Genomic DNA, 57,416 nt, shown 5'->3' with positions numbered 1-57,416 from the left:
CGAAAGGGGTGGCCAAGCCATCGATGCGCTGGTCGGCCTCCGTCGGGCACTGTTCCCGAACGATGCGCCACCGGAGGTCGCTGAGATGCCTGAGCCGGTGACCTTTGATCTTAAACTTGCCGCTGAGTAACACCATGCCTGCAGAGTTCGATATTTACGGCGTCTATGTGCCACGCCTCCTCATCCTCATGCTCCTCACCTTTCTCGTAAGCATCGTCATCCGACGCGGGCTTGCCTGGATCGGCGCCTATAGGCTGGTCTGGCATCGCGGTCTCTTCGATCTCGCCCTCTACGTTCTGCTCCTCGGCGCTGCTTCATCCTTTACACGTTGGTACTTCACATGAAATCGCTCAAAACCGCCGCTCGTGTCTTTGTAACGCTTGTCTTCGTCGTTGCCGCCATCGTCGTTGGTCGCGACCTCTGGGGCCATTACATGTTTGAGCCCTGGACGCGCGACGCGCGCCTTCGGGCCGATGTGGTCGGCATCGCGCCCGACGTTTCCGGCCTGGTCAGCGAGGTCGTCGTCAAGGACAATCAGGATGTGAAGAAGGGTGACGTGCTCTTCTATGTCGACCGCGAGCGCTTCAAGATCGCGCTGGCGCAAGCCAATGCGGCACTCGATAGCAGCAAGGCGGCGCTTGATCAGGCCCGCCGTGAGAACGACCGCCAGCAGCGGCTGGGTGAGGCCGCGTCCGTGCAGCAAAAGGAGCAGGCGCGCACTGCCCAGGATCAGGCCGAAGCCGCCTATGAGGAGGCCATTGCCAATCGCGATCTCGCCCAGCTCAATCTCGACCGGTCAGAAGTGAGGGCGACGGTCAACGGCAGCGTCACGAACCTCACCCTGCGTCCCGGCGACTATGTGACGGCGGGCGTGGCAAAGGTCGCCCTCCTCGATACGGATTCATTGAGAGTGGAAGGCTATTTCGAGGAAACGAAGCTGCCGCGCATCCATGTGGGCGACCGGGTTTCCATCCGCCTGATGGGGCAGTCCGAAAAGATCGAAGGCCGTGTCGAAAGTGTCGCGACCGGTATCGAGGATCGCGAACGCACGTCCGGTACCGGACTTCTTGCCAATATCAATCCGACCTTCAGCTGGGTGCGTCTGGCCCAGCGCGTGCCCGTGCGCATCAGCCTCGAAAACGTGCCAGAGGGAACCAGGCTGATCGCCGGCTTGACGGCGACGGTGGAGGTCATGTCGGACGGTTGATTTTGCTCTGCCGCACGGACCGGCGAGATCTAGAGCGGGATGCCGAGAAGCGTGTGCGGTCTTCGGGCATCATCCCGCTCTAACTTTTTGATTAGAGACGGAATCAGATTTCAGGCTGACCCGACCTGAAATCATCCGGCTTCAGGCGATCGCAACGGCAGTTCGTTGACCAAGCGGGCGGCAGGATTCACGCACCATCAGGCGGCCTTGTAGCACGAGCTTCCTCGGGCCATTGGCCTTTTGCGCGACCCGGTCGAGAATCAGCTTTGCCGCCTGTTCGCCGATTGCCTGGACGGGCTGGGCAATCGTGGTGAGGTGAGGCTGGAAGACGTCGGCCCAGGGGAAGTCGTCGAAGCTTGCAACCGAGATATCGTCGGGGCATTTCAGCCCGAGATCGCGGATCGCCTTCATGACGCCGATTACCATCAGGTTGTTGGCGGAAAAGATCGCCGTCGGCCTGTCGGCACCGGCCAGGAGTTGGATCGCAGCCTTGTAGGCGTCTTTTTCCCTGAAGTTCCCGATTTGTATGAGCATTTCCTCATGCGGTAGATCCGCTTCGTTCAACGCTGTTCTGTAGCCTTCCAGACGGTCACGCCCGGTCGAGGTGTCCAGCGCGCCTGAGATATAACCGATGCGCCGGTGACCGAGATTGATCATATAGGCTGTGGCCTCGCGCACGGCCTGCCGGTTATCGAGGACGACGGCGTCCGTATCCACGCCTTCGCAAAGCCGGTCGATCAGCACCACCGGCACCGCGGTCTCCGTCAGGATGCGCTTGAGGTTCTTGTCGTCGCCCGTCGGGGCGATGATCAGGCCGTCCACCATCCGGTCGAGGAGCAGGCCGATGTGTTCGTCCTGCATGTCGACGTCTTCGTCCGTGGAGCAGAGCATCACGGCGAAGCCGGCGCGGTGCAGGACGTCCTGGATGACGGCGACAACATCCGTGAAGAATGGATTGGTGATGTCGGCGACCACCAGCCCGATGGTTCGCGTCATACCGGTCTTGAGGCTGCGGGCGATCGTATTGCGCTTGTATCCGATGGTCCTGATCGCCTCTTCCACGCGCGCCTTGAGAGGAGGGCTTACACCGAGCGAACCGTTGACGACGCCGGAGACGGTCGCCACAGACACGCCGGCAGCCTTGGCGACGTCCATCATCGTGGGAGAAAGCGATTTCTTGCGCATCTTCGTTCTAGCTCCCGAAACGTTTCATCGAGATCGGCCGCCATACGATATTTCAACCCATCCAATATCGCAATATTGCCGCATTGCGGCATGTTTTCCGCGTTGACTTTATCTAAACGTTTAGAATACCTTTCGTTAGATCGTCGAGATATTGGGGGAAGGGAGGCCGCCCGTGTCATGGCTGATTCTGTTTTCCCGCCGGATGCCGGCCGCGACGACGCGTCGAATAAATTTCCCGACGCGACGGTGCTCAGTGCAGAGCACATATCGAAGACGTTCGGCGGCATCACGGCTCTCAGTGACGTGCGTTTCGATCTCAGAGAGGGCGAGATCCATGCCCTTATGGGAGAGAATGGGGCCGGCAAATCGACCCTTATGAAGATCCTCTCAGGGATCTACGCCGACTATGACGGACAGGTGTTCCTGCAGGGCGAGCCGGTCCGGTTCTCGTCAGTCAGGGAGGCCGAGGGGCAAGGCATTGCCATCATTCACCAGGAGCTGAATCTCGTTCCGGAACTGAGCGTTGCGGACAATATTTTTCTCGGTCGCGAGCGTCTGCTCGGAGGAATATTCGTCGACCGGAAATCGTCGCTGACAGCAGCGCGGGCGCTGCTCAAGCGGCTGGGAATAGCGCTTGATCCCGAAGCCAAGGTGTCGTCGCTAAGGGTTGGCGAGCAGCAGCTCGTGGAGATCGCTAAGGCGCTTTCGATCGAGGCGCGCATCCTCTTCATGGATGAACCGACTTCCGCGCTTTCGCCGGGCGAATGCGTCCGGCTGTTTACGATCATGCGGCAGCTCGCCGCCGAGGGCGTCGCCATCGTCTATATCTCACACCGCATCGACGAGGTCATGCATCTCAGCGATCGGGTCACCGTCTTCCGGGACGGGAAATATGTGTGGACACGGGCGATGTCGGATCTCGACGAGGCCACCATTATCGCGGCGATGGTTGGACGCGAGCTGATGCAGGAAATGCCGAACGATCGTCCTCCGCCGGGTAGATCCATCCTTTCCGTGCGGGATCTCACGCTCTCGGTCGCGCTGCGCCACGGCTGGCGGCAGGTCCTGCAGGGGGTAAGCTTTGACGTGAGCGCCGGCGAGATCCTCGGCATAGGCGGGCTGCTGGGCTCCGGACGCACGGAGGTGCTGGAGACCATATTCGGATCCGCCAAGGGCAGGCGTGGCGGCGAGATCCTGATCAACGGACAGCGGGTGGACATTCGCTCGCCCCGGGACGCCCGTCATCTTGGGCTGGCGCTAGTGACGGAGGACCGGAAGGCGACCGGGCTGCACCTGCATGAATCGATTGTGAACAACGTGGCGCTGCCGCTCGTCGGCCGGCTCGGACGACTTGGCCTGAGGTCTTTTCGCGGAGAGAGGGCGGTGGCGAACCGGGCCGTGCAGTCGCTCCGGGTGCGCTGCAGCGACATCGAGCAGGTAGCCGGAACGCTTTCGGGCGGCAATCAGCAGAAGGTCGTCATCGGCAAATGGCTGGCGACTGCTCCGTCGGTTCTGCTTCTCGACGAGCCCACGAGAGGCATCGACGTCGGCGCCAAGCGCGAAATCTACGAACTGATCTTCCGGCTGGCGGGCGAGGGATTGGCGATCATGTTCGTCAGCTCGGAACTGCCGGAACTGCTGCATCTCTGCGATCGGATATTGGTCATGTCGGAGGGACGGCAGACCGGCATTCTGCAAAGGAAAGACGCAACCGAAGAGCGGATCATGCAATTGGCCGCTCCGCGCGGGACACATGCTGGAAAGGCGATTGCGTGACCATTCTCAAACTGCTGACGCGAACGAAACTCTATTGGGGCCTGATCGCGATATTCCTGATCGGCATCATCTGGTCGCCGCTGACCTCGTCCGGCAAGAACATCTTCCTGTCCTATGGGAACCTGCTCGATGTGCTCCGGCAGGTGTCGACGACCGGACTGATCGCGACCGGCATGACGGCGGTCATCGTTACCGGCGGGATCGATCTTTCGGTCGGCTCGGTGCTGGCGATCTGCAGCGTCGTTTGCGCCATGCTTCTTACCGTGCCGGGCGACACGTCCGCTGCTATACTAGGCATTCCGACAGCGGGCCTTGCCGCGGTTCTGATCGGCGCCACTATTGTCCGCTTTATTTTTATCAACATTGAGAAATCGAAGAGCGGGAGCCTGCTTGCGCGCGATGTCAGGCTCGACCGCATGCGTGGCGTGGTTCTGCCGGGTATTGCAGGCGTCGTTCTGTGTACGCTGCTATTGATATTCCTGCTGCCGCAGGTGCAGTCGAAGTTCGGCGTGATCGGTGTTCTGCTCGTCGCGCCTGCGGTCGGATTGCTGTTCGGCGCGTTCAATGGTGTGATCATCGTCGTCGGGCGGTTGCAGCCATTCATCGTCACGCTGGCGATGATGGTCACGGCGCTCGGGATTGCGCGCCTGACCGCCGGACAGAACAACGCCGTGCTGCCGGTCTATACCGGTTCCAATGCGACGGCGGATTTTGATATTCTTCGCAGCCTGGTCTTCGGCGTCGTGCCCATGCCGGGGCTGTTCTTCATCGCCGCGATCGTCATCTACGGCGTCGTCCTGCGCTTCACGCCGTTCGGACGGTATGTCTATGCGATCGGCGGCAATGAGGAGGCCGCCCGACTTTCCGGCATCGATTCCGGACGCGTGAAAATCGTGACCTATGCGGTCTCAGGCATGCTGGCCGGCATAGCCGCCGTGCTTTACGTCGCCCAGTACAGGCAGGGTAAACCGGATGCGGGCGCCGGCCTCGAGCTCGATGCCATCGCGGCGGTGGTGATCGGGGGAACGAGCCTCATGGGCGGGCGGGGCAGCCTTGCCGGCACCTTCTGCGGTGTCCTGATCTTCGGGCTTCTGTCCAATATCCTGCAGCTGCACAACATCAATTCCAACCTTCAGCTCGTGCTGAAAGGAATGATCATCATCGGCACCGTGCTCGTCCAGGAGCGCAACGCCGGCGACATTCTTTCCCATTTCAAACTCTTCAGCCCCAGGCAGAAAAGAAAAACGTCCGCGGAGGAGCGGCCGTCAACGGAGACCGTGTCTCTAACACTTGGAGGAAACAGAAATGAAACGTCGTGAGATATTGGGCCTGGCCGTCGTGACGGCCGCTCTGGCAGCAACAACTGCCCTTCTGCCAGTAAGTGGCGCCGTCGCGCAGGACAAGAAATGGCGCATCGGCTTCTCGCAGGCGACAACGATCGAGCCGTGGCGCGCCCAGTTCAACAAGGACATCATCGCCGAGGCCGCCAAGCATCCGGAAGTCGAGCTGATCATCACGGATGGCGAGGACAGGACGGAAAAGCAGGTTGCGGATGTCGAGAACCTGATCCGCCAGGAAGTCGATGCGCTGCTGATCTCGCCGAAGGAATCCGCCGGTCTTACGGGTGTGGTCCTGCAGGCCATCGATGCCAAGATACCGGTCTTCGTTCTGGACCGGAATGTCGAGACCGACAAGTACACCCAGTTCGTCGGAGGCGATAACAAACTGATTGGCCGGGCGGCCGGCGAATATGCAGTGGAATTGCTCGGCGGCAAGGGGAAGGCCCAGGGCAATGTCGTGGAGATCTGGGGCGGGATGGGAACCGAACCGGCGCATGACCGTCATAACGGCTTCCATGAAATGACCGACAAGGAGCCGGGGATCAAATACCTGCTCGATCAGCAGTCCGGCGACTGGAAGCAGGACCAAGCCTATAACATCATGGCGACTGCGCTCCGCAACAACGAAAAGATCGACCTTGTCTATGGTCACAACGATCCGATGGCCTACGGTGCCTATCTCGCGGCCAAGGATGTGGGGCGCGAGAAGGATATCAAGTTCATCGGCATCGACGCTCTGCCGAACGAGGGCGTGACCCTGGTCAACAACGGGGAACTCAGCGCCACCTTCCTTTACGCAACACCGGGAGCGGAAGGGCTGAGACAGGCGATCAAATATCTCAATGGCGAAAAGGTGGAGAAGACGATCACCCTGGATACCTTGAAAGTCACGAAGGAGAACGCGCCGCAGATCCTCAAGGAGAACGGTCTCTGATTGATAGCTTCGGCCACGGACGGCAGCGCTGTCCGTGGCCTCTTCCGCCGGGTTGGCATTATCACGCCGGTCGTGCAGCGGTTCCTTTCACCAAGACTGCTGCGATATACTGACGAGTAATGATCAACGAGTCCCCAGATCGAAATGAGCAGCCCTCCTGGCTTGTCGAATGGCAGAGGGTTCCGCTGCCGGAGACGGAAGCGCTTGCGATCTTCGAAAGCCTGCCGCCGGTCAGCTCGGTCGGGCTGCGCGGACTGTGGCGGGGTAGGGGTTTGAAGACCGGCCATCCGCTGGATGGCGTCCTTGAAAATCTCGGCTGGTACGGAAAGCTCTTCCGCGATGACGGCCGCGTCGATCCGCTTCTGTTTTCAGGTCGAGGCAACAGGCTCGCCGCAATCGATCCCGCGCGGATCCCCTTAAAGCTGGCGCTGAAATTCGGATCTCTCGGCCGATCCTCGGTCATGCGGGGATGTTTTGCCTATCTGCAGCGAGCCTTGCGCGCGATAGGTCCGGCGGCGCGGCTGCGCGATCTCGACTATCTTGGCGTCCGAAGCGCTGCAATGATTTATGACCGGCAGCCGATCATTGATTATTTCAGGCAAGTCGACGCGGACACGATCGTCGGACTGATGGAAATGACGCCCTCCGATCGTCGGTATTTTTTCCTGCTATGCCGGGTTTCGGCCTGATGATCAGGACACCCTGGCAGCCACATCGGAAGCCGGGCCCTGTCTTCTTTCGATAATCTCCGCAAGAGTGACAGGTCTTAGCGCCTGCACATCGACCCCGACGTCGTATTGGCGAGGCAAAGGTTTCAGGCGGCCGTGGGAGTGTCCATGCAGATTGATCGATCCTTTCCCGATCTTGTTCCAGGTCCTGAAGGGATAGTGACAGAGGACCAGAAGCTGACCGTCGATCGTAAGCTCGGCATAGTGCTGGGCGCTCGACCATCCTCGCGCGCTGACGACTTCGGAAGAATCATTGTTGCCGATGATGAGGTGCTTTCTGCCGTTCAGCATGGCCAGCAGCTGATCGGCCGAACCGGCGCGGGAGGACATGAGGTCGCCAAGATGCCAGACATCGTCTTCCGGCTGCACCACCGCATTCCAATAGTGGATCAGCGTGACGTCGTGGTCGGTGATGTCGGCAAAAGGGCGACGGTCGATACGCAGCACACGATGGTCGCCGAAATGAGTGTCGCTGGTGAAGTAGATCATGCTTTTGTCCGCATCTAGTACTTCCTTTCAAGACGTCCTGTCGCTTCAAATTACGACCTGCAATCCGAGCTCAACGACGCGGCCTGTCGGCAGTTGAAAATATTCGGTCGCGCTGCTGGCATTGCGTGAAAGCGCGATGAATATCCTATCCTGCCAAAACGGCATTCCCCCTTTTTTCGATGGCAATATGGTCCGCCTGGAAAGGAAGAAACTGGTGGACATGATGTCGAATTTCCAGCCGAGCTTGCGCGCCAAAATGAGCGCGCGCGGAATATTCGGTGTCTCCATGTAGCCGAAGGTGATGATTATGCGGCTGAACATCGGATTGAAGCTCTCGAGGGAGATCTTTTCGTCATCCGCGACAAAGGGAGAAGTCGACGTGACAACACTCAAAATAACGTTGTGCTCGTGCAAAACCTTGTAATGCTTCACGCTGTGAAGCAGAGCCGTTGGTGCACCATCGACATCGCTCGTCAAGAAGACGGCAGTACCCGGCACCCTCATGGGCTTCTTCGTTGCAAGATTGTCGAGGATGAGGCGGAGGGGTACCTCGTCGGCCCTTGTCCTGTCGGCCAGCAATTTGCGTCCGGACAGCCATGTCTGCATGAGAAACGCAATCGTGGAGGCGACGACGACCGAAACCCAGCCCCCTTGAGGAAATTTCGCGGCATTGGCGACAAAGAAGCTCAGGTCGATGGTTGCCAATGGTACGATCACCAAGAGGGTCAGCGTGGTCTTCCATCCCCAGAGACGCCGCATGACCACGAAGAGCAGAACCGCTGTTATCAGCATTTCTCCGGTCACGGCGATTCCATATGCCGCTGACAAAGCGCTGGAACTGCGGAAGCTGATCACCAGCACCGCGACTGCGATAAACAGCAGAAGATTTACCTGCGGCATAAAGATCTGTCCGGCCTGGGTCTCAGACGTATGCAGGATGTTGAATCGCGGCAGGAGGTTGAGGTGCATCGCCTGACGGATAAGGGAGTAGGCGCCGGAAATCACCGCCTGACTGGCAATTACAGTGGCGCTCGTCGCGAGCACGACCATCGGAATTCGAGCCCATTCCGGCTGCATGCCAAAGAAGGGATGATAGGCCCCCTCCGGATTTGCAAGGATGAAAGCCCCTTGCCCGAAATAATTCAGCAGCAGGCAGGGAAACACGATCGAGAACCAGGCAACGACGATCGGCCGGCGGCCGAAATGGCCGAGATCGACGTAAAGCGCCTCGGCGCCGGTGACGGCGAGGAAGACTGCACCGAGGACCAGGATGGCAATATCTGCATGCTGAATAATGAAGCGAGCGCCGTGGTACGGATTGAACGCAGAAAGAACGCCCGGCTCTTCGATTATGTGCAGCAGCCCAGATGCTCCGAGCGCGAGGAACCAGAGCGCGGTGATAGGGCCGAACACCGATGCAACCCCGCCCGTGCCGAACCGCTGAACGAAGAACAGGGCAGTGATAATGGCGATCGTGGCTGGAACGACCCATTGGACCAGCTGCGGGGCCACCACTTCCAGGCCCTCTACGGCCGACAGAACGGAGATTGCCGGCGTGATGATCGCATCGCCGAGGAACAGCGATGCGCCGATGACGCCGAGGACGAGAATCCAGACGGGTCGGCCCGGCAAACTGTCGCGGGCAAGGGCCATCAGGGAGAGCGTACCGCCTTCTCCCTTGTTGTCCGCCTTGAGAACAAAGCCGACATATTTGAAGGCCACGATCGAGGTTAGTGCCCAGACGATGAGAGAGAGGAGCCCGAGGACCTGCAGCTCGCCGACCGCGTTTCCTCCGTGCCCGGCGGCACGCAAGGCCTCCCTGAACGCATAGAGGGGACTTGTCCCGATGTCGCCATAGACAACACCAAGGGCGCCAAGGACGAGAAGAGGAAGACTATCGGTGGATCCAGCTGTTTCGAGTTCCGGATCTCCAGCGCGGAGTTGAGTGGTGGTCAAGATAATGGTGTCCTCTCTCCCAGAAGGCTTTCAACAGGAGGTCGGATGTCGCGCCGTGCCTGAAAGTCAGTGGCGTCATCAAATCCCGGTTGCATTGCAAATAACCTTGGCCGCCTACCGATGGCCGGGCTTCGTGGCGGTCTCCTCCAAAATCCATGCAAACTAATCGCCGCGCTGGCCTTTTGTTCCTCGCAACAGGCAGAACAACAGGATCTAATTGCTCCGCCGGATCCCTGAAGCCATTGGCGTAAACGGCAAGGCTTCCTATCTTAGCATGGCAACACCGATGCTGGAGAAAACCATGCTCGAGGTAACGAAAAAAAGCCGTGCCGAAGCGGATATGGAGATCCTCCCGCCGCCGCGCTGCGTGCGTTCGGGCCGCAACACCGTCAGGTGTCTTTGCTGTCAGCGGCTGGTGGAAGTGTCTGCCAGGGAAACGATGGAGTACGGTATCTGCAACGAATGCATAGAGCGCCCATAGTCGCGGCTGATCGCTGCATCGCCGCACCCGGCGCGACGGGCATTTGACGGGAGCCAAGCTCCCGTCAATCGTTGCAATTGGTCATTGAAGATGACCTTGCCTATTGGATGTCGGCGGTTTGTCCAGGGCGCTGCCGACGGCTCCCTGTTGCCTTCTATGTGGCATGCCGCAATGCTCGAAATGGCTACATTCAATATGCTGTCAATTGTCGACGGCAGCATCTGTTTTGAAAAGAGCTCCTCGCAATAGATGCGGCGTTCAGCCAGCAGCGGCTGACTGATCTTGCGCAGCGATGTTTTTCATGACAGCGATAGGATGCAACAATATACGGTCAATGCCCAACAGTTCTCTGAGATTTTGAAATCGCCAAAATGAAAGACTGGCATCCCGATCTCTCCCGCAGCAGCAGTCCCCGCTACATGGCGATCGCCGATCTCATCGAGATGGATCTCAGAAGCGGGCATCTGGTGATTGGCGACCGACTGCCGCCGCAAAGGGAACTGGCGAAGCGCCTCAATATCGACTTCACCACTGTCGCCCGTGGTTATGCCGAGGCGCAGAAACGCGGCCTGGTGGATTCGCATGTCGGCCGCGGTACCTTCGTCACTGGCGGGATCGACAGGGAACGCCGCGGTTTTGCTTTCGATGCCGCGCCTGATCCGCGCCGCGCCGCCGTGGTCGATCTCTCCATGAACATGCCGCCCGAGCCTGATGATCCCGAACTGATCGCAAGGATGCGCGACGGGATGTCGGCGGTGGCGACGAGCATCATTCCGCTGCTGCGCTATCAGGGTTTCGGCGGGTCCGGCATGGATAAGGAGGCGGCTGCCGCCTGGCTCAGCCGGCGCGGGGTCGTGCCCTCGCAGGAGCGCATTTTCGTGACACCCGGTGCACATCCGGCTCTTCTGGCGATCTTCAGCCTTCTGGCGAAGCCCGGGGAAACCGTGCTTTCCGAAAACATCACCTATCCCGGCATGCGCTCGATCGCGGCCCAGCTTCGTCTTAATCTCTCGGGTCTTGCCATGGATGAGGAGGGTATCCTTCCGGAGGCCTTCGCAGAGGCCTGCGAGCGCCTGGCGCCAAAGGCGCTTTACCTCAATCCGACGATCCAGAACCCGTTGACGCTCACGATCCCCCAGAAACGTCGCCAGCAGATTTGCGCTGTCGCGCGCAGATACCATGTCCCGATCGTGGAAGACGACGCCTATGGCTTCATACCGCTCCATGCGCCGGCGCCGCTGGCGGCCATGGCTCCGGATCTCACCTGGCATATCGGCGGTCTTGCAAAATGCATCGGCGCCGGTCTCCGCCTCGCCTATGTCGTCGCCCCTGATACGAAAGCGATCTGGCCCTTTGTCAGCGCGATGCGCGCCAACAACGTGATGGCGTCGCCGCTGACCGTCGCACTGGCAACGCGATGGATTGAGGACGGTACGGCAGACACCATCCTGCGCTTCATTCGCAGTGAGGCGGCAGCGAGGCAAAGCATGGCCGCGGCGGTGCTGCCTAAGGGCAGTTTCAGGGCCGATCCGCTTGCCTTCAATATCTGGCTGCCGCTGCCGCACGGCTGGACGCGGTCGACTTTTGGGAGCCATATGCGATCTTCCGGCATTGGCGTGGTCGCGAGCGATGCTTTTGCCGTCGAGGCGCCCGCGCCGGAGGCCGTTCGCGTCTGCTTCGGCGGCCCGACCACACGGGCCGGCCTGCAGAGCGCGCTGGAATTCATGGCGCATTCACTCGAGGGGCCGCCCGAAATGACGGCCGCGTTCTTCTGACAGCGAGCGGTTACTCATTCGCCCCGTCATGCTGGACGACCTTGTGGCCGTGCAGATCACGCTTGGCACGCAGATAGGCGATGTTCTCCGGCGTTTCGAAAGACGGTGTTTCAATAACTTCGGCGACATCGATGCCGCGTTCCCTTAGCCGCTGGACCTTCTCCGGATTATTGGTGAGCAGACGGATCTTCTCGACACCGAGCGCTTTCAGCATATCGGCAGCCACCGTGAAATCCCGGGCGTCTTCCGGGTGCCCCAGTGCCAGGTTCGCGGCGAAAGTATCGTATCCCTTCGCCTGCAGGTCGTAAGCGTCGATCTTGGCATTGAGGCCGATGCCGCGCCCCTCTTGGCGAAGATAGACCAGAACTCCTCCTTGCCGACCGATGGCATCGATCGAATAGCGAAGCTGCGCGCCGCAATCACAACGTTTGGAGTGGAAGACGTCGCCGGTCAGGCATTCCGAGTGCACACGGACTAGCGGCACCGGGGCCTTGTTTTCACTGTTGCCGGAGAAAAGAAGAGCGAAGTGTTCCTCGTGCTTGCTGAAGCCGTCAAAGGTTACGAAGGTCGGCGTTTCGGGACCGTCGATGGGAATTTCCACCTTCCGGCGGACGCGAATTTTTCGTTCATGCATGGTTTGCACCCTTGAAGCTGTCTAAGGATAGCCGCCGGCACTGCTCGCAGCCGACCGGCCCTGCCGTGGCTGAAAACACATCGCGACGATGCCGCTGGGATGGGTTCTTCTGGCCGGACGTCGATCCGAGTCGGCGCCCGTCCGGCCTCAGGAAGATTGCTAGGCTACCAGGGCAACCTTTGCGCGCGCCGCCAGAATGGACCGGCAGGCGTTTGCCGCCTCGCGGCCCTTGATTACGAAGTGATCCTTGAAGAAGCGGATATGCGCTTCGGACTCCTGGAAGTTATGTGGCGTCAGGACGGCCGAGAGGACGGGAACGTCCGTATCGAGCTGCACCCGCATCATGCCGTCGAGAACGGTTCCCGCCACGAAATCGTGGCGATAGATGCCGCCGTCGACCACGAAGGCGCATCCAAGGATCGCCTGATATCTTCCAGTCCGCGCCAGTGTCTGCGCGTGAAGGGGAATTTCGAGGGCGCCGGGCACATCGACCATGTCGACGTCGGCGGCAGCACCGCCGAGTGCGACCCATTCCTCCACGAAGGAGGTGACGCATCGATCGACGATATCGGCATGCCAACGGGCACGGATGATCGCGATTCTCTTCTGTTCCGGCTTGATAGCGATTGTCATTTTCTGGCCTTTCAAGGGTTGTGCCGCGAGGCCGGCACGGTTGAAACAAAAGCCGCTATTCACTGTCGAGCGACAGCATATGCGGCCCAAGCTCCCCTTGGGCGAACATGCCTGGTCAGCCTCCCGCTCGGGGGCTTTCCAGCGTGCTCTCTTCCATCCGGACTGTAACCGTCGGCTCCGGCATTTCACCGGATCTGCTGACCTTCCGGCTTGGTGCCGGAAGCGCTCGCGGGCTCCGGGATCACTCCCGATACCGCCGGTGGGGAATTTCGCCCCGCCCTGAGAACATCGCGATCATAAGGCTATTTCGTCGAAACGCAATGGACGTGGGGCACGTTGTCGCCTGCATGGGTAACACATTGATCGGGCAAGCGATTTTCTTTGTTCGGAGGTACGGACACACTCGCGCGCAGATAAAAACGATGTCGGTTTCGACCTGAAATCATCTGGTTCTAAGCCTCCTCTCGGGCATTGCCGACCCGCAATGGTACGATCGTCATCAGCCCTTCGACAGCCTATCCCGATAGGATGGAAGGATATCGTCCGCCGTCAGCGACGCCATGGTCAGGTCACCCGGATCGATCGGCGAGATCCATCGTATTTCCTCGATTTCCCCCGCTGACTTGACGTCCCGGCTTTGTATGTCAAGCCGAAAGACGTCCGCAACGACCATATGGTCGGGTTCATTGGCCGCGGGCGCTTCGAAGCGCCCGAAGGGCATCAAGGCGGCAGGATCGACGGTGAGGCCGATCTCCTCGGCCAATTCTCGGGCAAGGGCGTGATCCGGGCTCTCCCCTGGCTCAATCTTCCCACCTGGCTGCATGAAAACGCTGGTTCCCCGCTTGCGGACCAGAAGGGTCTCACTTCCATGAACGACAAGGGCCGCCGCGACCCGGATGGTCTTTATGGACCGTCCCGACCGATCGGGGTTCGCATCGCTGGCGCTTCCATCGCTGTGTCGCATGCTCGATCTCTTTTCGTGCGGTTGGATGATGGGTTCCATCGGCTTTTATCATCTTCGCAACCGATTCGGCCTTGCTGCGCCTGCCTGCCGAGGGAACAAAGTCAGCATCAGCAAGTTACTCGAGCATCCCTGGATATATCGCAATGGAGGTTTTCATGAGCTCGTCGAGCATGACAACGAACCATAATCAGATCCGTAAATGGGTAGAAGCCCGCAAGGGCCACCCGGCACGGGTCAAGGGCGAGGGCCCGGGTGGTATTCTGCGCATCGATTTCGGCAAGCCCGAAGAGTCGCTGGAGGAAATTTCCTGGGACGAGTTCTTCCGGATATTCGATGAGAACAAGCTCGCCTTTCTCTATCAGGACGAGACAGAAGGCGGCAAGACAAGCCGGTTCAGCAAGTTCGTGGCGCGTCACTAATTGCAATTCGCTGCGGGCGGCGTTGGACAGCGGAAACGTGTGCGTTCCTCTGCATGATTCCTTAAATCGGAATCGATTTAAGGTCAAAATCATGCAGCAAATTCAAAGTTCTACAGCGTCCTTTGTACGTCATGTTGGCGTATGGCGCTGTATGGAGACCAATCATGACGCTGCAGGAGCTGCGGCCCAATAATGCCACCGATATTGCGCGCGCCATAGGCCATGCGTGCAAGGTGCTTCCGGACCCTGCCCATATGATCGAATTCGGCGCCTTCTTCGACCCGTTTGCGGGCGCCAGGATCGTCCTTCTCGGGGAAGCGTCACATGGGACCGCGGAATTCTATCAGGCGCGAGCGGCGATAACGCGCTCACTGGTCGAGCACTATGGTTTCAACATTGTCGCCGTCGAGGCCGATTGGCCGGATGCCGAGCGCATCGACCGTTATGTCCGGCATCGCGAGCCGCGTGCCTACGACGCCGAATCCTTCGTGCGCTTTCCGGAATGGATGTGGCGCAACGCGGAGTTCGAAGCGTTCGTTTCCTGGATGCGCGCCCATAATGAGACAGTGGAGCCCAAGAAGCGAGTCGAGTTTCGCGGACTGGACATCTATTCCCTGCACGGTTCCGTCAATGTCGTGCTCAATTATCTTCAGAGCATCGATCCTGAAGAGGCCGCTCGGGCGCGGGAGCGCTATGCCTGCGTGACACCGTGGCAGGAGCGGCCCGCACGTTATGTTGGAGCTATCCGTTCCGGGGTGCAGGAGGAATGTGAGAGCGCCGTTGTGGCGCAACTTCAGCAACTGCTGGAGCGTGAACTGGACTATTGCGCCCGTGACGGCGAGGAGTTCTTCGACGCGGCGCAGAATGCCCGGATCGTTGCGACCGCCGAGCATTATTATCGGGCGATGTATCGCAGCAGCACAGATTCATGGAATCTGCGCGACAGGCACATGTTCGAGACGCTGCAGAGCCTCATGGCTCACCGGCCGAAGGCAAAGGCCGTGGTCTGGGCGCACAATTCGCATGTCGGCAATGCTGCTGCGACAGCCATGGGCTGGGATGGCCAGTTCAATATCGGTGAGCTGGTGCGTGTTGCCTATGACGACGATGCAATGCTCGTCGGTTTCGGCACGGATCGCGGAACCGTGGCTGCGGCCGACGACTGGGATGGACCGATGTACGTCAAGTCCGTCAATCCGTCGCGGCCGGATTCCTATGAGCGGGTCTTCCGCCAGGTGGGCCTTCCCCGCTCACTGACCGATCTTCGCGGCGGGCGGAACCGCTCGGTGCGCGACGCGCTTTCCGAGCGCAGGCTGGAGCGGGCGATCGGCGTCATCTACCGTCCGGAAACGGAATTCTACAGCCATTATTTCGAGGCGATCCTTCCGGAACAGTTCGACTGCTATATTTGGTTTGAGGAGACGAGGGCCGTTACGGCGATTTCGGCTACCCGGCCGCAGGGTGTTCCCGAAACCTATCCGTTCGGATTGTAGCCATGTATGACACTGCCCAATTTGAAAACCGCGCCGCAGCAGGAAGGGTTCTGGCGGAAGCCATCGGCAAAGAAACCGTGGTCGATCCCGTCGTGCTCGCCCTGCCGCGGGGAGGCGTTCCGGTTGCTTTTGAAATCGCCGCTTACCTTCACGCCCCGCTGGATATCCTTTTGGTGCGCAAGATCGGTGCGCCCGGCTATCCCGAATATGCCGTGGCGGCGGTTGTCGACGGCAAGGATCCGCAGACGGTCGTCAACGAAGAGGGTTTGAGGTATAGCGGGGCAACGCTGCTCTATGTGGAGGAGGAAGCCGCCAGGCAGCTGGCCGAAATCGAGCGTCGCCGCAAGGCCTATCTCGGCGAGCGCGAGCCCATTAACCTCAAGGGCCGGAATGCGATCCTCGTCGACGATGGCATCGCAACCGGCACAACCGTGAAGGCCGGCCTGAAAGGGCTGAGGCGCATCGGGGTGAAAAGCACGCTGCTTGCCGTGCCGGTGGCGCCGCGAGAGGTTCTCCAGAGCATGAAGGACGATGTCGACAGAATCGTCTGCCCTTACCCTCTCGAGACATTGAGGGCTGTCGGATATCACTATATCGATTTCGCCCAGACGACCGATAGCGAGGTAATCGATCTGCTGTCCCGCAGCCGCGGGGCCTAGATCAGGATGATTTCAGGCCGAATCGGCCTGAAATCATCCTGATCTACATCAAAGAGTTAGAGCGGGATTTATGCCGAAAACCGCTCACACTTTTCGGCATCCCGCTCTAAGAGAGCATTCGACTTTCCGCCTCTCTGCGTCATGCGCTCATCCCGGACCTGGCTCACTGCCTTTCTTGAGATCGATCCTGCGAAGGATCAGAGCGAGGGGAACGACGCATGCCGAAATCAGCATGAGCACATAGAAGACGTCAATAAAGGCAAGGTAACTTGCCTGCGTCTGCACCTGCTGCCCGATCCAGGCAGTTGCCTGCGACTGGGCATCGGCTATTGTTGCTCCTCTTTCAGCAAAATATCGCGAGGCAGTCTGCATTGCCTCATGGTAGGCCGGATCCGACGGGATCACGCTTTCGACAAGCCGGCTCTGATGCCACTGTTCCCTGCGCGCCAGGACATTCAAGGCGATCGACACGCCGATCGAGCCACCGGTATTTCGTGCGGCATTGATCAGGGCGGATGCCTGATCTGTCTGGTCGGGTCTCAGGCCGTCGTAGGAAGCCGAGGTGATGGGAATGAAGATCAGCGGCAGGCCAAGCCCCATATACAGGCGCGCCCATACGAAGAAGCCGAAATTGAGATCGGGATTGAGGCGAGTGAGGTCCCACATCGCAGCGGCAATGATGGTGGTGCCGATCGCGATCAGATATTTCGGCTGGACATGCGTCGAGAGGCGGCCGGCCACGAACATCATGACCATGGTGACAAGACCGCCCGGAGAAAGGGCCAGTCCTGCCCAGGTGGCCGTATAGCCGAAATTCTGTTGCAAAACCTGTGGGATGAACTGCGTCGTCGCGATCAGAATTGCGCCGGTCGCCAACATGACGATGAAGCAGGAGCCGAATTGCCGGCTCGCGAGCAGCCGCACATCGATGATCGGGTTTGATTTCGTCATGAGCCAGGGGATCGAGACGATGAAGGCGATGACGCATATCGACGTCATGACAATAATGAAATTCGACCCGAACCAGTCGTCCGTCTGGCCGCGATCGAGCACCAGTTCCAGCGCCCCAAGAAAAGTCGCGACGAGGAGAAAGCCGACGATGTCGAAGCGAATGCCGGTTCTGCGCATTTCCGCCCGTTCCTTGCGCAGCGAATCCGGCTCTTTCACCAGCATGTAGACCAGGACGAAGGAGAAGGCTCCGACGGGGCCGTTGATCAGGAAACACCAGTGCCACGAAAAATTGTCGGAGAGATAGCCGCCAAGCGTTGGCCCGATGACGGGCGCGACCACGACGGCAATCCCGAAGAGCGCGAAACCCTGGCCGCGTTTCGACGGAGGAAAGGAATCGGCCAGGATGGACTGCGAGATCGGTACCATCCCGCCGCCGGCGAATCCCTGGATCATCCGGAAGATCAGCAGGGTTTGCAGGTTCCAGGCCATGCCGCAGAGGATTGAGGCGATCGTGAAGGTGGCAAGGCAAAGCAGATAGAAGCGTCGTCGGCCGTATCGTTTGGCGATGAAGCTGCTTGCAACGAGGATGATTGCGTTGGAGACGAGATAGGTCGTCACGACCCAGGAGGCTTCGTCGGAGCTCACGGCAAGCCCCCCGGAAATATAACGCAGCGCCACATTGGCGATCGTCGTGTCGAGGACCTCCATGAAGGTCGCGAGCGAGACGACAAGCGCAATCAGCCACGGATTGGACGCGCGCGACGAGGATGCCGCTCCGTTGGCCGTGGTTGCCGCGCCGCTCATCAGCTTCTCGGGCGGACAGTGACGGTCGGTACCACCGACATGCCGGGGCCGACCGCGACATCGGGCGGCCAGTTGTCGATGACGATCTTGACCGGGACGCGCTGAGTCACCTTGACGAAATTACCCGTCGCGTTCTCCGCCGGAAGCAGGGAAAAGGCGGTGCCGGATCCCGGCTGGACAGAGGCTACCTTCCCGTTGAGCGGCCGATCAGGATAGGCGTCAATCGTCAGCTTCACAGGCTGACCGGGACGCATGTCTGTCAACTGAGTCTCCTTGAAATTGGCGGTAACCCAGACCTCGTCCGGAACGAACATCGAGACGGACTGTCCGCCTTCGACATACTGGCCCTTGGCGCCGCTCAGCCGAACGATGCGGCCCGGCTGAGCGGCAGTGATTGTCGTGTAGTTCAGGTTCTGTTGGGCCGCTTCTACCTGCGCCTCAGCCTGATGCAGGCTGGCGATGGCGCTGGCGCGCTGCGCTTCGGCGGCTGCTTTGTTCTTCAGCGCCGATGTGACGCTCGCCTGCGATTGGGCGAAGCTCGCCTGGCTTTGACTTAAGGTGGAACTCGCCTGCTGGGCCGCCTGCTCGGACCCGGCGCCACTCTTGAGCAATTGGTGTTGGCGCGCGGCCTCGTCCTGGGCGTATTCAAGGGCGGCCGAGGCGGAATTCTGCTGCGCCTTTGCTTCGTCTACCGCCGCGCCGGCAGCGTCAATCTGCGCTTCCGCGCTTGCTATCGCCGCCTTTGCGACACCGACTTGACCGTTGGCTTGGTCGAGTGCGATCTGGAAGTCGCGGGGGTCAATCTTCAGGATGACGTCACCCGCCTTCACATGCTGGTTGTCTGTGACCGGAACTTCGGAAACATAGCCCGACACTTTTGCAGCAACCGAAAAGCTTCGAGCGTCAATAAAGGCGTCATCGGTCGTCTCATATGGATGAAAATATATGAGCCAGATGAAATAGCCGGCGACCGCAAGAGCTGCCACGACAAGCAGCATAAGCGAGACGGCGACAGGATGGCGGCGAATGTAGGACGGGCGATTTTCTTCCGATTGCTCGGGCGCATCGTCTTCTTTTTGCGTTGGGCGGTTCTCCCAACGCTCGCCTTTTTCATCCTTTAGTAAGGAGTGTTGATTGTCAGGCACGATAGATCTCGAATTTTTTGCGCTGAACAGACGAACTAAACGTTGAAAACAACGATAGGTTCCTGGACGAAAAGCCGCATCCATTCATTGTTGCGCTTGCGATTAGCGCCCGATGATTTCAGGTTGAATCGACCTGAAATCTGAATTCGCCTTTAGATCAAAAAGTTGGAGCGGGGATGTCACCCGAAAACCGGGTAGACTTTTCGGCATCCCGCTCACATCTAGCCGGAGCATACGCGGGCAGGAGAGGCTCGTGCACCGAAAGCTGATCATCCAGACGGCGTATAAAGGGCATCGGCAGGGTCTCTGCCGATGCCTCATTTCATCATGTGATCGCGCGTCACGAACCACTCAGTAGGGCCATGTCCAGTTCCGCACCTCCGGCATGTCTTCGCCGTGCAGGCGGACATAGGCGTGATGCTCCGACAGTTTCGCCCGCAAGAGGTCGATGACGTCTGCTGCCTTTTCCTTCAGCCCCGGCACACGCTCGATCGCCTCGATGGCGAGATGGTAGCGATCCAGTTCGTTCAGCACCGTCATGTCAAAAGGCGTCGTGGTCGTGCCTTCCTCGATGAAACCGCGGACATGGATATTGCGATGGTTGGTGCGTTTATAGGTCAGCCGGTGGATCAGGTAGGGATAGCCGTGATAGGCGAAGATCACCGGCCGATCGGGGGTAAAAAGCCGGTCGAAAGTTTCATCGGGAAGGCCGTGCGGATGGTGCTCGGGTGATTGCAGCGCCATCAGATCGACGACGTTGACGACCCGGATCGACAGTTGCGGAATATTCTGACGCAGAAGATCGACGGCCGCCAGCGTCTCCATCGTCGGGACGTCGCCGGCGCAGGCCATGACGACATCGGGCTCGACCGCGCCTTTTTCGTTGCCTGCCCATTCCCAGATGCCGATGCCGGCCTCGCAATGCCTGACCGCTTCCTCCATCGTCAGCCACTGTGGTTCCGATTGCTTGCCGGCAACGATGACATTGACGCGGTCATAGGTCTTCAGGCAGTGGTCGCCCGTCCAGAGCAGGGTATTGGCATCCGGTGGCAGGTAGATGCGCACGATATCCGCCTTCTTGTTGGCGACGAGATCGACGAAGCCGGGATCCTGGTGGCTGAAACCGTTATGATCCTGGCGCCAGACATGTGAAGTCAGCAAATAATTGAGCGAAGAGATCGGTTTACGCCAGGGAAGCTCTCGCGTGACTTTAAGCCATTTGGCATGCTGGTTGAACATGGAGTCGATGATGTGGATGAAGGCTTCGTAGCATGAGAACAGACCATGCCGGCCGGTCAGCAGGTAGCCTTCGAGCCAGCCCTGGCAGAGGTGTTCGCTGAGGACCTCCATCACCCGGCCATCGCGGGCGAGATGCACGTCATAGGGTCGGATCTCCTCCATCCATATGCGATCCGTCGCCTCGAAGACGCTGCCAAGCCGGTTCGATTCCGTCTCGTCGGGGCCGAAGATGCGGAAGTTCTTCGCTTCGGCATTGAGCTTCAGCGTGTCGCGAAGGTAGCGGCCAAGGATTTCGGTGGATTGGACCATCGTCGCGCCGCGCTCCGAAACGGCGATCGCATAGTCGCCGATATCCGGAACGGCCAGTTCCTGTCTGAGGAGGCCGCCATTAGCGTGCGGATTGGCGCCCATGCGCCGCTTGCCTTCAGGCGCCAGCGCCCGCAATTCGTTCTTCAGCCGGCCGTCAGCGTCGAATAGATCCGAGGGATCGTAGCTCTTCATCCAGTCTTCGAGGATCTTGCGATGGGCGCCATCCTCCCGGCAATTGGATACCGGAACCTGATGGGCGCGCCAGAAATTCTCGACCATCTTGCCGTCGACTTCCTTTGGTCCGGTCCAGCCTTTCGGGCTTCTGAGCACGATCATCGGCCAGCGCGGGCAGGAATTTGGCGGCGAACCGTTGCGTGCCTCGTCCTTGATAGCACGGATGCGATCGAAGACGGTGTCGAGGGCCGCAGCCATTTTCAGGTGCATGTCATGCGGCTCGTCGCCTTCGACGAAAAAGGGTTCGTAGCCATAGCCGATGAAGAGGTGCTTCAGATCGTCGTCGCTCATGCGCGCAAGCAGCGTGGGATTGGCAATCTTGTAGCCGTTGAGATGCAGGATCGGCAGCACGGCGCCGTCGCGAGCGGGATTGACGAACTTGTTCGAATGCCAGCTTGCGGCAAGAGGCCCGGTCTCAGCCTCGCCGTCGCCCACCACGCAGGCAACCACCAGTTCGGGATTGTCGAGGGCGGCACCATAGGCGTGAACGAGCGCATAGCCGAGCTCGCCGCCTTCGTGAATCGAGCCGGGCGTCTCGGGTGCTGCGTGGCTCGGTATACCGCCGGGAAAAGAGAACTGACGGAAGAGCCTTTTCATACCGTCCGTATTCTCGGAAATCTCGGGATAGATCTCGCTATAGGTCCCCTCGAGATAGGTATTGGCAACCATGCCCGGTCCGCCGTGGCCCGGGCCGCAGATATAGATCATGTCGAGATCACGGGCGCGGATGATGCGGTTCAGGTGGGCGTAGACGAAATTGAGCCCGGGCGTCGTGCCCCAATGGCCGAGCAGCCTCGGCTTGATATGCTCCGCTTTCAGGGGCTCATGCAGCAGGGGATTGTCCAGGAGATAAATCTGTCCTACGGACAGATAGTTGGCTGCCCGCCAGTAGCGGTCGAGCAGGTGGAGTTCCGCGGTGTCGATCGCGGTTGCGGGGGATGTCGATATCTGCTTTTCCATCGTGATACGCTCCGAGGTGAAGAGGTTTCGTCGGTCATCCTAGTGTTTATTCTGGTCCGGCGCCGTGACCTGGATCATGCAAGAATTGACTTGGCTTCGTCGGCGATCACCTGCTCTTCGTCCGTCGGGATGACGAAGGCAGCGATCCGGCTTACGGATGTGCTTATGGTGGCGGCGTTCGCGGCGTTGGCCGCAGCGTCGATCGTGAGGCCCAGCCACTCCAGTCGATGGCACACGGCGGCGCGGATTTCAGGCTGATGCTCGCCGATGCCGGCGGTGAAGACCACGGCATCGAGGCCGCCGAGGGTGGCGGCGAGCCGCGCGATTTCACCAGCGATGCGCAATGTGAAGAGGTCGATCGCTTCGCGCGCCTCCGGTCGCGCATCCTTCAGCAGATCACGCGTGTCGGCGCTGATGCCGGATACGCCCAGAAGTCCGGATCGGTGATAGAGCATGTCTTCCACGTCGTGGAGCGGCCTGTGCTTCTGCATGAGGAGATGGAGCAGGGCGCCGGGATCGAGGGTGCCCGGACGAGTTGCCATCGGAATGCCGTCCAGGGTCGAAAACCCCATGCTGCAGTCCCGACTCGTGCCATCTTTAAGAGCACAGAGACTGGCGCCGCTGCCGAGATGGGCGACCACGATTTTTCCGGACGCCGTTCCTGGCGCTCGGCGGCGAAGTTCAGCGGCGATAAACTTGTAGGAAAGGCCGTGGAAACCATAGCGCTTGATTCCCTCGTCATGCAGCGCGCGCGGTATGGCGAAGCGCCGGACGAGATCGTCTTGCGTGGCGTGGAATGCGGTGTCGAAGGATGCCGTCTGGACAAGCGCCGGTCGCAGGTGGCGAATCGCGCGTATCAGGCGCAATGCCTGGGGCTGATGCAGCGGCGCAAGCGGGATCAGAGTGTCGATGGTGCGGATAGCCTCGTCATCGAGTCGCACGGGCGCGGTGAAGACATCGCCGCCATGGACAACCCGGTGTCCGGCGACGGAAACCGCATTCATGTCGAAATGCTCGGAGAGCATGCCGAATGTTTCATCGACGACGTCGTGGAGTTCTTCCGTCGCTTCGGCATGGAGCGGAATATCGAAGGTCTTCGGGCCTTCCGTCAGATGAAAGGTCAAAGGTTGGGCGCGAAAGTCGATGAGTCCCTTGCCGATGCGCCGCGCCTGGTTTTGCTCGATTGCGAACAAGCCGATCTTCACCGTGGAAGAGCCAGCATTGAAGGTGAGAAGAAGATTTGTCCCTGCCATGGCCGGTACCTTTGCGCAAAACGGTATGGACCGTTGCTCTCATCAAGCCACGAGCCTGCCGGTCCCATCTCGTTCGAGATGTTTCCCTTTGCGCAATGATCAAGATCAAAGTGATCTTAATCGCAAAATCCAAGTTGAATTATCTGCCGAACACACGTTTCCGACGCGCATCACCGAACACGGCATTGATTTCGGAAAAGCTCATGGGCCGGCCGTCCAAGGATGAAGCATGTTTCCTGAGCGAGTGGCGTATCAGGCGAAAGCATGCAGCCTGACTCAGGTCGAATGACCCATCGCAGCGTTCTCGTCGGCCTCCACGAGGTGGCTTTGGCCCTTGCTGCTGGCGACGGCTGCCGAAAAATCACCCGGTTTTGACTGAAGATCCAGGATCTGCGCGCTGGGCTTTTTCTGACCGAATCTCAAAGCATCGAGTCTCTGATTACAGTAACAGGCGAAGGCGGAGGAGATCAAAGCCAGGGATTCCCCGATGGCGAGCCTGTTGTTGGAATTGCTGAGAATGGTGATGGCGAAGAAGAGAATGCAGATGCCATATGCATAAAACGCTTCCTGAGCGATCAGCTGCTTCTGGCTGGCGCGCCAGACGGACAGGAAGAATCCATAGAGCATTATCGAAAAGATCGCGGCGCCGAATAACCCATGGCGTACCAGAATCTCGAAATAGCCGTTATGGAGCAGAGTGTATTTCACCTTCGCGTAACGCGTCTGGTGCCATCTCGACAGCCACTGGTTTCCCGCCCCGAAGATCGGCGAGGCAGAGAAGACCTCCCATGCGTTCGACCAGAGTTGCAGTCGCTCTCCCATGGAGGTCGGCGTGTCCGGCGAGTCTATTGCAGTCGACACCAAGGCATCTACATCGTTGCCTTCGGCTGTTCCTTCGAGGAGCGGTGCGGCGGCGACAATCGTCGGTCCTGCCGTCTCGTAAAGGTTCGTTCGCGCGGCGTAGACGCCTGCTCCGAGAACCAAGGCAGCGCTTCCGACCGCTATCGCCGCCGCTTTTCTCTTTGATTTGTTGAGGACGAAAAGCGCTAATATTGGCAGCACGGCCACCATGGCGAGCCAGACGCCCTTGGATTTTGATCCATAGATATTGAAGAGGCAGAGGATCATGACGAGCGGCGCGGCGAAGACCGCAAAGCGCGCAAATTGAGATCGGGTGCCCGACCGCAAATAGTAGCGCAGCCAAAAGAACGCTCCGATCGTCATGAGCCCGCAGGACACGGCACCATGAATGCGATTGTGCTGGATGAGAGGCGTAATCGCTTCCCCCGCGAGAACCGTTGCGTAGGGCGTCATGACCAGCAGGAAAACCAGCGCGACGGCGAAGAAGGCCGCCAGCATTTTCTCGATCTGGGAAAAGGTCAGCGAGAACCCAAAGCCCAACATCGGAAAGAAGACTGGAAATATATAGAGCCACTCGGAGGCGCCGAGCTGGTGATCGGGGGAGAAGAAATACATGGCTGCGAAACGCGCTGCGGCGTAGAAACCCCAACCGATACAGAGCCAAGCCAGCCACGTCGTCCGCGGACGCTCCGGCGTCATACAGTAAACATAAAACGTAATGAGGTATACAATGCCCAGGGCGTAGCGGTAGGCATCGCTTTCGACAAGGGTCGGCGTTGCCGCGATGAGCCACAGCAGGCACAGAATCCCGGTAACGGGACGAGCCAAGCGCATTTCCATCGGTCGGTTTTCCCCCATCGGCATCAGACGCCTAACACGTAAAACATTCGCCGGAGATAGTCTGTCGTTCGAAACAGGTGAGCTGGTATCCGCGACCATTTCGGAGATTTTGCGGCATGATAGTCGATTCTTCTACCAATTGTTGTCCCCCGTGACGCGACCAGCTTTACCAGATTAGGATGACTTGAATAGGTCTTGACACCCGTTGCCCATGCTCTTTCCAAAGCGACGTCATAGGGGAGGGTCATTGGACGCAAGGTTTCAAGCAGCATCTGCGCGCCAGCTCTGGTGACGAGATAGCAGGCGGCCGAACCCTGAGGGCCGTGAAAACATTGTCCAACCTCATCCTGCATCGAGGTTGCCGCGGTCTTCCTGAAACCGCGCATGCGGTGGCTTATGAGCTTGACAAGTCCGGCCCGCGGCACGGCATCGCGGATGGCGGATGCGCGGACCGCCAGTTGCTCGTTCAGTTCGACATCGTCTTCCAGAATGATCGCCGCGCCATGGCCTGAATCGAGAAACTGCTGCAAGGCAAGCAGGTGGCTTCGATAGCATCCATATTCCCCGGGCAGGGCCTTTCGGCCGTTGTATCGCTCAAATTGCTCGGAGTTGAAATCGGTCCAATGTTCCTGCGCAAGCGAATTACCGTCGATCGCGGGCACGCGCGAAAGCTCCAGCCCGAATTTTCGGGCCTGCTCGTCCAATCTTTGCCAGCGCTCGGGCGACCGATCCAGATTGATCGCATAGAGAGGTAAGGTCATGAACTACCGGTTGACGAGATACCGAACATGCATTTTTCCACCACAGTCACTATCGCTAAAGTTGATGCCGTGCAACCGTTCGCTCCCACCGGGGGCGTGGTAAATCGCGGCGCCTGTATCACAGTCTGCCTGGCGGATGAACCTGCTTCTGGCAGAAAAGCGGGGCCTGTGTCGTTTTAAGCACTAAACGATTGTTCGTTACACGAGAATTCGCGACGCCTTTTTCCACAGCATTTGCTGCCTGTGGCATTCTCGCGCGTCAGCCTGCCGACAAAATCGGGCATTGGAATCGGGTTGTATTTGACACATGTCAAACGGTTGACACGGAGCGGCGCCAGGATGCAAACTCATTCATCATCAAGGTCATCTGCTTCGCATAGATCCGCCCCCTGGATCGTGTCCCCATCACCTGGATGCCTGTCCACGACGAATTTCGATCGGGCAGGGCATAGGGCCTGCGAAGCGATCAGAAAGGAAGATCATGTCCAGCGCAGTCGCCCGCTCGCGGCGTCCCCTGATCATTGGCTCGATCATGCTGGCGACCTTCATGGTCGCGATCGAGGCGACAATCGTTGCGACTGCCATGCCCCGTATCGTCGGCCAGCTCGGCGGTTTCACTTACTATAGCTGGGTGTTTTCGGCCTTTCTGCTGGCTCAGTCGACCACGACCGTCATCTATGGGAAGCTGTCGGACGTGTTCGGCCGCAAGCCGGTACTCATCTGCGGCATCCTGCTGTTCCTGGCCGGTTCGCTGCTTTGCGGATTTGCGTGGTCGATGACCTCGCTCATCATTTTCCGACTGCTGCAAGGGCTCGGCGCGGGCGCTATCCAGCCCGTGACGATGACGATCGTCGGAGACCTCTACACGCTCGAAGAACGTGGCCGGGCGCAAGGCATGCTCGCCAGCGTCTGGGCGCTCTCTGCGGTGATCGGGCCACTGGCCGGCGGCATCATCGTCGACAGTTTTTCCTGGGCATGGATCTTCTGGATCAATCTGCCTTTTGGCGTGCTGACGATCATCGGCTTCCTCCTTTTCCTTCGGGAATCCGTCGAGCATCGCAATGCCAGGATTGATTATACCGGTGCCGTCCTCTTTTCGATCGCGATTATCTCGCTGCTGGTCATCCTGACGGAAACCGAGGCGTCGGGCTGGGTGCTCGCGGGGCTCGGCCTTCTGTTCTTCGTGGCCGGCGGGCTGTTCATTCTTCAGGAAAAGCGCGCTGCCGAGCCGATCATCTCGATCGAGCTCTGGGCACGGCGTCTCATCGCGACAAGCAATGCCGCGACGCTGCTTGCCGGCATGGCGCTGATCGGACTTACGACGATCCTGCCGATCTATGTACAGGGTGTGCTCGGCCGGTCGCCGATTGCGGCCGGCTTCACACTGACCATGCTCGTCGTCGGCTGGCCGCTGGCGGTGATGCTGTCGAGCCGCTTCTTCCGGGCTTTCGGCATTCGCCGCACGTTACGGGTGGGCAGCCTGATCTTCCCGATCGGTGCGCTCTTCCTGCTGTTCCTCGGGCCTGACAGCCATCCGGCAATTGCGGGAGCGGGCTCATTCCTGATGGGTTTCGGAATGGGGCTCATCAGCCTCACCAGCATTGCGCTGGTGCAGGACAGCGTCGAATGGTCGATGCGCGGCAGCGCCACCGCTTCGATCATTTTTGCGCGCAGCCTGGGCAATACGCTTGGAGCCACGGCGCTCGGTGCAATCCTCAACATTGGGATCACCCATTACGGCAGCGGCGAACTGGCAACCAGGCTGCATGACCTCCTCAATCAGCCGACGGGACTCGGCGAGCTTGCCGCCAGTCCGGATATTCGCATGGTCTTCTATCAGGCCCTTCACTGGAGCTTCTGGGGTGTGGTCATCGTCGCGGTTCTCACGGTCATCAGCACCTGGCTTATCCCCGTTCACAGCAAGACAGGCGATAGATCGACGCGCGATACGGCTGCGGAAGCGGTCTCGCATTGACTTCGAGATCGCTGCAGCCTGGCGCTCTACAGCGCCGTGCGTCTTTTCAGACGCGCAAAGTACGCTGTAACACTTTGAATTGCTGCAGGTTTTTTCCTTAAATAAGGAAACATGCAGTAGCCTATTGCAATCAGGTCCGGGAAAACTTTGCCGTACCGTCTCTGTCTATCCTTCCACCAGTTCATAGGTGTCCGGAGGAGATGCGGCAAGCTCGGCCCAGTCGAGTTCCTGCTCCAGCACGTGAAAGACGTCGTCATCGATCGCGCCCGTGCGGCGCATATCGGCAAGCTTTGCCCTTTTTGCCTTGATGATCCGGCGTCGGAGCTTGTCGATTTCGCCAGCCTCGCGCGGATGATCACCTTGGGCCGCCAGATCGCGATCCTCGCCATAGATCCGTCGCAATGTTTCGGCGGCCTCGCCCTCGCTTTTTTCAAGTTCTCGCATCGCCGTATCGATGAGTTCCACGCGTGCTTCGGAAAGTTCGTGCTCCATGGAAACGTCCGGCTCGAATTTCAGCCAGGCGATCAACGACCCGAGTGTCAGGCCCTGGAGGATAAGCGTACCGAGAACGACGGCCAGTGCGCAGAGCAGGATCACGTCGCGTCCGGGAAAATTCCCGGGCAATGCAAGGGCGGTTGCAAGCGTCACGAGCCCGCGCATGCCCGACCATGCGGCAACAAGGCTCATGGCCATCGTCGGTGGTTCCTCAGCAACAAGACCGCGATGGACGGCGTAGGCGATCATCCTGTTGTAGAATAGAACCCAAGCCAGTCGGACCAGGATCACGGCCAACAGGACGGCAGCGGCCAATCCGATGGCGCTCCATAGCTTATCGGGGTCGAGATCGATCAGGATTTGTCTTGCCTGCAGACCCATCAACAGGAAAGCCATGACATTGAGGAGGAAGACGGCGGCCTCCCAGACGGAATAGGAATGAACGCGGTGGCGGGCCGATATGCGCTCAGGTATGTAACGGGCGATCACCATGGCATAGGCGACGATCGCAAGGATCGCGGAAAGATGCAGTTTCTCGGCAATGACCCATGTCCCGAATGTGGCGACGAACTCCAGCAGCGTTCCGCCAAGGGTTCCGGCGAGCTTGATACCCAGGAGCATATAGAGCCTGCCCATCAGGTAGCCGAGCAGGAGCCCGCCTGGGACGGCGAAGGCGAGCTCGGACAGCACACCGGCGAAGAAGGCGGGACTGCTCGCAGCGGCCACGGCGGCGCTGAAGATCAGCAGAGCGACGGCATCGTTTAACAGGCTTTCACCCTTCAGGACCGCGAAGGTCCGGCGCGGCAGGTCGAAACTGCCAAGCACAGCGGTCGCCGCAGCGGCATCAGGTGGTGCGACAATCGCACCGAGTGCAATAGCAGGGGCGAGAGGCAGGCCCGCAGCCGCAACGCCGACCCAGGCGACGGCGGCGGTCGTCAGCACCACTGCGATGGCTGCAAGAGACAGCAGCGGCAGCCAGTTTTCCCTGAGCGTTCGCGGCGGCAGGTCGTAGGCCGCGTCGAACAGGACAGGCGCAATGAAGAGGGTCAGCGCAAGTTCGGGGTCGATGGATATTTCCGGCGCCCAGGGAAGGGAGGCGACCAGCAGACCGGCGATCGCGAGCATGGTTGGATAGGGAATGGGGAACCTGCGGGAGAACTGGAGGAAGATGATCGCCACCAGCATCAGGATCAGCATGCTTTCAAAAAAAGCCATCAGACACTCCGATCGAGCCGGCAGCTCGGATAGGTGCCGGTCCAATCAGAAATATCGCGCGCGAGCCTTCTGACGAGCTGTTTGCTGATGGATCTATTGCGAAGACGAGGGGAGAGTTTCGCCGATCGCTTCGTACCAGGCCTGCCGATAGGAACCCAGACCGGCGATCTCTTCAGGACGATAATGCTTTTCGGGGCCTGTCGCTGGCTTGATGCCGGTGAGGAGTGCTGCACCCTGGCTCGTTCCGGTCGATCCCGGGACAGCGATGACATCGCGCCCGACAAGTGCCGCAAGCAGGGAGAGATAGGTGTCGTTCAGCGCAAACGGTCCTTCGACGATGACCGGTCCCCAGGCGCCGACGAGGCCGAGGCAGACTTCCGTCATCAGCGCCAGATAGAGGCACATAGCCGCATAGCGCTCTTCCGCGGTTGCGGCTTCCGCTTCGATCCAGCGCGTCTCCTTTCCGGGAAAGGGACCGGAGCCGGGCACGATATTGGGCAGGAGCATTACGCCCCTTTCGATAACCGGATTAATTGCGTTTCCGACCTTGTCCTGCGCGACCGCGCCGATCTCAGCCGACAGTATCTCGAATTCGCGTCCGCCCATGAAGCGGGAAGAGGGCACGGCACGGCCATAGGCATCGACGTTGGCGAGCGCATCGCGCTTCGGATCAAGACGGGTGAGATCGCCGCCGACGCCGAAATTGATGACCCAGGTGCCAGTTGAGACGACCGCGAAGGGGGCGTCTCGACTGACCAGGTGCGGCAGCAATGAGGCGTTGGAGTCGTGGATTCCGCAATAGACCGGTACAGGGGCGAAGAGGCCGATCCTGGCGGCGATTTCGGGCAGGACCGTGCCAAGTGCGTCGAAGGCCGAACGTATCGGCGCCATGTGGTCGCCAATCCCGAGCGTATCGACGAGCGACGAATAGGTTCCCGCCTGCGGATTCCAGAGGTCGGTATGGCAGCCGAGCGAGGTGCGCTCGTTCGCCGCTACTCCCGTCAGCCGCGCCGCCCAGTATTGCGGATAGGTGAGGATCGTCGCGACCTTTTCGAATTCAGCCGGGAAGGCAGTCTGCTGGTAATGAAGCTGTGCGCCGACATTGAGACCCATCGACAGCTTCGGCGAGAAGGTTTCCGAGAAAGGGGGGCGCAACGCCGCATAGGCGTCGCGGATCTCGTCGGGATATTCATGCTCATAATCGATGACCGGCATGGCGAGCGCGCCATCGGCGTCGAGGAGGACGGCAGATGCACCATGCGTGGTGATTGAGATGGCGTCGAAGCCCGGTTCATGCGCGAAGTGTCTCAGCCCATCGAGCGTGAAGGCCCACAGCGCTTCGATATCGTAATGCGGGTAGGGGCCGGACCTGACCACGGTGTTCGGCTTTTTTACAGCGGCAATTTCGGCCCCGGTCGCGCTGTCCAGTACCACGACCTTGGCATTGGTCTTGCCGATGTCGAGGACGGCAATGCGTTGATAGGGGAACTGTCCTTTCATGGCATGTGGAAGACTGTAACGAGATCGTTCTGGATCGGCGAATTGTCCGGATTGGTCGCCATGATGTCGGCCATGTGTGCCCACCATTTCTTCATCACCGGATGTTCCGGAAGGCTTGCCATTGTGTGATCGACCGGGCGGGTCAGTACGCCGAAGAGCGTGTTGGTTTCACGGTCGAGATGAATGGAGTAATCGCTCGCCCCGGACTGATGCAGCAGATCGACCAGTTCCGGCCAGATTTCGTCATGCCGCTTCTTGTACTCCGCCTCCATGCCGGGATTAAGCTTCATCTTGAAGGCATGTTTTTCGAGTTTTCCAGTCATTTGGCGCTCATGGCTTTGATACGGCGGGCGATGATCGGGATTGCGATCGTGATGATGAGAAGCAGGCCGATGAAGATCGACATGACGATGCCGGGCACGTTCAGCAGCCCGAGCCCGAACGTGACGAGGCCCATGACGAAGGCGGCGATGACGACGCCGCCGATCGTGCCGGAACCGCCGAGGATCGATACGCCGCCGAGCACGACCATGGTGACGACCTCGAGTTCCCAGCCCTGGGCGATCGAGGGACGTGTGGAGCCGAGACGCGAGGTGAGGCAGACGGCGGCGATGCCGCTCATGACACCGGTCAGAAGAAAGAGGATGAATTTCACGCGTTCCACCGGAATTCCGGAGAAGCGTGCGGCAAACTCGTTATTGCCGATCGTATAGACTTGGCGGCCGAAATTCGTGGCGTGAAGCAGAATCGCAAAGACGACCGCAAGGACGATGAAAAGCACGAATTCGAAGGAGAAGACCCACACGACATAACCCTGCCCGAAATAGGCGAAGCTATCAGGATATTTGCCGTAAGCCTGATCGCCGAGCACGATGTAGGAAATGCCGCGGAAGAGGCTCATCGTACCGATGGTGACGACGATCGACGGAAGCTTCAGCGCCGAAACGAGGAAGCCGTTGAACAGGCCACAGACGAAGCCCACGCCGATCCCGATCGCGACGAGTCCCGGCGTGCCGATGCCGATCTGTGCGGCTGCCCCCATGGCGGTCGAGGCAAGCGCAATGATGGCTGCGACGGAAAGATCGATCTCGCCGGCAATAACGAGGAGCGCCATCGCGAAGGCAATCATCGCCTTTTCGGTGAAGTTGAAGGTCGCGTCCGAGAGATTCCAGGCGTTGAGAAAGTAGGGCGAGGCGACGGAATTGAAGATGAAGATGAGGACGGCGACGCCGAAAAGCAGGACTTCCCAGCTCGACATGATGCGCCTGAAGGGCGTGCCAAGGCGATCGGGAATGACGCGCTTGTGCGCGGCTTCGGAAACGGTGCTCATGCGGTCACCTCGGTTCTGGTTTCGGCGGCCGCCTTGTCGCGCAGAATGATGCGGCCGCGACTGCGTTCGCGCCTTGCGTTGAAGACGACGGCGAGGATGATGACAGTGCCCGAGATTGCCATCTGCGTGAAAGGCGAAATGCCGATGACGGGCAGGGCGTTCTTGATGACGCCGAGGAAGAGGGCGCCGAGCACGGCGCCGGCAACCGAGCCGACGCCGCCGGCGATCGAAATGCCGCCGATGACGCAGGCCGCCACACTGTCGAGTTCGAAACCGCTGGCAATGTCGACATAGGCGACGGCATAGCGCGAAACCCAGAGATAGCTGCTGAGGCCTGCCAGCGCGCCTGAGAGCACGAAGGCGAGAAATTTCGTCCAGCCGACATCGATGCCGGTATAGACAGCGGCGGTCGGGTTGCCTCCCGCCGCATAGGCGGAGCGGCCGAACTGCGTGTATTTGAGCAGCATGTAGATGAGGAGCACGATGACGATTGCGGTCCAGCCAAGAACCGGCAGACCGAGGATCGGGGTGCGCGGCACGTTGAGGAAGGTGGGCGTCATCTGATGCGCGTTCACCCACTCGCCGCCGGAGAGAACGAAGGCCATGCCGCGGTAGATCGTAAGGGTGCCAAGTGTGACGACGATCGGCGGTATCTCCAGCGCCCATACGAGGAAGCCGTTGATCGTGCCGAGAAAGGCGCCGATGGCAATGGCCGAAAGGATCAGGACCACCAGCGGCAGGTCGGGATAGGCGGCATTCATCATGGCGACCGCCATGCCGGTGAAGGCGAGGTTGGCGGCAACGGAGAGATCGATCGACTTTGTCAGGATCACGGTCATCTGCGCCAGCGCCAGGATGATCAGGATCGCGGTGTCGTTGAAGATATTGGCGAGATTGGCGGGCGTCGCAAAGCCGGCCGCGCGCGTCGAGAAGGCTGCGATCATCACGACGATGATCAGAAGCAGCAGCGTTTCGCGTTTTTTCAGCAGTCGTAGCATGCCTTCACCTCAAGCATTGCCGGTCGCAGCGCGCACCAGCGTTTCCGGCGTCAGCCCCTCGCGCTCGAAGAGGCCGGCGGAAAGACCTTCCTTCATCACCAGCACCCGGTCCGACATGCCGATGATTTCCGGCAGTTCGGACGAGATCATGATGATCGAGAGCCCTTCGGCGGCAAGTTCGCTGATGAAGCCATGGACGGCAGCCTTGGAACCGATGTCGATGCCCTTGGTGGGCTCGTCGAGAATGATCACTTTCGGCTGGGTCGCGAGCCATTTGCCGATAACGACCTTCTGCTGGTTGCCGCCCGAAAGCGTGCCGACCGGGACGGAGAGGGCGGCGGCGCGCAGATCGAGCCGCTCGGCATATTTGCGGGCAAGCGCGAATTCGTTCGCAGCTTTCAGGAAGCCCTTGCGCGAGGTGCGGCCGAGCGAAGGCAGCGTCATGTTCTGATAGATCGGCATCGGCAGCGCCAGACCGTGGCGGCCGCGCTCTTCCGGCACATAGACGATGCCGGCGCGGATTGCGTCGAGCGGCGAGTGGATCGTCAGTTCCTTGCCATCGAGGACCAGCCTGCCGGAGAGCGGCCGGGTAATGCCGAAGAGGGACTGGCAGAGCTCCGAGCGTCCGGCGCCAATCAGGCCGTAGACGCCGAGGATCTCGCCGCGACGAAGCTTGAAGGAGATGTCGCGGAATTCGGTGCGATGGCAGTAATTTTCGACCTCGAGCACCGGGGCGCCGATCGTGACGTTCAGTTTCGGAAAGACGTTTTCGACGTCGCGGCCGACCATCATCCGGACGATTTCATCCTGTGGCGTTTCCTTGAGACGGCCATGACCGACGTCGCGGCCGTCGCGGAAGACGACGAAATTGTCGGCGATCTCATAGAGCTCATCGAACTTGTGACTGATGAAGAGGATCGCCTTGCCCTGGCCCTTCAGGCCTTCGACGATGCGGAAGAGATCGTCGATCTCCTTGCGCGAGAGGGCTGCGGTCGGCTCATCCATGATGACGATGCGGGCCTCGATCGACAGGGCGCGGGCGATCGCCACGAGGTGACGCTGGGCAATCGAGAGATCCTTCAGCCGGATCGTCGGATCGATATTGCTTTCCAGCGAAGTCAGCAGTTCTCCCGACCGGCGGTTCATTTCCTTCCAGTCGATGGTGCGGAATTTCGTGCGCGGCGCATGGCCGAGAAAGATGTTTTCGGCAACCGTCAGCTCGTCAAAGAGCACGGTCTCCTGGTGGATCGCAGTCACGCCGGCGTCGATCGCAGCCTGCGCGTTGGCAAAATGGGTCGGCCTGCCGTCGACAAGGATCTCGCCTTCATTCGGCCGATAGATGCCGGTGAGGATCTTGACGAGAGTGGATTTGCCGGCGCCGTTTTCGCCGATCAACGCGGTCACCTTGCCGGGATAAAGCGCGATGCTGACATTATCGAGCGCCTTGACGCCCGGGAAGATCTGCGAAATGCCGCGCATTTCCAGGATGGCTGGTACGTCTGCGGTCTTCATGTCCGTGACGGATTGTTGAAAGGCGGTGTTCATCAGCGCTCTTACCTGATGTCGAAGGGAATCCCGGCGGACGAGCCGCCGGGTCTTGGATGGTTGGCTTCGGATCAGAAGACCTTGGAGAACTGGTCGATATTCGAGGCGTTGTAGACGAAGGGATCGGCCATGGCGGCTTCGCCGTTGTCGCCAACCTTGATCTTGCCCATGCGGCCTGCTTCGATCTCGCTGCCCGGCTTGCCGTCCGTGTCACCCTTGACGAGGTGATAGGCGATCTGGGTTGCCGAATAGCCGAGGTCGATCGGGTTCCAGATGGCGAATTCCTTCGTGGCGCCCGACTTGATCGCGCCTGCCATTTCGGAGGGAAGGCCGAGACCGGTCACATAGACCTTGCCGATCTTGCCGGCATCCTTGACGGCCTGCGAAGCGGCGAGAACGCCGACGGTCGTCGGAGCGACGATGACCTTGACTTCCGGATGCGAGGTCAGGAGGCCCTGGGCTTCGCGATAGCTCTTGTCGGAGAGGTCGTCGCCATAGACGGTTGTGACGAGGTTAAGGCCAGGGAAATCCTTGAGCTGCTTCTTCATTTCGCCGATCCAGATATTCTGGTTCGTCGAGGTGGTCGTTGCCGACAGGATGGCGAAATCGCCCTTGCCGCCCTCGAGGTGGTTCTTAGCGAGCGTCAGGCACATCTTGCCGATCAGCTCGTTCGACGACGGATTGAGCTGCAGGATTCGGCCTTCCGGCGCGACACCGGAATCCCAGGAGATGACCTTGATGCCGCGCTGCGTGGCCTTCTTCAGGGCGGGGACGACCGCATCGGGGTCGTTCGCGGAGATCGCGATGGCATCGACGCCCTGGGCGATCAGCGAGTTGATGACTTCGATCTGGCCTTCGGCGGTCGTCGAAGTCGGGCCTGTATAGATCACCTCGACACCGCCGAGTTCCTTGGCAGCTTCCTGTGCACCCTTGTTGGCGGCTTCGAAGAAACCGTTGCCGAGCGATTTGACGACGAGGCCGATCTTCATATCGGCAGCGCCGGCAGCACTTGCCATCATGGCGACGGCCAGAGCGACGCCGACTGCGAGTTTCCTTGCGAGTTTCATGCTTTCATCCTCCCACGTTGATAAGCTTCAAAAGCTCTCCAGCGCCTCATGCGACTGAAGAGGATTCCTGTTTTTCGGAAAGCGGAACGGCGCTTGCTATCATGAGCTTCACGCCCGCATCCTCGATCATCCGGACCGAATCCTCCGATATACCGTCGTCGGTGATGATCGTAGAGACGCGATCGAGCGAGCAGAGAATGAGGCTCGACCGTCTGTGGAACTTGCTGGAATCGGCCATGACCACGAGCTCGTCGGCTTGATGCATCAGCTTCTGCTCGCTCTGGATGATCAGGGCGTCCGCCTCCATCACGCCGAGCGGGCCGATCCCTTGCGCGCCGATGAACATGCGCCGTGCATAGAAATTGCGGATCGCATCATTGTCGAAAGGCGAAAGGATCAGGCTCTGCTCGCGATAGATCGCGCCGCCCGGAACCGTCACCGTATTCTTCGAGTGCTTGACCAGATGCTCGGCGATCGCGAAGGAATTGGTCATCACCTGCAGGCGATGGGCGGCCATGAAATGGACCATCTGGAAGGTGGTCGTGCCGCCATTGATGATGATCGCGTCGCCCGGGTCGCAAAGCTCGACCGCCTGACGCGCGATTGCGCGCTTTTTATCGATATTGACGGATTCGGAGACGCGGAACGGGCGGCCGGCGAGATTGCCGAGCTGCGGCGGATGCACCGCCTCTGCGCCGCCGCGCACGCGTCGGATCTTGCCCTGAACATGAAGGGCGGCGATGTCGCGCCGGATCGTCGCCTCGGAAGCGCCGGTCAGTTCCGAAATGTCCTGAACCGTGACCACGGACTTTTCCTGGACGGCGCTCAGAATGATACGATGGCGTTCCCGTTCGTGCATAGGCTCCTCCTGTCCCTGTTTATTTCGTAACTGTGACAAAGTGTCAATCAAAAACGCTCAAATATTTTCATATTGCGATGCACAATAATTGAATTTGATCGTTTTCGATTGACAAGCTTGGTTTTGATGAGCGATACCGATCTTCGAAAAGGCCGGGAATTCTGCTCGCGCCTTCAAAAGATTTCGTATGGGAGGATGACATGGCGCCGAACGTCCGGCTTCTTGAGAACCGTTGGGATGATACTTACGCAGCAGGTCTCGACGAGCCCGGCAAGCTGCTCTACCGCTCCAATCTTCTGGGTGCAGACAAGCGCATCACCAATTATGGCGGCGGCAATACCTCGGCCAAGGTCATGGAAACCGATCCGCTGACGGGCGAGAAGGTCAAGGTCCTTTGGGTCAAGGGATCGGGCGGCGACGTCGGAACCATCAAGCTCGACGGGTTCGCCACGCTCTATCAGGATAAGCTTGAGTCCCTGAAGGGCATCTACAAGGGTGTTGAGGACGAAGACCGTATGGTCGGCTTCCTGCCGCATTGCACCTTCAACCTCAACAGCCGAGCCGCCTCGATCGATACGCCGCTGCACGGTTTCGTGCCCTTTACCCATGTCGATCACATGCACCCGGACGCGATCATCGCCATCGCCGCTTCCAAGAATTCCAGGGAATTGACGAAGCAGATCTTCGGCGACGAGATCGGCTGGCTGCCCTGGCGCCGTCCGGGCTTCCAGCTCGGCCTCGATCTCGAATCCTTCGTGAAGGATCATCCGAACGCCAAGGGCGTCGTCCTCGAAAGCCATGGACTCTTCACCTGGGCGAACGAAGCCAAGGCCTGCTACGAGCTGACGCTCGACATCATCAACAAGGCGATCAAGTGGTTCGCCGCCGAGACCGAGGGCAAGACGATTTTCGGCGGTGCGGTGGCAAGCAGCCTGCCGGCTGCGGAACGCCGGGCGATCGCAGCCCGTCTGATGCCGGAAATCCGCGGCCGTATCGGTAAGGCGGAGCGCAAGCTCGGCCATTTCGACGATCAGGACGCCGTGCTCGAATTCGTCAATTCGAAGAGCCTGCGCCCGCTCGGTGCGCTCGGCACGAGCTGCCCGGATCACTTCCTGCGCACCAAGATCCGTCCTCTGATCGTCGATTTCGATCCGGCAAAGCCCGATGTGGACGCAATCGTCGCCGGCCTCGACAAGGCGCTCGAGGACTACCGCGCCGATTACGCGCGCTACTACAACGACTGCAAGCACGACAATTCGCCGGCCATGCGCGATCCGAATCCGGTGATCTTCCTGGTTCCGGGCGTCGGCATGCTCTCCTTTGCCCGTGACAAGGCGACTGCCCGCATCGCCGGCGAGTTCTATGTCAACGCCATCAACGTCATGCGCGGCGCCTCGACCGTTTCCGAATATCAGGGGCTGCCGGAGCAGGAGGCCTTCGATATCGAGTACTGGCTGCTCGAAGAGGCGAAGCTGCAGCGCATGCCGAAGCCGAAGAGCCTTGCCGGTCGCGTCGCTTTCGTCACCGGTGGCGCCGGTGGTATTGGCCGCGCGACCGCCGCGCGTCTGGTCGGCGAGGGGGCCTGCGTGGTGCTTGCCGATATCGACGCGGCGGCGCTCGAGACGACGGAAGCCGATTTCGTCAAGAAATTCGGCGCCGATGCCGTGCGCAGCGTCAAGCTCGATGTCACCAAGGAAGATGCGGTCATCTCCTCCTTCGCGGAAGCCTGCGTCGAGTTCGGCGGGATCGATATCCTCGTTTCCAATGCCGGCATCGCCTCGTCAGCGCCAATCGAAAGCACCGAACTTTCGATGTGGAACCGCAATATCGACATTCTTACCACCGGCTATTTCCTCGTCTCGCGCGAGGCATTCCGGCTGTTTCGCCGCCAGAACTTGGGCGGCAATGTCGTCTTCGTCGCTTCCAAGAACGGCCTTGCCTCATCGCCGAACGCTGCCGCGTATTGCACGGCCAAGGCCGCCGAAATCCATCTTGCCCGCTGCCTCGCGCTCGAGGGTGCGGAAGCCGGCATCCGCGTCAATACGGTCAATCCGGATGCGGTCCTGCGCGGCTCGAAGATCTGGAGCGGCGAATGGCGGGAGCAGCGTGCTGCTTCCTCGAAGATCGAAGTCGACGAGCTGGAGGAACATTACCGCAAGCGTTCGATGCTGAAGCTCAACGTCTTCCCGGAAGATATCGCGGAAGCGATCTATTTCCTTGCATCCGACCTTTCCGCCAAGTCGACCGGCAACATCATCAATGTCGACGCCGGCAACGCGCAGAGTTTTCCGCGCTGATACTTTGAATTGCTGCATGGCCTTATCCTTAAATCGGTTCCGATTTGAGGAACCATGCAGGAGAAGCGGCGGGGTGGAGCCCGCCGCCCGCCATTCCATATATTCGGGAGGAATCCATGGCCGAATTCAGAATTGCGCCTGACATCGTCGCGCAGGAAAATGACAAGCGCGCCGCTGCGCTGAAATCCGATTATGAAGCGCTGGGCGCCGCGCTCGCCCGCCGTGGCGTCGATATCGAAGCGGTGACGAAGAAGGTGTCCGAATTCCACGTCGCCGTCCCCTCCTGGGGGGTCGGTACAGGCGGTACGCGTTTCGCCCGCTTTCCCGGCTCTGGCGAGCCGCGCGGCATCTTCGACAAGCTCGATGACTGCGCCGTCATCCATCAGCTCACACAGGCGACGCCGACGGTCTCGCTGCATATTCCCTGGGACAAGGCGGATCCGAAGGAGCTGAAGGCGAAAGGCGATGCGCTCGGACTCGGCTTCGACGCCATGAACTCCAACACGTTCTCGGATTCACCCGGCCAGGCGCATTCCTACAAATACGGATCGTTGAGTCACGTCGATGCCGCGACGCGCCGGCAGGCCGTCGAACATAACCTCGAGTGCATCGAGATCGGCAAGGCGATCGGCTCCAAGGCACTCACGGTCTGGATCGGCGACGGCTCGAACTTCCCCGGCCAGAGCCATTTCACACGCGCCTTCGAGCGCTATCTCGCGTCGATGGGCGAGATCTACAAGGCGCTGCCCGACGATTGGCGGCTCTTCTCCGAGCACAAGATGTACGAGCCGGCCTTCTATTCGACCGTCGTGCAGGACTGGGGGACGAACTACCTGATCGCGCAGACACTCGGTCCCAAGGCCTTCTGCCTCGTCGATCTCGGCCACCACGCGCCGAACACCAATATCGAGATGATCGTCGCGCGCCTCATCCAATTCGGCAAGCTCGGCGGCTTCCACTTCAACGACTCGAAATATGGCGATGACGATCTCGATGCGGGTGCAATCGAGCCATACCGGCTGTTCCTCGTCTTCAACGAGCTGGTCGATGCCGACGATCGTGGCGTGAAGGGCTTTCATCCGGCTCATATGATCGACCAATCGCATAATGTGACGGATCCGATTGAAAGCCTGATTTCCAGCGCCAACGAGATCCGCCGCGCCTACGCGCAGGCACTGCTGGTCGATCGCAAGGCACTGTCCGGCTATCAGGATTCCAACGATGCGCTGATGGCGTCCGAGACTCTGAAGCGCGCCTATCGCGCCGATGTCGAGCCGATCCTGGCGGAGGCCCGCCGCCGCAGCGGTGGCGCAATCGATGCCATCGCCACTTATCGGGCGAGCGGCTATCGCAAGAAGGTGGCTGCCGAGCGACCGGCATCGGCGGCCGGCGGTGGCGGTATCGTTTGAGCAATTTCGTCGATTGTCTGAGTTAGCATTGCGCACCCCGTCGGGTGCGCAATGTGCTCAGAATGCTGAAGGCTGGCTTTAGCTAAGTGAACAGCCAATAGGCGGGTACGGTGGCCAGGATAGCGGCAAGAAGCATTGCCAACCGCAGCATCCGCAGACGGCGAGTGCGCTGGCCGGTCCAGTCGTAGGTCATATTCGTCTCTCGATTGCCCTCGGGGAGTTAGGTCGGTGGCCCCGATTGTCAATCTTATCGCACGCGATCTTTGCGTGAGGCTTGCCTAATTTTAGATATTTGAAAATTCGAAATAAAATGGTGCCGCGATGGCTTTGATGCTGCCAGAATGGCTGGCAATTTTAGCCTCTCCTCCGCTGTCGCAATTGCCTGGTGAACTACGGCCAGGTTCCTATTTGGATTTGGCTTTCGAGACCTTGTCCGGTTTTCCCTTTCTCTTGGTCGAGGCCATTTCCTCCAGTTCCTTTTCGCTCATCGACTCGACCATGCCTTTGGAGGCGCCCTTCAATTCGCTCTTCTTGGTTTCTCCGCGCTTGGCCGACAGGGCTGCGCCGGCTGCCATCTGCTGGGATTTCGATTTTGCGGGCATGACGTTTGTTCCTCTTTCGATTCCGGCGGTTTTTAAATCCGCCGGTAATCAACACGCCACCTAAGGGATTGTTCCATAACGAAGGTTGATCCAATCGTTCATGGTTTGCCGTTGCACGGGACGGGTGACGATCTCTAACGCAACAGGCTCTGTCCGCCGTCGACCCAGATCGGGCTGCCGGTGATATGACGGGCGCGATCGGAAGCGAGAAAGGTGACGGTTTCGGCAACGTCCGCGCTTTGGCCCGCGCGCCCTCCTGTGATGGGAATTTCCCCTTCCGGCCAGATGACGGGGACTTCCGCTTCGGACTGACGCCGTTTTCGGGTGTTGCTGCCGATGCTCGTCTCGATGGCGCCGGGGCATACGGCATTCACCCTGATGCCATGTTTGCCGAGTTCCAGGGCTAGCTGCTTGACCATCGCCATCTGCGCCGCCTTTGTCGCCGCATAGGCTGTGGCGCCCGGCGTCGTGAAGGTACGTGTTCCGTTGATTGACGAGATGACGATAATGGAGCCGCCGGCGGATTTCAGATGCGGTACGCTCAGATGCAGTGTCAGATAGGTCCCGCGCAGATTGACGGCGATCGTCTTGTCCCACTCTTCCGGACGAAGATCGTCGATCGGCGCCCACACGCCGTTGATGCCGGCATTGGCGACCACAATGTCAAGCCCGCCGAAATGGGCGACCATGCGCTCGACGGCTTGGTGCATCTGATCTTCGTCCGAGACGTCCGCCGTCAGCGCAATAGCCTCGCCGCCGGCTTCCACGATCTCGTCGCGGACCTTTTCCACCTCGCTTGCGGTGCGGCTGAGAACGGCGACATGAGCGCCTTCGGCGGCGAACTTCAATGCGCAAGCCTTGCCGATTCCCGAACCGGCGCCGGTCACCAAGGCGACTTTTCCGGTAAGTTCCATCTGTCCCTCCTTCTCGCCGTCCGATTCATCGGCGACACCAGGATATCCATTGCAATGCGTGGGATTATCGTTGGTTCCGGTCCGGTAGGTGGTTCGTGAACGAGAGAGACAACTCAAGCCGGCACGACGGATTGCAGCGCGGCAAAAAGAGCCGCGCCGAGTCCGATGACAAGAAGCGGATTGACACGCGTCAGCATGAGGACAGCGGTGGAGGCAAGTGCTATCGCCTTGACGGCCCAGCCACCTTCCATGGCCTGAAGGAGAACATAGACGGTCGCGAGGATCATGCCGGCCGCGACGGGCTTCAGGCCAGTTTCAAGCGCCGACTGCCAGCGTGCGCCCTCGTAGCGGGTCCATATATGCGCAACGCCGTAGATCAGGAAAGTCGTCGGCAGGAAGATGGCAACCGTGGCAACAACGGCGCCCCAGAAGCCGGCAACATTCCAGCCGATCAAGGTGACCAGAAGCGTACCCGGTCCGGGCGCCATTCGGGAGATGGCGAAGGCGTCCAGGAACTGTGCCTGCGTCATCCAGTGCTGGACATCGACGGTTTGGCGATTGATGTCGGCAATTGCTGTCTGGCCTCCGCCGATCGTCACGATGGAAAGCGGCAGGAAGACGAGCAACAAATTCCAAAGCTGATTGGGCATGGGGAACTCCGGCGGCTAGAGCAATTCCAGGAAAAGTGCGAAGCGGTTTTCCGTTCGAAATTGCATAAGAACAAAAGCTTAGAGCGGTGCTGCGATTCAAAGAAAAGCTGAACCGCTCTAAGACTTGAAATAGGCCAATGCGACGCTGATGGAGCCCGCGCCGAGAACCGTCCAGAACAGCGGCCACTGGAGGACGCCGATCGCGACGAAAGTGGCAACCATGATGAGAATGGGAGCGACCTTTCGCGGGATGCGCCGGGCTGCCGTGATGCCCATCGAAAGCGACAATCCGATTGCGGCTGCTGCCGCACCTGTGAGTGCGAGGTGGGTCAGATGGAAATGCGAGAGCGACGCAAAGACCGTGGCGAGGAGAATGAGCAGGATGGCGGGTGGAACGATCATGCCGATCAATCCCACAATCGCGCCTTTCGGACCGATCAGACGATAGCCGATCCAGATCGACATGTTTGTGACATTGACGCCGGGGAGCGCCTGGGAGAGGGAGAGGCCAGTCAGGAATTCCTCTTCGCTCATCCATCTGCGGTCCCGGACGAATTCCCGCATGTACCAGCCGCTGATACCTCCTCCGAAACTCGTCAATCCGATGCGGCAGAAGATAAGAAAAAGGCGAAGGGGAGTGGGGCGCGGCTGCGCTGACGGATCCAACATGTGCTGAGTTTCCCGAAGCGATGATTTGCCCAAAATGCAACCTTTGGGCCGGGTCGCCAATATGCGATATTTATATCTGGCGGATAAAGCTTGATGCAATAATTATATCCGCTACCAAAAATCGCAGGGGCTCACCGCGATTTCCGATGAAGGATCCACCGTCACTCCAGTCTTCGGCGAAACAGCCAGGCGGCAGCGGTCAGGGTGACCATTGCGATCAGGCAAAGCGGTATGGTCTGATACACCACTTCGCTGAGCGGAATGTCTTTGAGGAAAACACCCTTCACGATGATCAGGAAGTAACGCAGCGGATTGACGATCGTCACCGGCTGCAGCCATTCGGGCATGTTCTCGATCGGTGTGGCGAAGCCGGACAACAGCATGGCCGGCACCATGAAGAGGAAGGCGCCGAGGATCGCCTGCTGCTGCGTCATCGACAGCGCGGAAATAAAGAGTCCAAGCCCGGCCACGGATGCGAGATAGAAGAAGGAACTGCCGTAGAGAAAAAGCAGCGATCCGCGCAACGGCACGCCGAAGACGAAGATGGCCGCCAATATATAGACGGTTATGTGGAAGAGACCGATCATCATCGGCGGCAGCAGCTTGCCGATCAGGATTTCGTGGACACGCAGCGGCGAGACCATGAGCTGGTCGAAGGTGCCGAGCTCGCGCTCCCGCGCAATCGAAAGTGCCGTGACGATCAGTCCGATCAGAAGCGCTATGCTGGCGATCAGATTGGGTACCATGAACCATTGAAAGGTCAGGTTCGAGTTGAACCAATTGCGCGGTATGGTGGCGACAGAGCCGGAAGCTGCGCGGGCGCCTCCCGGCGTTTCGGCCGCAAGTGTTGCGATGATTTGAGTCAGATAGCCGGCAACGATCTGCGAGGCATTTGAACGGCGCCCGTCGAGGATGGTCTGGACGTCGGCCGATGTTCCGGCCTCGATGTCGCGTGAGAAATCTGGGCCGATCTCGACGGCGGCGATGACTTTCTGGCGGTCGATCGCATCGCGAACTTCTGCCGGGTTCGTCGTGAAAGCAACCTTGCGGAAGGTAGGGGCGGCGTCGATGCGTTCGACGAGTTCCTGTCCCCAATGGCCGCTGTCGCGGTTCAGGACCATGATGTCGACATTGCGGACCTCCAGGGTCGCGGCATAGGAGAAGACAAGGAGCTGCACGATCGGCGGCCCAACCAGGATGGCGCGGCTTTTCGGATCGCGCAGCACGGCGAGCAGCTCCTTGACGATCAGCGCCTTCAGTCGCGTCCACCACATCTCAACCGATCCTCTTTTTTGTGCTGCGCGCGGCGAGCAGGAAAAGGATCGCGCCGATCAGCAGCATCACGGCGATCGCGTTCGCAAACATCGGCCATATGTCGCCTGCCAGAAATACGGTCTGCAGGCTCGGGATCAGATAGCGCGCCGGCACGATGAGGGTGATCCATTGGATAACCTTCGGCATGGAGTTGATCTCGAAGAGAAAACCCGAAAGCAGGAAGGCCGGCAGGAAAGCGGAGATCAGCGCGAGTTGCGAGGCGAGGAACTGATTTTTCGTGGCCGCCGAAATCAGCAGCCCCTGGCCGAGCGCCGGGATCAGGAAGGTGGCCGACAGCGCATAGAGGGCAAGGACAGAGCCGCGGAAGGGAACGCCGAACAGGAAGACGGCGAGCAGCACGCAAAGCGTCATCGAGGTCAGCCCAAGGATGAAATAGGGCAGGATCTTGCCGGCAAGCAATTCGGCTGCCGTCACTGGCGTTGCCATCATCGCCTCCATCGTGCCGCGCTCCCATTCGCGGGCGACGACAAGGGAGGTGAGCAGCGTGCCCACAAGCGTCATGACGATCGCGATCGAGCCGGGCACCAGGAAGTTTCGGCTGGTAAGCTCGGGATTGAACCAGAAGCGTTGCTCGATGGATATGGGAGGGCCGGCGGAGGTGGTCTCGACCTGCTGCTGGTTCCCCCATGTGGAGACGGCGCCCTGGGCATAGTTCTGGACGAAGTTTGCGGTATTCGGGTCCGAGCCGTCGACGATCACCTGGATTTTCGGACTGTTGCCGGCGCTATAGTCCATCGTGAAATTTTCCGGGATCACCAGAATGCCCCGGATGCGGCCGAGCACCAGATCTTCCTCGAATTCGCGCCGATCGCGACCCGTCCTGACCGAGAAATAGCGCGACGCCTGAAAGCTCGCGGCCAGATCCGTCGTGATCGGCGTCGTCTCTTCCATAACGAGGCCGACACGGGTCCGCGTGGTATCGAGCGAGACGCCGTAACCGAAGAGGAAGAGCAGGATGATCGGCAGCACGAAGGCGATCAGGATCGTACTCGGATCGCGCACGGCCTGATAGCTCTCCTTGCGCACGAGAGCGGCGAAACGACGTAAACGATCCTGCGCTGTCGCTCCGTTGCTCATGCCGCTTCCCTTTCCTCCGACGACTGCACCAGCGCGACGAAAGCATCCTCCATGGTGGGATCAGGCATATCAGGGGTTGCCACACGCGCCTTCAACTCGTCGGGCGAGCCGAGTGCGATCGACCGACCGCGGTAGATCAGCGAGATGCGGTCGCAATATTCGGCCTCGTCCATGAAATGTGTGGTCACAAGCACCGTCACGCCTCTTTCGACGAGCGCGTTGATATGCGTCCAGAATTCGCGCCGCGTGATCGGGTCGACGCCCGAGGTGGGTTCGTCGAGGAAGAGCGCCTGCGGCTCGTGCATGACGGCGCAGGCAAGCGCGAGGCGCTGCTTCAATCCGAGCGGCAGGTCCTTGGCAGGCTGCCCATTATGCCGGGCAAAGTCGAAGATCTCCTTCATCAATTCGATGCGTTCTCTTCGGCGCTGGCCGCGCAGGCCATAGACACCGGCGAAGAAGTCGAGGTTCTGCGAGATGGTGAGATCGCCGTAGAGCGAGAATTTCTGGGCCATGTAGCCGAGCTGATTGCGTGCTTCGGCGGCATCGCGGCGCAGGTCGAAGCCTGCGACACGGCCTTCGCCCTGCGTCGGTTTCAACAGGCCGCAGAGCATCTTGAAGGTCGTGGACTTGCCCGCGCCGTTTGGCCCGAGCAGGCCGAAAATCTCGCCGCGGCGGATATCGAAGGTGATATCGTCGGCGGCGGTGAAATCGCCGAAGCGCTTGGTCAATCCATTTGCCTGGATAACAGGTCTGTCGTCATCGGCGGCATGCACGTCCTGCGCCTCGGCAAGCCTGGAACGTCCGCCTGGGCCGCCGCCGAGCATGTCGACAAAGGCATCCTCGAAGCGCGGAGCCGTGGGCACAATCTTGGTCCCATCTCCTGTCGCAATGGCCTCGGGTTTGACATCCTCTTTGGTAACGAGCCGGATCGCTTCGCCCTGGATCACGCCGTCGACGATACCGTCTTCTTCCAATAGTCTGGCAAGCGCTTGACGCTTGCGTCCTGCCGTGCCGGTAAGGTGAAAGACCCGATCCTTCACGCGGCCGGTCATGTCCGCAGGCTTGCCGGAAAACAGCAGCCTGCCCTGATTAAGCAACAAGACGCGGTCGCAGGCTTCCGCCTCATCGAGATAGGCGGTCGACCAGAGGACGCCGATGCCCTCTTTCGTCAGGTTCTCGACCATCTTCCAAAGGTCGCGTCTCGATATGGGGTCGACCCCGACACCCGGCTCGTCGAGAAGCAGCAGGCGCGGCTTCTTCAGCAGCGCGCAGGCAAGCCCCAGCTTCTGTTTCATGCCTCCGGAAAGCTTGCCCGCCAAGCGCCCGGTGAAGCGTTTGAGGTCGGTGAAGGTCAGCAATTCTTCAAAGGCGGCCGGGCGTTCACGTTTCGGCAGGCTGCGAAGATCGGCATAGAGATCGAGATTTTCCTGAACCGAAAGGTCTTCATAGAGGCCGAAGCGTTGCGGCATATAGCCGATCGCCGCCTGAATGGCGGCGGCAGCCTTGCGCGTGTCGAAGCCGAGGACCTCGACACTTCCGCTTTCCGGCAGCATGAGGCCGGTCATAAGGCGGATCAGCGTCGTCTTGCCGGCCCCATCCGGGCCCACGAGGCCGGTGATCTCGCCTGCGGGAACGACACCCGTAACAGCATCGAGCGCGGGCGGACCGTTGCCGAAGCGCTTCGTGACGTCGGAAAGCCGGACCAGTCCGGCTTCCGCTTCGCTGATGGCGGACGCAGTCATTGTCCTGACGCCATCAACGAGGGAAGGCGCACGGTCACCGGCATGCCCTGGCGCAGATCCGGGCCGGGTTTATCGATCACCACACGGAGGCGATAGACGAGATCGGTCCTGAGTTCAGGCGTCTCCACGGATTTCGGCGTGAACTCGGCGACCGGCGAGATGAAGCCGATCGTGCCCTGATAGGCTTCCTTCGGCCTGGTATCGGACGTCACCTCGACCTTCATGCCGGGATGAATCCGGCCGAGATCGGGTTCAGCGACATAGGCACGGACCCAGACCGGCTGCGTCAGCGACAGCACGAAAACGGTATCGGCCGGGGAGACGATCGCGCCGATTTCGCGGACCCGCGAGAGGACGACGCCGTCGTTGGGCGCGCGAAGCACGGTGTCTTCGAGCGAGGTCCGGGCGGAATCGAGCGTAGCCTCGGCGGCACGAAGCTGGGCGTCTGCATTGGCGATGTCTTCAGCCCGGCTGCCTTCTTCCAGGAGCTTCAGTGCCTCGTTGGCAGAGTCCGCGCGGGCTGCGGCCATCGCCTTGGTGGCTGTCGCCTGATCGAGACTGGCCTGCGAAATCGTCCCTTGCGGGCGCAACTGCCGGGCGCGATCGAGAGCCAGGTCGGCATTGTGGAGGTCGGCGAGGCTCTCGTTATAGAGGGCGCGCGCCTGGGCGATCTCTGTCTGCCGGGGGCCGGTCTTCAGCTTGTCCAGGGTCGCGCGAAGGGCTGCGACATTGGCTTCGGCCGTGCGTGCCGCATATTCATAGGGTTGAGCGTCCAGCCTCGCCAGGAGTTCCCCGCTTTTTATGACGTCGCCCTCGTCGACGGCAAGCTTTGCAATGCGGCCGCTGACGCGAAATCCGAGCGAAACCTGCCGGATGTCGACATTGCCATAGAGGGTGAATTCCCTGTGAGTGTCGTTTTGCCAGCCGAGTTTGGCAGGCACATCGTACCACCATGCAGCCGCACCGGCGCCCGCCAGCAGCACGATGACGGCGATGATCTTTTTCATGATATGTCTCCTTCCATCGGGCTCAGCGCTGCAACAAGCCTTGCGGCGTGCGCGCGAACCGTCTCGATCTGTTCTTCGCCGATGGAATCCCAGTGCATTTGCGCGAGCACCGCCGCGTGCGCCATCCGGAAGACGAGTATGCTGCCGACGAAGGAGAGGGTGCGCAGCCGCACATTCTCGGATGCGGGATCCTCGCCGAGAATGGCGCCCATCAATCGCCGGCCCATTTCGATCATCGGTCGCATGATGCCCTGGTAGACGCGCGTGAAAGCCTCGGTCGGCTCCATCTGTTCGCGGATCAGAAAGCGAGCCCAAGACTCCGATTTCTTGCTGACGAAGAGGACGACCATCGTCTGGACGATGTCGGTCAGGAAAAGCCGGGCTTCCGACGCTGTCAGCGCTTCGCCGTTCCTGTCGAGTTCCATCAACCGGCTGCCGATGCGCTGCCTCAGCCCGGCAACGTGCTGGCCGATTATTTCAGTCAGGTATTCGGCCGTGGCGATATAGAGGCCCTCCTTGCCGCCGAAATAATAGGGAATGGCCTGCAGGTTCACGCCGGCCGCATCGGCAAGCTTGCGTGTCGTCGCGCCATCGAAGCCGTAGCGCCCGAAGATATCGAGTGCGGCGGCAAGCAGCTTTTCCCGTGCAAGATCCCGGCGCGAATTGGGGCCCGAATTGGTTTGATTATCTTCGATCATGCCTTTTTCTAATACAAAACAAGAAATCAGTCAATCGAATGAATAATTAAATTTTTGGAGCCCGGACCAATCGGCTGTGGCGGCGCTCTGAGAGCTGCGTCGGCGGCAGGATGGTGTCGATCCCTAAATGTTCTTTTTATGTTCTGAAAATGCTTATTATTATTTAGGGATACCTTAAATAATGAGGGGTTGCGCGACCTCAGGATGAACGGAGTACTTCGCTGATGAAGTTTCATCAGGAGGCGACAAAGCGCACCCTACAGCTCAACCTCCTGCTTTCGCATAGAGGCTATTCGCAAGAGGAGGGGAGCAAGCTCTCCGTTTGTTTTTTTGATTCCGGAACCGGCTGGAAGGTCCTGAGATCACTGGTAAATTTCACCATGTTCCCTTCCGGGTCATCGATGGAGCAGGAGCGCTTGGCTCACCCCATGCTTTTTGATTCTAGGATGGGTCGAATCCGCTGACTCGTTGATGAATTGAAATATGCGTCCGCCGAGAAGGCGTTAGAACTTGCGGAAACTTCGGCACGAACGTACTGCGAGCAAAAACGGAAAGGGCAAGCAATCATGCTGGCCCTATCAGTTTGATTCCAGTATCGGCTGTAAGGTACTGCCTTTGTTGACCGATTTGGAGAGCGCCGGCCGTCTGATGCAACTTATTCCGCGGGCGGCACCCTTGCCGGCTCGTTGCCACCCATATCTGTCAGGTCGTCGACGATCGCGCCGAAGGATGCGGGACCGCGCAACGACTTTTCGGAGATATCGATGACCGGCTGCTGGGCGGGAACGTAACGGTTTGTCGCCGCAGGCTGTGCAGCCTGCTCGTCCTGTTCGCGGATATTCAGGCTGCTGCCATTGCCGCGCTCGCCGCGCGCCACTTCGAGCTGACCCGTCAGAATGGCGCGTTCCGTCCGCAGTTGCCGGATTTCCGACTTCGCGATTTCGAGACTCGTGCGCAGCTGGCTGATTTCGTAGCGATCGGAATCCGCGCGCGCGTCCAGATCGCGCTTCAGGATTTCCGTCTCGCGATCGCGCTTGCTGCGAAGCCCCTCTGCTTCTCGCAGCTTCACGGTCAGGTCGCCGCACTGGGTGGCAAGTTCGCGCCGGGCGGCCTCGTTTTCAGTTGCAAGCGCACGGGCGCGAAGAACCTCATCCTCCAGCCGCTCGGATCGGGAAAGGGAAGACGCCATCTCTGCCTTCACGCGCTTGAGTTCAGCTCTGACGGTCTGCAGCTCTTCGTCGGTCATCTTGTTGCGGCCATTGGCCGTCGCCAGCAACTTCTCGATAAGCTCCGCCTTCGAAACGACTGCCTCGTGCTTGGTTGTCAGATGGGCGGCTTCCAAGGCGGAGGTCGTCTGCAGATTTTCGAACTCGGCCTGGAGACGGTTGTACTTCTCTTCGTAGAGCGAGAGCTCCTGCTTGAGGCTCGTCGCGATGGACTGAAGATTGCGCGCCTGTGCTTCCTGCTGGTTGAGGTTGCTTTTCAGCTGGGTTCTTTCCTCGTTGAGGCGGGCGAGTTCTCGCACCTGAACGCCGTTCTCGCGCCGCGACGTCTCGGCAAGCAGCTGATGCGCCGTCGTTTCCTGGTCGAGCCTCTCGCGCGTCGTGGCGAGCTCGCGACTGCGCGTGTCGAGCTCCTGCTGCGTACGGCGCAGAAGGTTGGTGGCCTCGTCATATTGGCTGGCCCGATCCACCAGCTCGCGCTCGGCGTCGAGCAGGCGAGTCTCGATGATCGTGAATTCTTCCGACATCACGGCATGCATGGCCTGAAGCTTCACGAATTCTTCGCGGACCGCGTCGACTTCGATGCGCAATTGGCTGTTGTCGGTGCGGGTGTCCTTGTTTTCGGCGGCAAGGCGGATGTTATCCTGCTCCAGCTTCCGGCGAGCGCCGCTCTCATATTCCAGGAGCGAGGCGAGACGCGCGCATTCGGCGCGAAGAAGGCCGACTTCATTGAGAGACGTCTTGTGTGCGCCGAGCAACGAGGACACGCGCTCCTGCAGGAATGCCAGGTCGGAAAGCAATTCCTCCGACGACTGCTTGTTTTCCTCGAGCGCGGATCCGAAAGCCTCGTAATCGGTAATTTCTGAGCTGTAGGTCACGGGCGCCGCCGTTGCGCTCGTAGGCTGGGTCGTGACGGCCGATCGAAGCTCTGCCATGTGAGACATCCTTGTATGAGGCATTGCGGAACGGATCTTCGCGCTGTCCTCGTTGCGACGGAAAAAACTCATGACCATCCCATTTCGCCCCAAATTCGATGTCAAAAGTGTCGGTAGTGAATTATTTCTTTATACTAATAAAGTACTTCATATCGCAGCGCCGGCGAGGAATTGTCGAGCTGAGTACTATGGTCTGCAAGTAAAGCTGAGCGCCGCGGCGTGTCAAAATGAATATGGGCCGGAGCGTGGCGGATTGAGGGAAATCAACAGTTTTTTGTGAGGCCCCGGCCGTGCACCGCCGCGCTCCGGCGAAGGCTCCCTAAAAATTCACTGGTCGGTCAGCAACCTCTTTTCATCGACGCCGGCAGTCGATAAACTCCGCGAGGTAAATGCGGCCGACTGTCGGAAAATCGGCTCATGCCACACGCGCTGGCGCCGATCGCGACAGAAGGATCTGGCTTTTCCCGCCAAGAGGAGACAGACATGCTGAGCGCATTGCCACCACTTCATAATGGACATGCCCCAATAGCTCTGCAGCAGCTCTTCAGCGATGCTTGCTACGCCTGCGAGGAATGGGATGAGGAACTGACGGAACCGATCGTCACGTTCCAGGGGAGGATATTTCCTGTCACTGTCGTCTTCCAGGCGATGCGCGGCTGCCGGGATATTGCACCGAGCAGTATCGTACGCGCGATTACAGCACGGATGATCAGGCCGCAGGAGGGAGAGAGCCCGCTGGAGGAGATGTCGCTTTCGGCTGCGGCGCGGTTCATGGGCGCCTTTGTTAAAAAGCGCCTTCTCGCCGATGGCGGCCTGGATATCTTCGTCACCGCATCGCGGTTGACATCCGGTGGGTCGCCAAAATAGTCAATTCAATCGGCCTGGACAGCCGTCGAGGCCGGCCTCTTCTCATAGAATGCCCTTGCCGCAGCGGTGAATTCCTTACGCGAATCCGGCCGGGTATAGAACATGTGCCCGCCGCGATAGAGTTGCAGTTCGGCGCGACCGGCCGCAGCGGCGGGCGGCAGATGGTCGATGACGTACTTGTTGACGGAGTAGGGCGTTACGAGGTCGCTGTAGCCTTGAGCGACCAGCAGTCGAAAGGACGGGATCACGGACAGAAGTTCCTTGATGTCGCCCGTGGCGCTTGCCCGGCTGCGTGAGCCGCCGCCACGGCCTTCGCCCCATTGCCATTTGCGGTTCACCTCATTGGCCAGCAACTCATAGGTCATGTCAGTGGCAAAGCCGAGCTCGTTGCGGGCATAGCTTGCAAAGTTTCCGCCATAGGCCCGGGTAAATCCGTCGAGAATGGGATCGTCGCCACCTCCGGAATCGGATTCCGGATAGGGATCCGGCACCGTGAAGGAGGCATCATAGGGGCTGACGACGAGGGGCTTGTCGCCCAGCGAATGCTTGAGATAGGAGTTGCCCAGAAAGCCGCGGCTCCTGGTCACGACATCGACGGGAATGCCTGTCAGCGCCGATACCCGGGCATAGAATACCTTGGCCGCATCGCCCGTCGGAGCTGGTCCGGCAAGGGTCGACAGATAGTCTGTTAAAGCGAATTTTTCTGCGTCTCGCATCGCCTCTGCACTGAAGGCGTTGCGGCGTTCGAGTTCGGCTGCCGCGAGCGAGGGCAATTCGAGAGCGGCCCCGAGCGCGTATTCGTCGGCGTCGAACAGGAGCTGTCCATCGATCAGCGGCGACAGCATCACAATGCCGGAGACGAGGATGCCCTGATCCTGCTTCAAGGCTGAGGCGACCTTTGCCGCTCTGAAGCCCCCATAACTTTCGCCGAGAATATATTTCGGCGAGGCCGCGCGGCCGTTATGCGACACATAAAGGGCGATTACCTTGGCAAGGCTCTGGGCGTCCTGCTGCACATTATAGAAATTCGAGGCGTCGTCCGGCTTGACCGTGCGGCTCCAGCCCGTGCCGATCGGGTCGATCAGCACCAGGTCAGTGAATTCCAGCCAGCTCTCAGGATTGTCGACGAGTTTGGCGTCGGCGCCGTCGCGACCGTTCGGCCCGAAATCGACAATCTTCGGTCCGACGAGGCCGAGATGCAGGAAAGCTGAGGCCGCTCCCGGGCCGCCATTGAAGATGAAGGTCACGGGACGGTTGGCATCGCTGTCCTTGGCGGCATAGGCCGTGTAAAAGACTGCCGCCGTGCGCTCACCATCCTGCCCGAACAGGCTGAACGTGCCCGCCGTGGCGGTATAGGGAATGCTGCGGCCTTTGGCATTGAGCACGTGATCGGTGACGGAATCCGCCGGGAGGAGACCAAGAACGCCATCTGAAGAACGCGTCTGGCCTGAGGAGCCGGTGCTCGCCGGCCGGCTCGGGCTGCGATCCGATTGCTGGACCGCTCCGGTGTTAGGCGTGTCGCTCGGCGCTGTGTCGGGGTGATCCTGCGCGGCTGCCAGGGTCGAAAGAAAAGAACAAACAACCGCGAGGGCCAGAGCGGTGCGACGAAAGGGCAAAATGTTTCTCCTCACCTGAAGCTCGATAGGGGAACAAGCTCGATAGGGGAAATAGTAGCCCGCTTTGCGGCAGGGAGAGAACTCAACAGATTTTGATGAGGAGTTTATGTGCCTACCTAAGTCCGGTTCTCGATGGTCCTTGCCTCAATATGAACGGCGCGGCCCGCTCCCCAGCCATTGACGCCGGCGACAAGGCCAAGCAGCACGAACAGAATTGCGCTTGGCCCGAAGCTTCCCGTCCAGCTGTGGATCAGTCCGACGAGGAGGGGACCGATCGCCGCGAGCATATAGCCGACGCATTGAGCCATGCCCGACAGATGCGCCGCGACATGCGCATCGCGTGACCGCAGCACGATGACCGTCATGGCAACCGCGATCAGGCCGCCCTGGCCGACACCCTGCAGGACCGCCCAGAACCAGACGGTCGAAAGCGGGGCGAAGAGCAGGCCGAGCAGGGCGATGACGGCAACTGCGCAGAGTGATGCGTTGATAAGGCGCTGGTCCTTGCCCCTCACGGCGATCTGCGGGGCAACGAGGCATGACACGGCCTGGATCATGACGGACATGGAGACGACGGCTCCCGCCGTCACGCCGTCGAGGCCGCGTTCACGCAGGATCGGCACGAGCCATCCGAAGACGCAATAGGCAAGCGCTGACTGAAAGCCCATGAAAAGGGTGACCTTCCAGGCAAGCGGATCTTTCCAGAGGCCTTCCACCCGGAAACCGGTGCGATTGGCTTGATGTCTGCTTGCAAATGCCTGCGGTAACCAGATCAGGCCGACGAGGAGAGCCGGCAGCGCCCAGAACGCCAGTGCGGCCTCGGTGCTGCCCAGGAGCCGCTCGACCGGCAGCGTGAAACCGGCAGCACCTGCTGCTCCAGCGCAGAGCGCCATTGTGTAGAAGCCGGTCATAAGAGCGGCCCTGCCGGCAAAGTCACGCTTGACCAGCCCCGGCAGCAGCACGTTGGCGACGGCTATACTGGCGCCGGCCAGCGCAGTGCCGAGAAAAAGCAAAGGTATGGCGCCAAGGCCCCGTAAGCCGGTGCCGAGTGCCAGCAGGAAGAGCACGCCGAGCAACGTGCGCTCGGCGCCAAACCGCTGCGCAAGCCGGGGAGCGAACGGCGAGAACACGCCGAGGCAGACGACCGGCAATGTCGTGAGCAGGCTTGCGCCCGTCGACGACAGGCCGAGATGCGAGATGATCTCCGGCAGCAGTGCGGAGGCGCTGGAAAAGACGGGGCGCAGATTGAAGGCGATCAGCACGAGGCTAGTGCCCAGGAGGAGACTTGCGCCGCTCGACATCGACGGCGCCGGCGGTGGAGGCACGTTGTCGATTTCGGCATCGATCAGCTGTTCGTCGGCAAGGTCGAGCGCGCTTGCTGGTTGCGACGGGGAATCCATCATGAAAGCAGCATCCTGTCGAGGGCGGCGAGGACAGGCGCCATGAAGCGGCGGACGGTCGCTTCGGCCCTGTCCGGGTCGCCGGATTCTATGGCATCGATGATATCGGCATGGGCCTGAAAATCGGGCTCGGGAAGATCATCCGAGAGCGTCGCCTTGATCGTCTCTTCGATCGAGGCGGAGAAGAATTCGTAGATTTCAATCATGGCGCGATTGCCGGCGGCGGCAATGATGGCCTTGTGGAAGGCGAGATCGCGGCTGACGAAGATTTCGGGATCGCTGCTGTCGCCGCGCTGGTCAAGAAGCGTGCGAAGCCCGGCAATATTCGCGGGTGTATGGCGAAGTGCCGCCAGTCTCGCCGCCTCGACATCCAGAGCGCAGCGCGCCTCGAACTGATCGCGCAGGCCCGCGCTCTTTGCCCGGATCAGGTTCTGAACGGGGTCGGTCGAGGAGCGCACATAGGTTCCCGACCCTTGGCGGTCTCGAGATAGCCTTGCGCCACGAGAACCCGCACCGCTTCGCGGATGGTGCCGCGGCTGACCGAAAGCATGCTGGAAAGCGTTGCTTCGTTGGGAAGGCGATCGCCGACAGACCATCGCTTGGCGAGGATCTCGGCGCGAATGCTTTCCAGTGCGTTTTCTGCGAGATTGGAACGGGGAAGGGGTTTCATTTCGTTAAATCACCAAGTCATCAGATGACTTCATGATTACCGAAGGTGAGCGCGGGCGTCAACCCGCGCTCAAGCAGGCTCAGTCGTCTGAATAGCGCTGCTCGCGCCAGGGGTCGCCGTACATGTGATAACCGTTCTTTTCCCAGAAGCCGGCCTTGTCCGCCGGTATCAGCTCGATACGGCGCAGCCATTTGGCGCTCTTCCAGAAATAGAGATGCGGCACGACGAGCCGCATCGGGCCGCCATGGTCGCGGGTCAGCGGCTGTCCTTCCCAGGCGGTCGCAAGGATCGCATCTTCGGCGGCAAAATCGACAAGCGGCAGGTTGGTCGTATAGCCGTCATAGCTCGTCAGCATGACATAATGCGCTTCCGCCTTCGGCATGGCGAGATCAAGGAGATCGCGCGTCGCCACACCTTCCCATCGGTTGTCGTAGCGCGACCAGGTGGTAACGCAATGGATGTCGCTTACCTTCGTGCTTTGCTCCAGCGCCTGAAAGGCGCTCCAGGTCAGGTCGAGCGGGTTTTCGACGAGGCCGCGGACTTCCAGCCGCCACGTCTCGGCGGCGATGACGGGTTGCTGGCCGAGATCGAGCACCGGCCAGTTCCTAACCAGATGCTGGCCCGGTGGCAGGCGTTCGGCCTCCGGACGGCTGATGCGGCCCGTTAGGAATTTGCCCTCGGCGGCCCAACGGCGCTTGGACGTGATGAGCTTGCTATCCGGCGTCGACGGCTCGTCGGTCATGGCGTCCTCGCGAGATGATTTGAATTGCGGGCATAGGACATTCGGGTTTGTCGGCTGTCAAGCGAGAGGCCGGCTTCGTTCGAAGTCAGCTTCGAGCTTCCGCAGTCTCGTTGACGGCTCGGAACGGGAATTTGCGGCCGCACTCGCATCGGATCATGAACATTTCCTGATGGACAGAAGGGCGTTGCTCGAAGAAGCCCTTGGGCATCCGATCGATCGAAAAGTCGGGATGCTTTCGTTTTGGATCGTCGTTTTCCGACGCCTCAGCAAAACCGGCATTGCCGCACTGTGGACAGGTAAGTTTCTTTGAGAAGCGATCGCGGGCGGGCATCTTCGACTCCGAGTGAGGTGATCGTCGGTTTTGCAGGACACTTCTCGACACTTCCGCGTCGACATGCAAGCTTCAACTCGCGTTGCTAGTCTGGAAGATGCCGCGAACTTTCCGACAGTCGCGCGGCCGCAACGTTCCACAACACAAAGCAGGAGCCATGACTATGGGAACGATCACGACCAAGGACGGTACGAAAATTTTCTACAAGGACTGGGGAA

50 protein-coding genes, 1 pseudogene and 1 riboswitch (1 of these 52 running past the window's edge) are annotated in these 57,416 nt (G+C 59.9%); of the genes and pseudogenes, 16 read left to right on the top strand and 35 right to left on the bottom strand.

Going from position 1 to position 57,416, the window contains the following annotated elements; translation table 11 throughout:
* The 3 genes in view from AAE029_RS27080 to AAE029_RS27070 are tightly spaced (at most 4 nt apart) and all read left to right on the top strand, a layout consistent with a single transcriptional unit that may run on beyond the window.
* Positions 1 to 130, top strand: the final stretch of a protein-coding gene (locus tag AAE029_RS27080; protein ID WP_371075999.1) for an FUSC family protein. Its footprint begins 1,940 nt before the window's first position; the window shows 130 of its 2,070 coding nt (coding positions 1,941-2,070); its start codon lies beyond the left edge, outside the window; its stop codon occupies positions 128 to 130.
* Between the two features lie 4 nt (positions 131 to 134).
* On the top strand, positions 135 to 344 hold the full coding sequence (locus AAE029_RS27075; protein ID WP_371075998.1) for a DUF1656 domain-containing protein: 210 nt from the start codon (positions 135 to 137) through the stop codon (positions 342 to 344).
* A complete protein-coding gene (locus AAE029_RS27070; RefSeq protein WP_371075997.1) occupies positions 341 to 1,207 on the top strand; it encodes an efflux RND transporter periplasmic adaptor subunit in 867 nt (288 codons plus the stop codon). Before AAE029_RS27075 ends, AAE029_RS27070 begins: the two co-directional genes overlap by 4 nt.
* A 141-nt stretch (positions 1,208 to 1,348) precedes the next feature.
* Here AAE029_RS27070 and AAE029_RS27065 read toward each other — a convergent pair whose 3' ends face one another.
* A complete protein-coding gene (locus AAE029_RS27065; protein WP_371076093.1) occupies positions 1,349 to 2,365 on the bottom strand; it encodes a LacI family DNA-binding transcriptional regulator in 1,017 nt (338 codons plus the stop codon).
* A 204-nt stretch (positions 2,366 to 2,569) separates the two neighbouring features.
* Here AAE029_RS27065 and AAE029_RS27060 point away from each other — a divergent pair, with 204 nt between their 5' ends.
* From AAE029_RS27060 to AAE029_RS27045, 4 genes are all read left to right on the top strand, one after another.
* On the top strand, positions 2,570 to 4,168 hold the full coding sequence (locus AAE029_RS27060) for a sugar ABC transporter ATP-binding protein (protein ID WP_371075996.1): 1,599 nt from the start codon (positions 2,570 to 2,572) through the stop codon (positions 4,166 to 4,168).
* Positions 4,165 to 5,487, top strand: coding sequence for an ABC transporter permease (locus AAE029_RS27055; protein WP_371075995.1), 1,323 nt, complete (start codon positions 4,165 to 4,167; stop codon positions 5,485 to 5,487). The genes AAE029_RS27060 and AAE029_RS27055 overlap by 4 nt, the downstream gene beginning before the upstream one ends.
* A complete protein-coding gene (locus AAE029_RS27050; protein ID WP_371075994.1) occupies positions 5,474 to 6,442 on the top strand; it encodes a substrate-binding domain-containing protein in 969 nt (322 codons plus the stop codon). Before AAE029_RS27055 ends, AAE029_RS27050 begins: the two co-directional genes overlap by 14 nt.
* Before the next feature lie 119 nt (positions 6,443 to 6,561).
* Positions 6,562 to 7,131, top strand: coding sequence for a DUF4334 domain-containing protein (locus tag AAE029_RS27045; protein WP_371075993.1), 570 nt, complete (start codon positions 6,562 to 6,564; stop codon positions 7,129 to 7,131).
* Positions 7,132 to 7,134: 3 nt separating this feature from the next.
* On the opposite strand, the gene AAE029_RS27040 is transcribed toward AAE029_RS27045, so the two are convergent.
* Together AAE029_RS27040 and AAE029_RS27035 are read right to left on the bottom strand one after the other, a co-directional pair.
* Complete coding sequence (locus tag AAE029_RS27040) at positions 7,135 to 7,659, bottom strand: hydrolase (protein WP_371075992.1); 525 nt, start codon at positions 7,657 to 7,659, stop codon at positions 7,135 to 7,137.
* Between the two features lie 45 nt (positions 7,660 to 7,704).
* Complete coding sequence (locus AAE029_RS27035) at positions 7,705 to 9,615, bottom strand: potassium transporter Kup (RefSeq protein ID WP_371075991.1); 1,911 nt, start codon at positions 9,613 to 9,615, stop codon at positions 7,705 to 7,707.
* Positions 9,616 to 10,467: 852 nt separating this feature from the next.
* On the opposite strand from AAE029_RS27035, the gene AAE029_RS27030 reads away from it, so the two are divergent.
* The gene (locus tag AAE029_RS27030; RefSeq protein WP_371075990.1) at positions 10,468 to 11,871 is read left to right on the top strand and encodes a PLP-dependent aminotransferase family protein; all 1,404 of its coding nucleotides are present in this window, start codon (positions 10,468 to 10,470) and stop codon (positions 11,869 to 11,871) included.
* A 10-nt stretch (positions 11,872 to 11,881) separates the two neighbouring features.
* Here the strand turns inward: AAE029_RS27030 and ribA are convergent, their stop codons facing one another.
* From ribA to AAE029_RS27015, 3 genes are all read right to left on the bottom strand, one after another.
* Positions 11,882 to 12,505, bottom strand: a complete 624-nt coding sequence (gene ribA, locus AAE029_RS27025; RefSeq protein WP_371075989.1) for a GTP cyclohydrolase II RibA — start codon at positions 12,503 to 12,505, stop codon at positions 11,882 to 11,884.
* A gap of 159 nt (positions 12,506 to 12,664) precedes the next feature.
* The gene (locus AAE029_RS27020) at positions 12,665 to 13,138 is read right to left on the bottom strand and encodes a 6,7-dimethyl-8-ribityllumazine synthase (RefSeq protein WP_371075988.1); all 474 of its coding nucleotides are present in this window, start codon (positions 13,136 to 13,138) and stop codon (positions 12,665 to 12,667) included.
* A gap of 141 nt (positions 13,139 to 13,279) precedes the next feature.
* A riboswitch (FMN riboswitch) is annotated at positions 13,280 to 13,429 on the bottom strand.
* A gap of 208 nt (positions 13,430 to 13,637) precedes the next feature.
* Entirely contained in the window at positions 13,638 to 14,102 is a 465-nt protein-coding gene (locus AAE029_RS27015) for an NUDIX domain-containing protein (protein WP_371075987.1), read from the bottom strand.
* Positions 14,103 to 14,257: 155 nt separating this feature from the next.
* Here AAE029_RS27015 and AAE029_RS27010 point away from each other — a divergent pair, with 155 nt between their 5' ends.
* The 3 genes from AAE029_RS27010 to AAE029_RS27000 all read left to right on the top strand — a co-directional run bounded on the left by AAE029_RS27010 (position 14,258) and on the right by AAE029_RS27000 (position 16,673).
* Entirely contained in the window at positions 14,258 to 14,521 is a 264-nt protein-coding gene (locus AAE029_RS27010) for a hypothetical protein (RefSeq protein WP_371075986.1), read from the top strand.
* 164 nt (positions 14,522 to 14,685) lie between these two features.
* Positions 14,686 to 16,014 carry an erythromycin esterase family protein gene (locus AAE029_RS27005; RefSeq protein ID WP_371075985.1) on the top strand — a complete coding sequence of 443 codons (1,329 nt, stop codon included), beginning with the start codon at positions 14,686 to 14,688 and terminating at the stop codon, positions 16,012 to 16,014.
* Between the two features lie 2 nt (positions 16,015 to 16,016).
* Positions 16,017 to 16,673, top strand: coding sequence for a phosphoribosyltransferase (locus AAE029_RS27000; protein ID WP_371075984.1), 657 nt, complete (start codon positions 16,017 to 16,019; stop codon positions 16,671 to 16,673).
* Between the two features lie 147 nt (positions 16,674 to 16,820).
* Here AAE029_RS27000 and AAE029_RS26995 read toward each other — a convergent pair whose 3' ends face one another.
* From AAE029_RS26995 to AAE029_RS26970, 6 genes are all read right to left on the bottom strand, one after another.
* The gene (locus AAE029_RS26995; RefSeq protein WP_371075983.1) at positions 16,821 to 18,428 is read right to left on the bottom strand and encodes a DHA2 family efflux MFS transporter permease subunit; all 1,608 of its coding nucleotides are present in this window, start codon (positions 18,426 to 18,428) and stop codon (positions 16,821 to 16,823) included.
* Complete coding sequence (locus AAE029_RS26990) at positions 18,428 to 19,573, bottom strand: HlyD family secretion protein (RefSeq protein ID WP_371075982.1); 1,146 nt, start codon at positions 19,571 to 19,573, stop codon at positions 18,428 to 18,430. Before AAE029_RS26990 ends, AAE029_RS26995 begins: the two co-directional genes overlap by 1 nt.
* Before the next feature lie 351 nt (positions 19,574 to 19,924).
* On the bottom strand, positions 19,925 to 22,315 hold the full coding sequence (locus AAE029_RS26985) for a phosphoketolase (RefSeq protein ID WP_371075981.1): 2,391 nt from the start codon (positions 22,313 to 22,315) through the stop codon (positions 19,925 to 19,927).
* A 74-nt stretch (positions 22,316 to 22,389) separates the two neighbouring features.
* Entirely contained in the window at positions 22,390 to 23,568 is a 1,179-nt protein-coding gene (locus tag AAE029_RS26980; protein ID WP_371075980.1) for an acetate/propionate family kinase, read from the bottom strand.
* A gap of 276 nt (positions 23,569 to 23,844) precedes the next feature.
* Positions 23,845 to 25,269, bottom strand: a complete 1,425-nt coding sequence (locus AAE029_RS26975) for an O-antigen ligase family protein (protein ID WP_371075979.1) — start codon at positions 25,267 to 25,269, stop codon at positions 23,845 to 23,847.
* 23 nt (positions 25,270 to 25,292) lie between these two features.
* The gene (locus AAE029_RS26970; RefSeq protein WP_371075978.1) at positions 25,293 to 26,030 is read right to left on the bottom strand and encodes a glycosyltransferase family 25 protein; all 738 of its coding nucleotides are present in this window, start codon (positions 26,028 to 26,030) and stop codon (positions 25,293 to 25,295) included.
* A gap of 481 nt (positions 26,031 to 26,511) precedes the next feature.
* Between AAE029_RS26970 and AAE029_RS26965 the strand changes: the two genes are divergently transcribed.
* Entirely contained in the window at positions 26,512 to 28,005 is a 1,494-nt protein-coding gene (locus AAE029_RS26965; protein WP_371075977.1) for an MDR family MFS transporter, read from the top strand.
* 165 nt (positions 28,006 to 28,170) lie between these two features.
* On the opposite strand, the gene AAE029_RS26960 is transcribed toward AAE029_RS26965, so the two are convergent.
* From AAE029_RS26960 to AAE029_RS26925, 8 genes are all read right to left on the bottom strand, one after another.
* A complete protein-coding gene (locus tag AAE029_RS26960) occupies positions 28,171 to 29,715 on the bottom strand; it encodes a cation:proton antiporter (protein WP_371075976.1) in 1,545 nt (514 codons plus the stop codon).
* A 93-nt stretch (positions 29,716 to 29,808) separates the two neighbouring features.
* Positions 29,809 to 31,215, bottom strand: a complete 1,407-nt coding sequence (locus tag AAE029_RS26955; protein ID WP_371075975.1) for an FGGY-family carbohydrate kinase — start codon at positions 31,213 to 31,215, stop codon at positions 29,809 to 29,811.
* Positions 31,212 to 31,538 (bottom strand): L-rhamnose mutarotase, encoded by a 327-nt coding sequence (rhaM, locus tag AAE029_RS26950; protein WP_371075974.1) that lies wholly within the window; start codon positions 31,536 to 31,538, stop codon positions 31,212 to 31,214. Before rhaM ends, AAE029_RS26955 begins: the two co-directional genes overlap by 4 nt.
* Entirely contained in the window at positions 31,535 to 32,545 is a 1,011-nt protein-coding gene (locus tag AAE029_RS26945) for an ABC transporter permease (RefSeq protein WP_371075973.1), read from the bottom strand. The genes rhaM and AAE029_RS26945 overlap by 4 nt, the downstream gene beginning before the upstream one ends.
* Positions 32,542 to 33,543, bottom strand: coding sequence for an ABC transporter permease (locus AAE029_RS26940; RefSeq protein ID WP_371075972.1), 1,002 nt, complete (start codon positions 33,541 to 33,543; stop codon positions 32,542 to 32,544). Before AAE029_RS26940 ends, AAE029_RS26945 begins: the two co-directional genes overlap by 4 nt.
* Before the next feature lie 9 nt (positions 33,544 to 33,552).
* Positions 33,553 to 35,088: a sugar ABC transporter ATP-binding protein gene (locus AAE029_RS26935; RefSeq protein WP_371075971.1), complete on the bottom strand. Its 1,536-nt coding sequence runs from the start codon at positions 35,086 to 35,088 to the stop codon at positions 33,553 to 33,555.
* A gap of 71 nt (positions 35,089 to 35,159) precedes the next feature.
* Complete coding sequence (gene rhaS, locus AAE029_RS26930; RefSeq protein WP_371075970.1) at positions 35,160 to 36,155, bottom strand: rhamnose ABC transporter substrate-binding protein; 996 nt, start codon at positions 36,153 to 36,155, stop codon at positions 35,160 to 35,162.
* Between the two features lie 46 nt (positions 36,156 to 36,201).
* Positions 36,202 to 37,014, bottom strand: coding sequence for a DeoR/GlpR family DNA-binding transcription regulator (locus tag AAE029_RS26925; RefSeq protein ID WP_371075969.1), 813 nt, complete (start codon positions 37,012 to 37,014; stop codon positions 36,202 to 36,204).
* 200 nt (positions 37,015 to 37,214) lie between these two features.
* On the opposite strand from AAE029_RS26925, the gene AAE029_RS26920 reads away from it, so the two are divergent.
* Together AAE029_RS26920 and rhaI are read left to right on the top strand one after the other, a co-directional pair.
* Positions 37,215 to 39,311, top strand: coding sequence for a bifunctional rhamnulose-1-phosphate aldolase/short-chain dehydrogenase (locus AAE029_RS26920; RefSeq protein WP_371075968.1), 2,097 nt, complete (start codon positions 37,215 to 37,217; stop codon positions 39,309 to 39,311).
* A gap of 116 nt (positions 39,312 to 39,427) precedes the next feature.
* Positions 39,428 to 40,720 carry an L-rhamnose catabolism isomerase gene (rhaI, locus tag AAE029_RS26915; protein ID WP_371075967.1) on the top strand — a complete coding sequence of 431 codons (1,293 nt, stop codon included), beginning with the start codon at positions 39,428 to 39,430 and terminating at the stop codon, positions 40,718 to 40,720.
* Positions 40,721 to 41,124: 404 nt separating this feature from the next.
* Here rhaI and AAE029_RS26910 read toward each other — a convergent pair whose 3' ends face one another.
* From AAE029_RS26910 to AAE029_RS26865, 10 genes are all read right to left on the bottom strand, one after another.
* Positions 41,125 to 41,322 (bottom strand): DUF3008 family protein, encoded by a 198-nt coding sequence (locus tag AAE029_RS26910; RefSeq protein ID WP_371075966.1) that lies wholly within the window; start codon positions 41,320 to 41,322, stop codon positions 41,125 to 41,127.
* 134 nt (positions 41,323 to 41,456) lie between these two features.
* A complete protein-coding gene (locus tag AAE029_RS26905; RefSeq protein ID WP_371075965.1) occupies positions 41,457 to 42,236 on the bottom strand; it encodes an SDR family oxidoreductase in 780 nt (259 codons plus the stop codon).
* A 113-nt stretch (positions 42,237 to 42,349) separates the two neighbouring features.
* A complete protein-coding gene (locus tag AAE029_RS26900; RefSeq protein WP_371075964.1) occupies positions 42,350 to 42,886 on the bottom strand; it encodes a chromate transporter in 537 nt (178 codons plus the stop codon).
* A gap of 117 nt (positions 42,887 to 43,003) precedes the next feature.
* Complete coding sequence (locus tag AAE029_RS26895; RefSeq protein WP_371075963.1) at positions 43,004 to 43,555, bottom strand: chromate transporter; 552 nt, start codon at positions 43,553 to 43,555, stop codon at positions 43,004 to 43,006.
* Between the two features lie 161 nt (positions 43,556 to 43,716).
* Complete coding sequence (locus AAE029_RS26890; protein WP_371075962.1) at positions 43,717 to 44,829, bottom strand: ABC transporter permease; 1,113 nt, start codon at positions 44,827 to 44,829, stop codon at positions 43,717 to 43,719.
* 1 nt (position 44,830) lies between these two features.
* Positions 44,831 to 45,967 (bottom strand): ABC transporter permease, encoded by a 1,137-nt coding sequence (locus AAE029_RS26885; RefSeq protein ID WP_371075961.1) that lies wholly within the window; start codon positions 45,965 to 45,967, stop codon positions 44,831 to 44,833.
* Positions 45,964 to 47,709, bottom strand: coding sequence for an ATP-binding cassette domain-containing protein (locus AAE029_RS26880; protein ID WP_371075960.1), 1,746 nt, complete (start codon positions 47,707 to 47,709; stop codon positions 45,964 to 45,966). The genes AAE029_RS26885 and AAE029_RS26880 overlap by 4 nt, the downstream gene beginning before the upstream one ends.
* On the bottom strand, positions 47,706 to 48,716 hold the full coding sequence (gene hlyD, locus AAE029_RS26875) for a secretion protein HlyD (RefSeq protein WP_371075959.1): 1,011 nt from the start codon (positions 48,714 to 48,716) through the stop codon (positions 47,706 to 47,708). The genes AAE029_RS26880 and hlyD overlap by 4 nt, the downstream gene beginning before the upstream one ends.
* On the bottom strand, positions 48,713 to 49,414 hold the full coding sequence (locus AAE029_RS26870; protein ID WP_371075958.1) for a CerR family C-terminal domain-containing protein: 702 nt from the start codon (positions 49,412 to 49,414) through the stop codon (positions 48,713 to 48,715). The genes hlyD and AAE029_RS26870 overlap by 4 nt, the downstream gene beginning before the upstream one ends.
* A gap of 655 nt (positions 49,415 to 50,069) precedes the next feature.
* The gene (locus tag AAE029_RS26865; protein WP_371075957.1) at positions 50,070 to 51,572 is read right to left on the bottom strand and encodes a hypothetical protein; all 1,503 of its coding nucleotides are present in this window, start codon (positions 51,570 to 51,572) and stop codon (positions 50,070 to 50,072) included.
* Positions 51,573 to 51,642: 70 nt separating this feature from the next.
* Between AAE029_RS26865 and AAE029_RS26860 the strand changes: the two genes are divergently transcribed.
* Both AAE029_RS26860 and AAE029_RS26855 read left to right on the top strand, forming a co-directional pair.
* Positions 51,643 to 51,852, top strand: a complete 210-nt coding sequence (locus AAE029_RS26860) for a hypothetical protein (protein WP_371075956.1) — start codon at positions 51,643 to 51,645, stop codon at positions 51,850 to 51,852.
* Between the two features lie 203 nt (positions 51,853 to 52,055).
* Entirely contained in the window at positions 52,056 to 52,439 is a 384-nt protein-coding gene (locus AAE029_RS26855; protein ID WP_371075955.1) for a hypothetical protein, read from the top strand.
* Positions 52,440 to 52,444: 5 nt separating this feature from the next.
* Here the strand turns inward: AAE029_RS26855 and AAE029_RS26850 are convergent, their stop codons facing one another.
* The 5 genes and pseudogenes from AAE029_RS26850 to AAE029_RS26830 all read right to left on the bottom strand — a co-directional run bounded on the left by AAE029_RS26850 (position 52,445) and on the right by AAE029_RS26830 (position 57,198).
* A complete protein-coding gene (locus AAE029_RS26850; protein ID WP_371076092.1) occupies positions 52,445 to 53,998 on the bottom strand; it encodes a S10 family peptidase in 1,554 nt (517 codons plus the stop codon).
* Between the two features lie 173 nt (positions 53,999 to 54,171).
* Complete coding sequence (locus tag AAE029_RS26845) at positions 54,172 to 55,455, bottom strand: CynX/NimT family MFS transporter (RefSeq protein ID WP_371076091.1); 1,284 nt, start codon at positions 55,453 to 55,455, stop codon at positions 54,172 to 54,174.
* Positions 55,455 to 56,125: pseudogene (locus AAE029_RS26840) on the bottom strand (FadR/GntR family transcriptional regulator). Before AAE029_RS26840 ends, AAE029_RS26845 begins: the two are co-directional and overlap by 1 nt.
* A 79-nt stretch (positions 56,126 to 56,204) precedes the next feature.
* Positions 56,205 to 56,867: a sulfite oxidase-like oxidoreductase gene (locus tag AAE029_RS26835; RefSeq protein WP_371075954.1), complete on the bottom strand. Its 663-nt coding sequence runs from the start codon at positions 56,865 to 56,867 to the stop codon at positions 56,205 to 56,207.
* Positions 56,868 to 56,952: 85 nt separating this feature from the next.
* Positions 56,953 to 57,198 carry a hypothetical protein gene (locus tag AAE029_RS26830; protein ID WP_371076090.1) on the bottom strand — a complete coding sequence of 82 codons (246 nt, stop codon included), beginning with the start codon at positions 57,196 to 57,198 and terminating at the stop codon, positions 56,953 to 56,955.
* Between the last annotated feature and the right edge of the window lie 218 nt (positions 57,199 to 57,416).

It is taken from the genome of Sinorhizobium sp. CB7 (assembly GCF_041357635.1).
Lineage (GTDB): Bacteria > Pseudomonadota > Alphaproteobacteria > Rhizobiales > Rhizobiaceae > Rhizobium.
Note: the sequence above shows the minus strand (reverse complement) of the source record. Positions and strands in the feature narration are given on the sequence as shown.

Bases quoted from the DNA above. Each gene is read 5' to 3' on its own strand.
- AAE029_RS27015 (WP_371075987.1), bottom strand. From the start codon at position 14,102: ATGCGACACAGCGATGGAAGCGCCAGCGATGCGAACCCCGATCGGTCG.
- AAE029_RS26910 (WP_371075966.1), bottom strand. From the start codon at position 41,322: ATGCCCGCAAAATCGAAATCCCAGCAGATGGCAGCCGGCGCAGCCCTG.
- AAE029_RS27010 (WP_371075986.1), top strand. From the start codon at position 14,258: ATGAGCTCGTCGAGCATGACAACGAACCATAATCAGATCCGTAAATGG.
- AAE029_RS26835 (WP_371075954.1), bottom strand. From the start codon at position 56,867: ATGACCGACGAGCCGTCGACGCCGGATAGCAAGCTCATCACGTCCAAG.
- rhaS (WP_371075970.1), bottom strand. From the start codon at position 36,155: ATGAAACTCGCAAGGAAACTCGCAGTCGGCGTCGCTCTGGCCGTCGCC.
- AAE029_RS27065 (WP_371076093.1), bottom strand. From the start codon at position 2,365: ATGATGGACGTCGCCAAGGCTGCCGGCGTGTCTGTGGCGACCGTCTCC.
- AAE029_RS27070 (WP_371075997.1), top strand. From the start codon at position 341: ATGAAATCGCTCAAAACCGCCGCTCGTGTCTTTGTAACGCTTGTCTTC.
- AAE029_RS26860 (WP_371075956.1), top strand. From the start codon at position 51,643: ATGACCATCCCATTTCGCCCCAAATTCGATGTCAAAAGTGTCGGTAGT.
- AAE029_RS26830 (WP_371076090.1), bottom strand. From the start codon at position 57,198: ATGCCCGCCCGCGATCGCTTCTCAAAGAAACTTACCTGTCCACAGTGC.
- AAE029_RS27040 (WP_371075992.1), bottom strand. From the start codon at position 7,659: ATGATCTACTTCACCAGCGACACTCATTTCGGCGACCATCGTGTGCTG.
- AAE029_RS27060 (WP_371075996.1), top strand. From the start codon at position 2,570: ATGGCTGATTCTGTTTTCCCGCCGGATGCCGGCCGCGACGACGCGTCG.
- AAE029_RS26865 (WP_371075957.1), bottom strand. From the start codon at position 51,572: ATGGCAGAGCTTCGATCGGCCGTCACGACCCAGCCTACGAGCGCAACG.
- AAE029_RS26980 (WP_371075980.1), bottom strand. From the start codon at position 23,568: ATGGCAGGGACAAATCTTCTTCTCACCTTCAATGCTGGCTCTTCCACG.
- AAE029_RS27075 (WP_371075998.1), top strand. From the start codon at position 135: ATGCCTGCAGAGTTCGATATTTACGGCGTCTATGTGCCACGCCTCCTC.
- AAE029_RS27030 (WP_371075990.1), top strand. From the start codon at position 10,468: ATGAAAGACTGGCATCCCGATCTCTCCCGCAGCAGCAGTCCCCGCTAC.
- AAE029_RS26935 (WP_371075971.1), bottom strand. From the start codon at position 35,088: ATGAACACCGCCTTTCAACAATCCGTCACGGACATGAAGACCGCAGAC.
- AAE029_RS26905 (WP_371075965.1), bottom strand. From the start codon at position 42,236: ATGGAACTTACCGGAAAAGTCGCCTTGGTGACCGGCGCCGGTTCGGGA.
- AAE029_RS26895 (WP_371075963.1), bottom strand. From the start codon at position 43,555: ATGTTGGATCCGTCAGCGCAGCCGCGCCCCACTCCCCTTCGCCTTTTT.
- hlyD (WP_371075959.1), bottom strand. From the start codon at position 48,716: ATGAAAAAGATCATCGCCGTCATCGTGCTGCTGGCGGGCGCCGGTGCG.
- rhaI (WP_371075967.1), top strand. From the start codon at position 39,428: ATGGCCGAATTCAGAATTGCGCCTGACATCGTCGCGCAGGAAAATGAC.
- AAE029_RS26855 (WP_371075955.1), top strand. From the start codon at position 52,056: ATGCTGAGCGCATTGCCACCACTTCATAATGGACATGCCCCAATAGCT.
- ribA (WP_371075989.1), bottom strand. From the start codon at position 12,505: ATGCATGAACGAAAAATTCGCGTCCGCCGGAAGGTGGAAATTCCCATC.
- AAE029_RS26970 (WP_371075978.1), bottom strand. From the start codon at position 26,030: ATGACCTTACCTCTCTATGCGATCAATCTGGATCGGTCGCCCGAGCGC.
- AAE029_RS27050 (WP_371075994.1), top strand. From the start codon at position 5,474: ATGAAACGTCGTGAGATATTGGGCCTGGCCGTCGTGACGGCCGCTCTG.
- AAE029_RS26975 (WP_371075979.1), bottom strand. From the start codon at position 25,269: ATGGAAATGCGCTTGGCTCGTCCCGTTACCGGGATTCTGTGCCTGCTG.
- AAE029_RS27020 (WP_371075988.1), bottom strand. From the start codon at position 13,138: ATGACAATCGCTATCAAGCCGGAACAGAAGAGAATCGCGATCATCCGT.
- AAE029_RS26955 (WP_371075975.1), bottom strand. From the start codon at position 31,215: ATGAAAGGACAGTTCCCCTATCAACGCATTGCCGTCCTCGACATCGGC.
- AAE029_RS26940 (WP_371075972.1), bottom strand. From the start codon at position 33,543: ATGCTACGACTGCTGAAAAAACGCGAAACGCTGCTGCTTCTGATCATC.
- AAE029_RS26985 (WP_371075981.1), bottom strand. From the start codon at position 22,315: ATGGAAAAGCAGATATCGACATCCCCCGCAACCGCGATCGACACCGCG.
- AAE029_RS26945 (WP_371075973.1), bottom strand. From the start codon at position 32,545: ATGAGCACCGTTTCCGAAGCCGCGCACAAGCGCGTCATTCCCGATCGC.
- AAE029_RS27005 (WP_371075985.1), top strand. From the start codon at position 14,686: ATGACGCTGCAGGAGCTGCGGCCCAATAATGCCACCGATATTGCGCGC.
- AAE029_RS26890 (WP_371075962.1), bottom strand. From the start codon at position 44,829: ATGTGGTGGACGCGACTGAAGGCGCTGATCGTCAAGGAGCTGCTCGCC.
- rhaM (WP_371075974.1), bottom strand. From the start codon at position 31,538: ATGACTGGAAAACTCGAAAAACATGCCTTCAAGATGAAGCTTAATCCC.
- AAE029_RS26960 (WP_371075976.1), bottom strand. From the start codon at position 29,715: ATGGCTTTTTTTGAAAGCATGCTGATCCTGATGCTGGTGGCGATCATC.
- AAE029_RS26925 (WP_371075969.1), bottom strand. From the start codon at position 37,014: ATGCACGAACGGGAACGCCATCGTATCATTCTGAGCGCCGTCCAGGAA.
- AAE029_RS27000 (WP_371075984.1), top strand. From the start codon at position 16,017: ATGTATGACACTGCCCAATTTGAAAACCGCGCCGCAGCAGGAAGGGTT.
- AAE029_RS26845 (WP_371076091.1), bottom strand. From the start codon at position 55,455: ATGGATTCCCCGTCGCAACCAGCAAGCGCGCTCGACCTTGCCGACGAA.
- AAE029_RS26965 (WP_371075977.1), top strand. From the start codon at position 26,512: ATGTCCAGCGCAGTCGCCCGCTCGCGGCGTCCCCTGATCATTGGCTCG.
- AAE029_RS26870 (WP_371075958.1), bottom strand. From the start codon at position 49,414: ATGATCGAAGATAATCAAACCAATTCGGGCCCCAATTCGCGCCGGGAT.
- AAE029_RS26920 (WP_371075968.1), top strand. From the start codon at position 37,215: ATGGCGCCGAACGTCCGGCTTCTTGAGAACCGTTGGGATGATACTTAC.
- AAE029_RS27045 (WP_371075993.1), top strand. From the start codon at position 6,562: ATGATCAACGAGTCCCCAGATCGAAATGAGCAGCCCTCCTGGCTTGTC.
- AAE029_RS26880 (WP_371075960.1), bottom strand. From the start codon at position 47,709: ATGACTGCGTCCGCCATCAGCGAAGCGGAAGCCGGACTGGTCCGGCTT.
- AAE029_RS26995 (WP_371075983.1), bottom strand. From the start codon at position 18,428: ATGAGCGGCGCGGCAACCACGGCCAACGGAGCGGCATCCTCGTCGCGC.
- AAE029_RS26900 (WP_371075964.1), bottom strand. From the start codon at position 42,886: ATGCCCAATCAGCTTTGGAATTTGTTGCTCGTCTTCCTGCCGCTTTCC.
- AAE029_RS26885 (WP_371075961.1), bottom strand. From the start codon at position 45,967: ATGAGCAACGGAGCGACAGCGCAGGATCGTTTACGTCGTTTCGCCGCT.